This is a genomic window from Pseudomonas sp. CDFA 610 (assembly GCF_021147865.1).
Lineage (GTDB): Bacteria > Pseudomonadota > Gammaproteobacteria > Pseudomonadales > Pseudomonadaceae > Aquipseudomonas > Aquipseudomonas alliivorans.
The window spans coordinates 57672-115342 of record NZ_JAGTPM010000015.1; the positions used below are offsets into that span (position 1 = coordinate 57672).

Annotated in this window: 53 protein-coding genes (2 of these 53 cut by a window edge); 36 read left to right on the top strand and 17 right to left on the bottom strand. The window is 60.3% G+C overall.

What is annotated here, in order from left to right:
* The 4 genes from modC to KDX39_RS24795 form a co-directional block, all read right to left on the bottom strand.
* Positions 1-145, bottom strand: the 5' portion of a protein-coding gene (gene modC, locus KDX39_RS24780; RefSeq protein ID WP_231662179.1) for a molybdenum ABC transporter ATP-binding protein. Its footprint begins 944 nt before the window's first position; only the first 145 of its 1089 coding nucleotides appear in the window; it begins with the start codon at positions 143-145; its stop codon lies off the left edge, out of view.
* A gap of 3 nt (positions 146-148) precedes the next feature.
* Complete coding sequence (gene modB / locus KDX39_RS24785; RefSeq protein ID WP_231662180.1) at positions 149-829, bottom strand: molybdate ABC transporter permease subunit; 681 nt, start codon at positions 827-829, stop codon at positions 149-151.
* On the bottom strand, positions 830-1597 hold the full coding sequence (gene modA / locus KDX39_RS24790; protein WP_231662181.1) for a molybdate ABC transporter substrate-binding protein: 768 nt from the start codon (positions 1595-1597) through the stop codon (positions 830-832).
* 99 nt (positions 1598-1696) lie between these two features.
* On the bottom strand, positions 1697-2773 hold the full coding sequence (locus tag KDX39_RS24795) for an NAD(P)H-dependent flavin oxidoreductase (protein ID WP_231662182.1): 1077 nt from the start codon (positions 2771-2773) through the stop codon (positions 1697-1699).
* A 141-nt stretch (positions 2774-2914) separates the two neighbouring features.
* Here KDX39_RS24795 and acuR point away from each other — a divergent pair, with 141 nt between their 5' ends.
* From acuR to KDX39_RS24860, 13 genes are all read left to right on the top strand, one after another.
* A complete protein-coding gene (acuR, locus tag KDX39_RS24800) occupies positions 2915-3559 on the top strand; it encodes an acrylate utilization transcriptional regulator AcuR (RefSeq protein WP_231662183.1) in 645 nt (214 codons plus the stop codon).
* 46 nt (positions 3560-3605) lie between these two features.
* Positions 3606-4601 carry an acrylyl-CoA reductase (NADPH) gene (gene acuI / locus KDX39_RS24805; RefSeq protein WP_231662184.1) on the top strand — a complete coding sequence of 332 codons (996 nt, stop codon included), beginning with the start codon at positions 3606-3608 and terminating at the stop codon, positions 4599-4601.
* Positions 4602-4850: 249 nt separating this feature from the next.
* Positions 4851-5816 carry a site-specific integrase gene (locus tag KDX39_RS24810; RefSeq protein ID WP_231662185.1) on the top strand — a complete coding sequence of 322 codons (966 nt, stop codon included), beginning with the start codon at positions 4851-4853 and terminating at the stop codon, positions 5814-5816.
* A 521-nt stretch (positions 5817-6337) separates the two neighbouring features.
* Positions 6338-6730 carry a cupin domain-containing protein gene (locus tag KDX39_RS24815; protein WP_231662186.1) on the top strand — a complete coding sequence of 131 codons (393 nt, stop codon included), beginning with the start codon at positions 6338-6340 and terminating at the stop codon, positions 6728-6730.
* The gene (locus tag KDX39_RS24820; RefSeq protein WP_231662187.1) at positions 6723-8222 is read left to right on the top strand and encodes a methionine--tRNA ligase; all 1500 of its coding nucleotides are present in this window, start codon (positions 6723-6725) and stop codon (positions 8220-8222) included. Before KDX39_RS24815 ends, KDX39_RS24820 begins: the two co-directional genes overlap by 8 nt.
* A gap of 14 nt (positions 8223-8236) precedes the next feature.
* A complete protein-coding gene (locus tag KDX39_RS24825) occupies positions 8237-9379 on the top strand; it encodes an NAD(P)/FAD-dependent oxidoreductase (RefSeq protein WP_231662188.1) in 1143 nt (380 codons plus the stop codon).
* Positions 9376-10353, top strand: a complete 978-nt coding sequence (locus KDX39_RS24830) for an ABC transporter substrate-binding protein (protein WP_231662189.1) — start codon at positions 9376-9378, stop codon at positions 10351-10353. The genes KDX39_RS24825 and KDX39_RS24830 overlap by 4 nt, the downstream gene beginning before the upstream one ends.
* A gap of 52 nt (positions 10354-10405) precedes the next feature.
* Complete coding sequence (locus tag KDX39_RS24835; protein ID WP_231662190.1) at positions 10406-11728, top strand: lysine N(6)-hydroxylase/L-ornithine N(5)-oxygenase family protein; 1323 nt, start codon at positions 10406-10408, stop codon at positions 11726-11728.
* Between the two features lie 5 nt (positions 11729-11733).
* Complete coding sequence (gene sbnB / locus KDX39_RS24840) at positions 11734-13743, top strand: 2,3-diaminopropionate biosynthesis protein SbnB (protein ID WP_231662191.1); 2010 nt, start codon at positions 11734-11736, stop codon at positions 13741-13743.
* Positions 13744-13748: 5 nt separating this feature from the next.
* Positions 13749-15551, top strand: coding sequence for an FAD/NAD(P)-binding protein (locus KDX39_RS24845; RefSeq protein WP_442964581.1), 1803 nt, complete (start codon positions 13749-13751; stop codon positions 15549-15551).
* 14 nt (positions 15552-15565) lie between these two features.
* Positions 15566-16210, top strand: a complete 645-nt coding sequence (locus KDX39_RS24850) for a LysE family transporter (protein ID WP_231662192.1) — start codon at positions 15566-15568, stop codon at positions 16208-16210.
* 17 nt (positions 16211-16227) lie between these two features.
* Positions 16228-17382, top strand: coding sequence for an iron-containing alcohol dehydrogenase (locus KDX39_RS24855; protein ID WP_231662193.1), 1155 nt, complete (start codon positions 16228-16230; stop codon positions 17380-17382).
* A 3-nt stretch (positions 17383-17385) separates the two neighbouring features.
* Positions 17386-18525 (top strand): serine hydrolase domain-containing protein, encoded by a 1140-nt coding sequence (locus tag KDX39_RS24860; RefSeq protein WP_231662194.1) that lies wholly within the window; start codon positions 17386-17388, stop codon positions 18523-18525.
* A 48-nt stretch (positions 18526-18573) separates the two neighbouring features.
* Here KDX39_RS24860 and ftrA read toward each other — a convergent pair whose 3' ends face one another.
* Complete coding sequence (gene ftrA, locus KDX39_RS24865) at positions 18574-19527, bottom strand: transcriptional regulator FtrA (protein ID WP_231662195.1); 954 nt, start codon at positions 19525-19527, stop codon at positions 18574-18576.
* Between the two features lie 132 nt (positions 19528-19659).
* Here ftrA and KDX39_RS24870 point away from each other — a divergent pair, with 132 nt between their 5' ends.
* The 4 genes from KDX39_RS24870 (at position 19660) to treS (ending at position 23692) form a co-directional block, all read left to right on the top strand.
* Entirely contained in the window at positions 19660-20265 is a 606-nt protein-coding gene (locus KDX39_RS24870; RefSeq protein WP_099227602.1) for a DJ-1/PfpI family protein, read from the top strand.
* A 299-nt stretch (positions 20266-20564) separates the two neighbouring features.
* On the top strand, positions 20565-20813 hold the full coding sequence (locus KDX39_RS24875; protein ID WP_025993605.1) for a helix-turn-helix domain-containing protein: 249 nt from the start codon (positions 20565-20567) through the stop codon (positions 20811-20813).
* The gene (locus tag KDX39_RS24880; protein ID WP_231662196.1) at positions 20810-21430 is read left to right on the top strand and encodes a LysR family transcriptional regulator substrate-binding protein; all 621 of its coding nucleotides are present in this window, start codon (positions 20810-20812) and stop codon (positions 21428-21430) included. The genes KDX39_RS24875 and KDX39_RS24880 overlap by 4 nt, the downstream gene beginning before the upstream one ends.
* A gap of 195 nt (positions 21431-21625) precedes the next feature.
* Entirely contained in the window at positions 21626-23692 is a 2067-nt protein-coding gene (treS, locus tag KDX39_RS24885) for a maltose alpha-D-glucosyltransferase (RefSeq protein WP_231662197.1), read from the top strand.
* 86 nt (positions 23693-23778) lie between these two features.
* Here the strand turns inward: treS and KDX39_RS24890 are convergent, their stop codons facing one another.
* Positions 23779-25536 (bottom strand): sigma-54-dependent Fis family transcriptional regulator, encoded by a 1758-nt coding sequence (locus KDX39_RS24890; RefSeq protein WP_231662198.1) that lies wholly within the window; start codon positions 25534-25536, stop codon positions 23779-23781.
* A 277-nt stretch (positions 25537-25813) separates the two neighbouring features.
* On the opposite strand from KDX39_RS24890, the gene KDX39_RS24895 reads away from it, so the two are divergent.
* The 3 genes from KDX39_RS24895 (at position 25814) to KDX39_RS24905 (ending at position 29154) form a co-directional block, all read left to right on the top strand.
* A complete protein-coding gene (locus KDX39_RS24895) occupies positions 25814-27295 on the top strand; it encodes a benzaldehyde dehydrogenase (protein WP_231662199.1) in 1482 nt (493 codons plus the stop codon).
* Positions 27296-27353: 58 nt separating this feature from the next.
* Positions 27354-28121, top strand: a complete 768-nt coding sequence (locus tag KDX39_RS24900; RefSeq protein ID WP_231662236.1) for a coniferyl-alcohol dehydrogenase — start codon at positions 27354-27356, stop codon at positions 28119-28121.
* 85 nt (positions 28122-28206) lie between these two features.
* Complete coding sequence (locus KDX39_RS24905) at positions 28207-29154, top strand: SphA family protein (protein WP_231662200.1); 948 nt, start codon at positions 28207-28209, stop codon at positions 29152-29154.
* Between the two features lie 67 nt (positions 29155-29221).
* Here KDX39_RS24905 and KDX39_RS24910 read toward each other — a convergent pair whose 3' ends face one another.
* Positions 29222-29710: a MarR family winged helix-turn-helix transcriptional regulator gene (locus tag KDX39_RS24910; RefSeq protein ID WP_231662201.1), complete on the bottom strand. Its 489-nt coding sequence runs from the start codon at positions 29708-29710 to the stop codon at positions 29222-29224.
* 208 nt (positions 29711-29918) lie between these two features.
* Here KDX39_RS24910 and KDX39_RS24915 point away from each other — a divergent pair, with 208 nt between their 5' ends.
* From KDX39_RS24915 to KDX39_RS24935, 5 genes are all read left to right on the top strand, one after another.
* Entirely contained in the window at positions 29919-30749 is an 831-nt protein-coding gene (locus KDX39_RS24915) for a p-hydroxycinnamoyl CoA hydratase/lyase (RefSeq protein ID WP_004882372.1), read from the top strand.
* 100 nt (positions 30750-30849) lie between these two features.
* Positions 30850-32298, top strand: a complete 1449-nt coding sequence (locus KDX39_RS24920; RefSeq protein WP_231662202.1) for an aldehyde dehydrogenase — start codon at positions 30850-30852, stop codon at positions 32296-32298.
* Positions 32299-32473: 175 nt separating this feature from the next.
* Positions 32474-34336, top strand: a complete 1863-nt coding sequence (locus KDX39_RS24925) for a feruloyl-CoA synthase (protein ID WP_231662237.1) — start codon at positions 32474-32476, stop codon at positions 34334-34336.
* Positions 34333-35568, top strand: a complete 1236-nt coding sequence (locus tag KDX39_RS24930; protein WP_231662203.1) for a thiolase family protein — start codon at positions 34333-34335, stop codon at positions 35566-35568. Before KDX39_RS24925 ends, KDX39_RS24930 begins: the two co-directional genes overlap by 4 nt.
* 148 nt (positions 35569-35716) lie before the next feature.
* Positions 35717-36079: a hypothetical protein gene (locus tag KDX39_RS24935; protein WP_231662204.1), complete on the top strand. Its 363-nt coding sequence runs from the start codon at positions 35717-35719 to the stop codon at positions 36077-36079.
* Between the two features lie 16 nt (positions 36080-36095).
* Here KDX39_RS24935 and KDX39_RS24940 read toward each other — a convergent pair whose 3' ends face one another.
* On the bottom strand, positions 36096-36506 hold the full coding sequence (locus KDX39_RS24940; RefSeq protein ID WP_231662205.1) for a RidA family protein: 411 nt from the start codon (positions 36504-36506) through the stop codon (positions 36096-36098).
* Positions 36507-36648: 142 nt separating this feature from the next.
* Between KDX39_RS24940 and KDX39_RS24945 the strand changes: the two genes are divergently transcribed.
* On the top strand, positions 36649-37566 hold the full coding sequence (locus KDX39_RS24945) for a LysR family transcriptional regulator (RefSeq protein WP_231662206.1): 918 nt from the start codon (positions 36649-36651) through the stop codon (positions 37564-37566).
* Here the strand turns inward: KDX39_RS24945 and KDX39_RS24950 are convergent.
* On the bottom strand, positions 37563-38480 hold the full coding sequence (locus tag KDX39_RS24950; protein ID WP_231662207.1) for a LysR family transcriptional regulator: 918 nt from the start codon (positions 38478-38480) through the stop codon (positions 37563-37565). The two genes, KDX39_RS24945 and KDX39_RS24950, sit on opposite strands and share 4 nt — an antisense overlap.
* Before the next feature lie 129 nt (positions 38481-38609).
* Between KDX39_RS24950 and KDX39_RS24955 the strand changes: the two genes are divergently transcribed.
* The 3 genes from KDX39_RS24955 to KDX39_RS24965 all read left to right on the top strand — a co-directional run bounded on the left by KDX39_RS24955 (position 38610) and on the right by KDX39_RS24965 (position 41326).
* A complete protein-coding gene (locus KDX39_RS24955; RefSeq protein WP_231662208.1) occupies positions 38610-39368 on the top strand; it encodes a 5-oxoprolinase subunit PxpA in 759 nt (252 codons plus the stop codon).
* A 114-nt stretch (positions 39369-39482) separates the two neighbouring features.
* Entirely contained in the window at positions 39483-40355 is an 873-nt protein-coding gene (locus tag KDX39_RS24960) for a 5-oxoprolinase subunit B family protein (protein ID WP_231662209.1), read from the top strand.
* Entirely contained in the window at positions 40352-41326 is a 975-nt protein-coding gene (locus tag KDX39_RS24965; RefSeq protein ID WP_231662210.1) for a biotin-dependent carboxyltransferase family protein, read from the top strand. Before KDX39_RS24960 ends, KDX39_RS24965 begins: the two co-directional genes overlap by 4 nt.
* 4 nt (positions 41327-41330) lie before the next feature.
* Here the strand turns inward: KDX39_RS24965 and KDX39_RS24970 are convergent, their stop codons facing one another.
* On the bottom strand, positions 41331-41969 hold the full coding sequence (locus tag KDX39_RS24970) for a TetR/AcrR family transcriptional regulator (protein ID WP_231662211.1): 639 nt from the start codon (positions 41967-41969) through the stop codon (positions 41331-41333).
* A gap of 164 nt (positions 41970-42133) precedes the next feature.
* On the opposite strand from KDX39_RS24970, the gene KDX39_RS24975 reads away from it, so the two are divergent.
* From KDX39_RS24975 to KDX39_RS24985, 3 genes are all read left to right on the top strand, one after another.
* Positions 42134-42922 carry an SDR family NAD(P)-dependent oxidoreductase gene (locus KDX39_RS24975; RefSeq protein ID WP_231662212.1) on the top strand — a complete coding sequence of 263 codons (789 nt, stop codon included), beginning with the start codon at positions 42134-42136 and terminating at the stop codon, positions 42920-42922.
* Between the two features lie 63 nt (positions 42923-42985).
* Positions 42986-43369, top strand: coding sequence for a hypothetical protein (locus tag KDX39_RS24980; RefSeq protein WP_231662213.1), 384 nt, complete (start codon positions 42986-42988; stop codon positions 43367-43369).
* Between the two features lie 49 nt (positions 43370-43418).
* A complete protein-coding gene (locus tag KDX39_RS24985) occupies positions 43419-44420 on the top strand; it encodes an NADP-dependent oxidoreductase (RefSeq protein ID WP_231662214.1) in 1002 nt (333 codons plus the stop codon).
* 40 nt (positions 44421-44460) lie between these two features.
* Here the strand turns inward: KDX39_RS24985 and KDX39_RS24990 are convergent, their stop codons facing one another.
* Positions 44461-45735, bottom strand: a complete 1275-nt coding sequence (locus tag KDX39_RS24990) for a glucarate dehydratase family protein (protein ID WP_231662215.1) — start codon at positions 45733-45735, stop codon at positions 44461-44463.
* 19 nt (positions 45736-45754) lie between these two features.
* On the bottom strand, positions 45755-47098 hold the full coding sequence (locus KDX39_RS24995; protein ID WP_231662238.1) for an MFS transporter: 1344 nt from the start codon (positions 47096-47098) through the stop codon (positions 45755-45757).
* 139 nt (positions 47099-47237) lie between these two features.
* Between KDX39_RS24995 and KDX39_RS25000 the strand changes: the two genes are divergently transcribed.
* Together KDX39_RS25000 and KDX39_RS25005 are read left to right on the top strand one after the other, a co-directional pair.
* Positions 47238-48140: a LysR substrate-binding domain-containing protein gene (locus tag KDX39_RS25000; RefSeq protein WP_231662216.1), complete on the top strand. Its 903-nt coding sequence runs from the start codon at positions 47238-47240 to the stop codon at positions 48138-48140.
* Positions 48141-48291: 151 nt separating this feature from the next.
* Positions 48292-48975 (top strand): ATPase, encoded by a 684-nt coding sequence (locus KDX39_RS25005; RefSeq protein WP_231662217.1) that lies wholly within the window; start codon positions 48292-48294, stop codon positions 48973-48975.
* 15 nt (positions 48976-48990) lie between these two features.
* Here the strand turns inward: KDX39_RS25005 and KDX39_RS25010 are convergent, their stop codons facing one another.
* Positions 48991-50754 (bottom strand): S8/S53 family peptidase, encoded by a 1764-nt coding sequence (locus tag KDX39_RS25010; RefSeq protein ID WP_231662218.1) that lies wholly within the window; start codon positions 50752-50754, stop codon positions 48991-48993.
* A gap of 122 nt (positions 50755-50876) precedes the next feature.
* Positions 50877-51881 (bottom strand): nucleoside hydrolase, encoded by a 1005-nt coding sequence (locus KDX39_RS25015; protein WP_231662219.1) that lies wholly within the window; start codon positions 51879-51881, stop codon positions 50877-50879.
* Between the two features lie 348 nt (positions 51882-52229).
* Here KDX39_RS25015 and KDX39_RS25020 point away from each other — a divergent pair, with 348 nt between their 5' ends.
* On the top strand, positions 52230-54173 hold the full coding sequence (locus tag KDX39_RS25020; protein ID WP_231662220.1) for a putative bifunctional diguanylate cyclase/phosphodiesterase: 1944 nt from the start codon (positions 52230-52232) through the stop codon (positions 54171-54173).
* A 249-nt stretch (positions 54174-54422) separates the two neighbouring features.
* Positions 54423-55133 (top strand): GntR family transcriptional regulator, encoded by a 711-nt coding sequence (locus KDX39_RS25025; protein WP_231662221.1) that lies wholly within the window; start codon positions 54423-54425, stop codon positions 55131-55133.
* Here KDX39_RS25025 and KDX39_RS25030 read toward each other — a convergent pair whose 3' ends face one another.
* The 3 genes from KDX39_RS25030 to KDX39_RS25040 all read right to left on the bottom strand — a co-directional run.
* Positions 55134-56084, bottom strand: coding sequence for a PDR/VanB family oxidoreductase (locus tag KDX39_RS25030; protein WP_231662222.1), 951 nt, complete (start codon positions 56082-56084; stop codon positions 55134-55136).
* Between the two features lie 14 nt (positions 56085-56098).
* Positions 56099-57163, bottom strand: a complete 1065-nt coding sequence (locus tag KDX39_RS25035) for an aromatic ring-hydroxylating dioxygenase subunit alpha (RefSeq protein WP_231662223.1) — start codon at positions 57161-57163, stop codon at positions 56099-56101.
* 263 nt (positions 57164-57426) lie between these two features.
* Positions 57427-57671 carry the final stretch of a LysR family transcriptional regulator gene (locus tag KDX39_RS25040; RefSeq protein ID WP_231662224.1) on the bottom strand. 631 nt of this gene lie beyond the right edge of the window, so the window shows 245 of its 876 coding nt (coding positions 632-876); the start codon falls outside the window, past its right edge — the gene reads right to left on this strand; the stop codon is at positions 57427-57429.

The following is a 57671-nucleotide window of genomic DNA, read 5'->3' on the forward strand; positions in this document are numbered from 1 at the left end:
CTGCGATGCAGCGCAGGCAGGTGGTCTTGCCTGAGCCGGAAGGGCCGTAAAGCGCTGTTACGCCGGAGCCGGGCAATGTCAGGTCCAGATCCAGGTGGAAGTCGGAATAGTTCATCTGCAGGCGTACTTCGACACGCGATGCCATGGCTCAACTCCATCCTGTTCTGGATTTGCCACTGGAATAGAGCGCCAGCAGGACCAGAAATGAAAAGACCAGCATCGCTCCGGCCAGCCAGTGGGCCTGCAGGTATTCCATGGATTCGACGTGGTCGAAGATCTGCACTGACACCACGCGAGTCTTCTCGGGAATGTTGCCACCGATCATCAATACCACCCCGAATTCTCCGACCGTGTGCGCAAACCCTAAAATCGCGCCAGTAATAAAGCCGGGTTTTGCCAGCGGCACAATCACGTGGAAGAACGTGTCCCATGGGCCTGCCCGCAACGTTGCGGCCACTTCCAGCGGGCGTGTGCCGATGGCTGAAAAGGCGCTCTGCAGAGGTTGCACCACGAATGGCATCGAGTAGAGAACCGAGCCGATCACCAGCCCGGTAAAGCTGAACGTCAGCGTTCCCAGTCCCAGACTCTGAGTGAGTTGACCGATGGCACCGTTGGGCCCGAGCAGCAGCAACAGATAGAACCCGATGACGGTGGGCGGCAGAACGAGGGGCAGGGCGACGACGGCACCGACCGGACCCTTGAGCCATGAGTCAGTGCGCGACAGCCATAGCGCGATGGGCGTGCCGATCACCAGCAGGATCACGGTGGTCAACGAGGCGAGTTTCAGCGTCAGCCAGATCGCCGCGATGTCGGCGCTTCCCAGCGGCATTTACAACTGGTATCCGTACGACTTGATGATGGCGGCCGCTTGCGGGCCCTTCAGGTAGTCGACCAGCGCCCTGGCCGCCGCGCTGTCCTTGCCCTTGTTGAGAATCACCGCATCCTGTTTGATCGGGTCATGCAAGGCAGCCGGAACAATCCATGCTGAGCCGCTGGTCAGTTTGCCGTCCTTGTAAATCTGCGACAGGGCGACGAAACCCAGTTCCGCATTGCCGGTGGAGACGAACTGATAGGCCTGAGTGATGCTCTGGCCTTCGACGATTTTCGCTTTGGTGGTTTCGGTCAGGCCCAGCTTGCCCAGCACCTGAGTAGCCGCCAGCCCGTAAGGCGCGGTCTTGGGATTGGCAATGGACAAGTGCTCGTACTGGTGGGTCTTGAGCACGTTGCCTTGATCGTCGACGTACCCTGGCCTGGCAGACCACAGCGCGAGCGTGCCAATGGCATAGGTAAAGCGCGAGCCCTTGACGGTGTCGCCTTCCTGTTCGAGTTTTGCAGGCGTGGTGTCATCGGCCGACAGGAATACTTCGAATGGCGCGCCATTCTTGATCTGGGTGTAAATCTGGCCTGTCGCACCAAAGGCGGCGACCAGCTTGTGACCGGTATCACGCTCGAAATCCTTGGCGATGGCCTGGACAGGTGCCGTGAAGTTGGCGGCTACGGCGACCTGAACTTCCTCGGCGAGGACAGAAGAGGTGCTGGCGAGCGTGACAGCAAGCGCGGTGAATTTCAGAAGGGTTCGCAGCGGGGACGCGTGCATGCAGCAACTCCGGTAGATGAATGATGCGGCGCCATACAGGAGGCGTTTCGCTATATATTTAAATATATAGCGATCCTCCCTCTTTCTGGAAGCGATGTTTCAAGCACGGTTCAAAATGCGCAGTGCGTTGTCCGCCAGTTGCCGGGTCAGTTCAGCTGCCGTAAGCGAATGCTTGATACCGACCGCCTGGCCAGCCCAGAGGTTCATGAAGTCGCCGCTGCCTTGAGGTTCGGCCTTGGCCCGCAACGGCATCAGCGCACCGCCGGCCAGTGGGAAGGTCGGTGCCAGCGGGCTCATCGGGCCGACCTCACGCATGATCCGGTTCATGATGCCGCGCGCCGGGCGGCCGGTGAACAGATTGGTCACTGCCGTTTCGCTGTCCTTGGCCACACTGAGTGCCTGGCGATGTGGCTTGCTGACCCTGGCTTCCGGGCAGAACAGATAAGCCGTGCCGATTTGCACAGCACAGGCGCCCAATACGAACGCCGCCGCTACGCCACGCCCATCGGCAATACCGCCTGCTGCGATTACCGGAACGCCGACAGCGTCAGCGACCTGAGGCACCAGTGCAAACGTGCCCACTTGGGTGTGTAACTCATCGCTGAGAAACAGTCCGCGGTGCCCGCCTGCTTCATAGCCCATGGCGATGATTGCATCGCAGCCGCGCTGTTCCAGCCAGATGGCTTCTTCAACGGTGGTCGCTGAAGAAATGATCTTCGCGCCTGTGGCGCGCACGCGGTCCAGTAGCGCCTGCTCGGGAAGGCCGAAGTGAAAGCTCACGACTTCAGGTTTCAACTCCTCTACAAGCGCGCAACTTTCACTGTCGAATGGTGCGCGATTGGAAACCGGCGTCGGTGCATCAAAGTCTGCACCCAGTTCTTCGTAATAGGGTTTTAGCGCCATTTTCCAGCGATCGGCTTGTAGCGCATCGAAAGGCGGCGGCTGATGGCAGAAGAAATTCAGATTCAGCGGCGCGCTGCTGTCCTGTCTGAAGGCCGTCACTTCCTCACGGACTTGCTCAAGGGTGAGCAGGGCGCATGGCAACGACGCCAGACCGCCCGCATTGGCAACGGCAATTGCCATGGACGATCCGGTCGCGCCAGCCATCGGGGCATGGAGAATGGGCAATTCGATATTGAAGAGTTCCAGAATGCGGGTGTCTGGCCAAAGGCTCATGCGGGGCTCCTGATCCGTGGCAGTAAGTAAGCAGTCATTTGAGCGCGGCATGCAGGGTTTGGCAATCGACTCACTCGGCAGTTTGCAGCTGCTACTGGAAGTCCTGTTGACATAAAAGACGATCGGTCTAATATCGTCTGCATGACCACATTATCCAACCCGGCTGTCCAGCCCCGCCGTCCCGGCCGCCCACCCAAAGTGGACCGCGACAATCTCGAAACCCGTGAAACGCTGCTGCGTCGCGGCCTTGAAGTGCTGACGGAGCAGGGCTTTTCCGCGACCGGGATTGACTACATTCTCAAGGAGATTGGCGTCCCCAAAGGGTCGTTCTACCACTACTTTCCCAGTAAGGAGGCGTTCGGTCGCGCTGTTCTGGACGAATATTGCCGATATTTTGCGCAACGTCTGGACCAGTGGTTTCTGGACGAAAGCCTCTCGCCTCTGGAACGGCTGGTTGGTTTCGTGCAAAGCGCCAAGGCAGGCATGGCCCGTCACGATTACCGACGCGGTTGCATGGTCGGTAACCTGGGGCAGGAAATCTGCCTGCTGCCGGACGCTTTCCGCGAGGTTCTTGAGCAGACATTGCTCGATTGGCAATCCAGGCTCGCCGTTTGCCTGCGTGCAGCTCAAAAGCATGGCGAACTGGCCGGGGATGCGAACTGCAATGAGCTGGCTGCATTTTTCTGGATCGGTTGGGAGGGCGCGGTGCTGCGCGCCCGGTTGGTCAAGAGCGATACCCCGTTGAACACATTCATTGCCGGCTTCCTTCGCGGACTGCCTCAATGAGCTTTGTGGTCTATTTAAAGACGATCGGTCTAAATTGGAGGCGCCTATGCCTGTAAGCACATTCAACGCCATTGTGATTGATAAGGACGAGTCGGGTTATCACGTGAAACTGACTGCTGTGAACGCGGCGGACCTGCCGCAGGGCGACGTCACCGTGCTTGTTTCCCACAGTACTCTCAACTACAAGGACGCACTGGCGCTGACCGGTCAGAGCCCCATTGTCCGGAAGTTTCCCATGGTGCCGGGTATCGATCTGGCGGGTGTCGTCGAGCACAGCCAGGCCTCGGCCTTCAAACCCGGTGACAAAGTGCTGTTGAACGGCTGGGGTGTGGGCGAAGGGCACTGGGGCGGTCTCGCGCAAAAGGCCCGGCTGAAGAGTGAATGGCTGATTCCACTGCCGGATGCGTTCACGCCCAGTCAGGCAATGGCCATCGGCACGGCAGGTTACACGGCGATGCTCAGTGTCATTGCGCTGGAAAAGCATGGCGTGAAACCCTCACACGGTGAGGTACTGGTCACCGGCGCCAATGGCGGGGTGGGCAGCTTCGCCGTCGCCATTCTGGCGAAGCTCGGCTATCAGGTCGTAGCCTCCACAGGGCGTGTCGCGGAAAGTGACTATCTGAAGCAGTTGGGCGCTGCGCGGATTATCGACAGAACCACGCTGTCCGAGCCGGGTCGTCCATTGGCCAAGGAACAGTGGGCCGCTGCCGTGGACTCGGTGGGCAGCCACACGCTGGTCAACGTCTGCGCCGGGATCAAGTACCGCGGCATCGTTGCCGCCTGCGGCCTGGCGCAGGGTATGGATTTTCCGGGCTCGGTGGCACCGTTCATTCTGCGCGGGGTCACGCTGGCCGGGATCGACAGCGTCACCCGGCCTCACTCGGATCGTGTTGAAGCCTGGTCAAGACTGGCCGCCGATCTGGATGCTTCGTTGCTGCCACTGATCAGTCGGGAGATCGGCCTGAGTGAAGTGATCGACATCGCGCCGCAACTGATTGCCGGTCAGGTGCGCGGTCGCGTGGTGGTGGATACCGGTCGATAGGGTAAACAGGCTGGACGTGTTTGCCCGGAGCAAAGGCTTTGCTCACTTCGGCCCCCTCAAAGCAAATCGCCGAGGGGCAAAAGGTGGCCGAGCCTTGCGCTCGGCTAACTGATCGGGATAACCATTCGTTCAGGTATCAAGGTGTTACGCAGGTTTGATCAGGTGCAGCGTGCTAAAGTCAGTGCTCTGAATCGACTGAACGTGTCTGGCTGTTTCGCGGGCACTTGCACCACAAAGGCCTTGTCCGACATGTCGCACGATCCACCCTCCGACCAGGCTGCAAGCCCCCGGCAATCGCCTTCGTTGCCGGACGTCAGCAATCCGCTGCAGCTTTACCTGGCCCGTCTCGCTCCTTCCAGCCGTCTGACCATGAAATACGTCCTGCAGGACGCTGCCGACCGGCTGGGGATGGTCGATGTCGACATCTTCGACATACCTTGGCACACCCTGCAACCCGGTCATGTGACCGCTCTGGTTTCGGCGCTGCGCGAGGATGACTACGCGCCCAACACTACCTCGCTGTACGTCAACGCTATTCGCGGTGTGATGAACGAAGCGTGGCGCCATGACCTGATCAGCCACGATCAGTTGCTGAAAATCCGCTCCATCAAACCGGTTAACGGGACACGCCTGGCAAAGGGACGGAACATTCGGCGCACGCTGATTCGCGAATTGATGGAAGTCTGCGCCTCCGATCCCAGGCCGCAAGGTCGGCGGGACGCGGCGATCATCGCGATCCTGTATGGTTCGGGAATGCGCAAGTCGGAATCGGTGAATCTGGACCTGGCTCAGGTGGACTTTGCCGAGCGCAGTCTGCGGGTGACGGGCAAGGGCAACAAGCAGTTGATCAAATACGCGCCCGAGTGGGCATTCGGCGCGTTGAGTGACTGGCTGGAACTGCGTCGCTCCTGCCTGCCGCCGGGGCAGGACGATGATCCTTTCCTGTTCAACCGGATCCGCCGGGGCAGCAACATCACCCGTGAGCGCATCACCAAGCACGCGATCTATTTCATTGCCAAACAGCGTGGGCAGCAGGTGGGTGTCAACATCATGCCTCACGACTTCCGACGCTCGTTCATTACTCGGGTCATCGAAGAGTACGATTTGTCGATCGCTCAGAAGCTGGCCCATCACACGCACATCGCGACCACTGCCAGCTACGACATGCGCAGCGAGAACGAGCGACGGAACGTGGTGGACCGCTTCGATCTGTAGCGTCGATTCACAGGCAAAAAAAAGCCACCTCACTGGGGTGTGGGATGGCTTAAATATCTAACCAAAGGAGTGATGAAGAAGAGCAGGTATTCATCGGCATCACGATGCGGATTCGCGCCGCCGGGAAACATGTTCATTCATCGAAGGCAACAGTAACACCGGCGGCAAAAAACCGATTATCAGCATTGTCGATAGTGACTATCACCAAGCGTAACTTGCTGCAAACCCGGGCATTGCCCGGCATGTTCCGCGTCATAAAACGCTCTCACCTCATTGTTAACTTCAAGATGCACTAACGCTGCACAAAAGCCTCTGGATCAAACGTTCTCCAGAATTCAGAAGCCTGCAAAAGCGAATACGTTACGGTATATCCATACGGAGTTGCAGGTTTGTCTGTGACTGTTTGCGCGCCTGGCCATTCAGAAAATCGATTCGACCGCTCTGATCTATCAAGGGATCGGATAGCCAATTGTTGCAGCGAATTTCATGCTTTGCCCCACTCACAACACACGGGTCTGAGCATGGAAAAGTTCGATATACACCGTAAAACCGACTTCGATGCCCTGGTACATGAGTATGGGCTCGACGGCAGTCGTCTATTGCCCTGGGAAGGTTACCCGATGCCGTTTGCAGGCGGGTGGTGCGTGGTGCGTCCGGGTACCCGCAGCGAGGCGCATACCCAGATCGATCAGGAAATATTCATCGCCATCAAAGGCAGTGCCCGACTGGTGGTGGGCGACAAGATCATGCCGTTCAACGTGGGCGACATTGCGGCCATTCCGAAACATACCAACCATTACGTCATTAATGATTCCGATGAGGACTTTCATTTCTACGTGGTGTGGTGGGACATGAACTACGTCAACGCGTTCGTCGAGCAACACTGCGAAACCACGGGGTGCCTCGATGACTAAGTACATTGTCACCATCACGCCGCCCACGCCCAACGGCGATCTGCACATCGGTCATATTGCAGGTCCGTTTCTGGCTGCCGATGTCTTTACCCGCGTTCAACGTCAACGCGGCCATGAGTGTGTGCTGCTGTCCTACTCGGACGACTATCAGTCATACATGTTGCGCAAGGGCCTTGAAACCGGCATTGATTCGGTAGAACTTGCCAATCGCAACTCGGACCGGATCGAAGCCTCGCTGGCCGCAATCAACATCCAGCCGGACAACTGGATGCGGCCTTACGACAACCATTGGTTTGCCGAGGCGGTTGCCGACGTGTTCAACAAAGTCCGCGACGCAGGGCTGATCGAGTTTCGCGATTCGAGCGAACCTTATTGCCCTGACTGCGATGTCTGGGGTTACGAAGCGTTTGCGCGCGGCAACTGTAACTACTGCGGTGTCGAGTCCGACGCCAGCCAATGCGAAAACTGCGCTCAGGCACCTGACGCGCATTTGATGACGGGGCTGCACTGCAAGCTGTGCAAACAGCCTTCGCAATGGAAAACCGCACACCGAGCATTCCTGAAACTGGCAGCCTGCAAGCCTGCGCTGCGTGACCGGCTGCTGGACCGCCAGTGGCGCAGTCCGCTGAACGCCTGGCTGCGTGACACCCTGGAGCACATTCACGACTGGGGCGTCACACGTCCGCACGATGGCGGCCTCGATCTTCAGGCCGACGGCTCGTGCCGGGTGCACACCTGGTTCATGGGGCTGCCCGGCTATATGGCCGCGTTTCGCGAATACGCCGACCGTATAGGTCGTCCGGAGTTGTTCCGTCAGTACTGGCAGTCGGGACAGGGCACGCTGGTGCATTTTCTTGGCTTCGATTGCGTATTCAGCCACGCCGTCGTCTACCCGGCGCAGCTGTCGGTGATGGATGACATCCGGGTTCAACAGCGCTTTGTGCCCAACCAGTTTCTCAAGCTGGACGGACTCAATCTGTCGACCAGCCGCAATCACGCCATCTGGGTCGGGGATCTGGCCCGCGAAGCCTGTGCCGACAGCGCCCGTCTGTACCTGGCGAGCATTGCGCCGGAGGAGAGCGAGGGCGATTTTCGTCTGCAGCACTTTCTGAAATGGCGCGCGGACGTGTTCGAAGCGTTCTTCCCGGCCTTGCTCGCAACCGGCGAGCAGCGCGACAGCAGTTGGTGGAGCGGTGTGTGCGGTGCCGACGCAGGCCTGCTGGAAGCGCTGCGTCTGCAGTGGAGCAAGGCGTGCGAGCCGAATCAGTTTTCCATGAAAGGCATGGCGCAGGTGCTGCTGGATGTGATTGCCATCACCCGCACGCGCCTGGCGGAAGGTCGACCGGTCAGCCATCTCGCAGCCTTCATCGCGGTCATCGGCAAGGCGCTGATCCCCGAGATGTCGGCACGGATTGTCACCGCCTTCGATTTGCCCGAAGCCCGGGTCAACGCCACGGTCATGTCGGGATCGGCTGCCGAATACTCCATCTGAACGGACTCTCCACGATGTTCATCGAACATGAAATAGCGGTCATAGGCGCCGGGATCACCGGCGCCAGTATCGCGGCGAAGCTATGCAGCGCAGGGGTGTCGGTCGCGCTGATCGATAAGGGGGCAGCAGGCAGCCTCGGGGCCAGCGGCTACTCCGGCGGGCTGGTGCGCCTGTACGACAGCGATCCGCTGCTGATGGAGCTGGCGGCTTATTCCATCGGCCGGATGGAAGAGGGCGTGTTCGCCACGACTTACCGCCAGGCACTCAGGCGCACCGGTGTTATCTACCGCGCGGCCCCCGATCAACTGGACAACCTGTGCCGCGCCATCGAGCACTATGGCAGTGAGCGGTATCCCATGCGCCTTTTGAGCCGTCGCGAGCTGGACGGCAGCCGTTATCCAAGCTGTCCGGAGGAAGAGCGGGTCAATCTGTTCGAGTCGCACGCCTGTGTCGGCAATGTGCGCCAGGCGGTGGCCGCGTTGTGTGGCGTGGTGCGTCAGCACGGCTTGCTGCTGGAACATCGCGAGATCAAGGCCATCGATTGCCGGGCCCGCGACCTGGTACACATCGAACTGGGCGATGTGACCTTGCGGTGTCGCGCGGTGGTCGTGGCAGCCGGGGCCTGGAGTCGGTTACTGGTGCCGCACCTGGCGCTGGAAGCGCGTTCGATTCCGCTGGCACGGGTCATGACCGACAGCGATTGGTCCATGCCATTGATCGATGCTGTCACCCAGAGCTACGGCATCCCGCTGACCCGCAACATCGTGCAGACCGGTTGCGGCCTGCGCGACAGCAGTATGTGGCCGGAGCACCTTGCATTGCCGGACGCAGGCCATGCCGCGGACGCTCGCAAGCGCGTTGCGCAGTTGTCCGACAGCTGGGCGGCTCAGGTGCGTGTGCTGGACGTTCTGCCGGGCTTTGACAGCTACAGCGTGGATGGGCGGCCGTTGCTGGGCTTTTGTGATGAACAGAGCCCGATTTATATGGCGGCCGGTATGTCCGGGCTGGGCTTCAAGTTTGCGCCGGGCGTTGCGCATATCGCGTTTGATCACCTGCGCGATCGCCTGTCGGGGCAGCGTACGCCGTGTCCCGGCTGGTCGGCGCTAGCGCCGGATCCCTTGCGGTGCAGCCCGGATCAGCAGGGCGTGCGGCCATGAGCGTCGTCTTGCTGGAACCTGAAGCCTTGCGGGTCGGCGTCAGTGCATTGTTCGACCCGAATGACACGCCCCATGCCCGGACCTTTCTCAGGGCAATGGCCATGGCGCGCAACGTCATTCCGGGGCTGGGCCGCGTGCAGTGGCGCTTTCTCGATGACGGTGCCAGTGCCGGCCGAGGTGCCGAAGTGGCGCAGCAGATGATCGACTGGCAGGCAGATCTGGTCATCGGTCACTTTTCGTCCGATGCCGCCATCGGCGCGGCTGCGCTGTATCAGCAGGCAGGTATTGCGCTGCTGACGCCTGCGGCGACCATCGATCGACTCACGATCGAGCACTCGAACGTATTCAGGTTTTGCCCCTCGGACCGGCAACTGGCTGTGGACCTGACGCGATGGCTTTCAGCACGTCAGTGGCATGCCGTGCACCTTCAAGCGGATGGCAGCGCCCATGGCCAAGCGCTCATCGCGGCAATCGGCGATGCGCTTGAAATCGCCGGCCTGCGTGTAACGAGCGAACGGGAGCACGCCGATGTGGAAGTGTTCGCCGGGCGTCTGCACCCCAGTCGCGAGCATTGGCGGGCGCGACGTCAGGCAGGCAGTACCCGGCCGTTAGTTCTGACCGACGACGCCGCCTCGCCGCACCTGGGCTGTGCGTCTGCCCATGACAGCAACACTTGGGTCATCGGTTTCGGCGTGCCGCCCGGCGCGCAACAGAGCGACGCAGCACAGGCATTGCACCCGTCGCTGTTCGGCGTCATGCCACAGACCTATTACCGGGAAAGCCTGCTGATGCTCTACGTGCTGGCAATTCTGGCCAACAACGCGTGGCGCGGGGAGCAGCTGCTGGATGTGCTGAACCATAGCCTCTTCAGTACGCCGCTGGGCGAGGTCAGCTTCGATCAGGGCGAATACCGCGGCGCATTCAACAGTGTCTGGAACGTCGGTCCCAAGGGACTGATTCCGGAACCTCTCTGATGTTCACGAGCGCTTTTCAAGGCTTTACGCCAACTCTAAGGATGGGAATTCCATGGGTCATTCAACACCACACCTTTATCAATCGGATGCTGTGTGTATCGGTTTCGGCCCGGCGGGCATCGCTCTGGCCTGCGCGCTCGAGGATGCGCGGGAAGATAACGGTCCGCTGGCGAACCTTTCTGTGCGATTTCTTGAAGCCGCTGCGGACACCCAGTGGCACAGGGAACTGCTGCTCGCCGGAACGGACATCAATCACCACGTCTTTCGCGATCTGGTCACGCCGCGCAACCCGCGCAGCCGCTTCTCGTTCGCCATGTACCTCAAGAGCAAAGACCGACTGTTCGATTTCGGCCTGCTGGGTCGTCCTGCGAGCCGCCACGAATGGTCGGATTACGTGGCCTGGGTGTCGCAGCAGGTGGACAGCGACACGCGCTTCAATTCACAGGTGACCGACATCGCTCCAGTGATCCGTGCCGGGCGTCTTTGCGAGCTGAAAGTCGGCACGCCGGATGCCTGCTTCACCACCCGTAACATTGTGCTGTCGAGCGGCAGTGCGCCACGCATTCCCGTGATGTTCCAGTCGCTGCTGGGCCCTGCGCTGTTCCATACCTCGCAATTTCTGACCCGCCTGCAAGCCTTTGGCGAAAACCTGCCCAAGCGCTGGCTGGTGGTGGGTTCGGGGCAGAGCGCCAGTGAGTCGGTGCTGGAACTGGTGACGCGTGATGCGGGCATCGAAGTGCACTCCGTGCATCGTTCTGCCGGTTTCAAACTGACCCAACTGGGGCAGTTCCCCAACCGAGTGTTTGCGCCCGATCACGTCGATTACTTCCACAGTCTCAACCACGCAGCGCGGCATCGTTTTCTCGACTGGAGCCGCTCGACCAACTATGCGGGCATCGACCCGGACGAAAGTCAGAAGCTGTTTTCACTGATCTACGAGGACGCCATCGCCGGACGCAAACGCTTGCAGACCTACGGCTACAGCGTCGTTTCGTCCGTCGAACAGGTCGGAAACGGTTATCGCGTCGAGATCACCGACACCTTCAGTCAGCGCACCCAGGTGCTGGACGTAGACGCTGTGGTGCTGGGCACCGGCTACGAGCAATACCTGATTCCGCCATTGCTGAGCGGGCTGCAACCCTGGCTCAAGGCGGACCTGGACGGTGGGCTTCTGATCGACCGGGATTACCACGTCGCGATGGACGAAGACTGCGACGTGAATATCTGGGTCAACGGCCTTTCCGAGCGCAGTCACGGTATCAGCGACAGCCAGTCGTTTTCCCTCATGGCCCTGCGCGCCGGACGGATCGCCAATGCTCTAGAACAGACCGTCGATTGCACCGCCGATGCACCGTTACTGGCACAGTGGAAGTGACCCTCATGTACGACACTATCTGCGACATTATTCACGACCGGACCTTTCTCAAAGTCTCGGGTCTCGGGCATGACTTCTTCCTGAAAATGGAATCGCTCAACCCGGCAGGTTCGATCAAGCTCAAGACCGCCGTCGGTCTGGTGGATGACCTGCAATCACGGGGTCTGATAGGGCCGGAGACGATTCTGATCGAATCGTCGTCGGGCAATCTCGGTGTTGCGCTGGCCATGCTCTGCGCCGAACGCGGGATTCGCTTCACCTGCGTGGTCGATCCCAACAGTTCCAACCACAACATTCGCATGATGCGCACTTACGGCGCCGAGGTCATCCGGGTCGAGACGCCGGACGAAAACGGCGGTTTTCTCGGTACACGCATTGCGTTGATCCGCGAAAAAATCGGCAGCGACCCGCGCTATGTGTGGCTCAACCAGTACGAAAACGCGGCCAACCCGCGAGCCCATGCACGCACCACAGCGCGTTCGATAAGCCAGCATTTCGGGCATGTCGATTACCTGTTCGTTGGCGCAGGCACGACCGGCACCCTGATGGGCTGCCTCCAGCATTTTCAGCGCCATCACCCGACCACCAAAATCATTGCCGTGGACAGTGTCGGCTCGGTGACGTTCAACACCCCGGCCAGCCGTCGCTACATTCCGGGCCTTGGCACCAGCCAGCGTCCGCCGATTTTCAATGCCGACGGTGTCCACGCGCTGGAGATGGTGCCCGAGTCGCGCACCGTAGCCATGTGCCGCATTCTGGCGCGTACCAAAGGCTTGCTGGTCGGTGGCTCGACCGCCACCGTGGCAGCGGCGGTTCACGCATGGCGCGACCGCATCGAACCCGGTTCGGTGGTGGTGGCCTTGTCGCCGGACTGGGGTGAGCGCTATCTGGACACGCTGTATGACGACCTGTGGGTCGAGCGGCATTTCGGCAGCGATGTGCTGAACATGAACTTGGCAGACATGCCGGTCATGCCGCAATGGACCACCTATCTGGCAGCCGAACGCTCGCGCCAGGCTCCGTTCCATGTGATCGACGGTGAAGTGGTCGCGCGGCTGCTGGCGGCGGATCCTCTCGCGTGCATCGATGACGTCGAAGACGCTTATCTGGCCCATGAAGCGGGTCGGACGATCAACCCCGACAGTTACTTTCTGAGGTTTCCCGAAGCACCGGCCAACCGCATCATCGCGCTGCCCGCCAGTCTGTGCGGGGAACAGCCGGTCAGTGGGATCAAGTGGATTTCCAGCTTCCCCGGCAACACCGAGTCGGGTCTGCAACGCGCTTCGGCAGTGTTGATCCTCAACGATCCGCAGACCGGCTATGCCTTTGCCTGCCTGGAGGCGTCGCGGATCAGCGCCATGCGCACTGCCGCCTCGGCAGTGTTGGGTGCGCGCTGGATGAATCGTCATCACAAACATGCCCGGCGCATGGCGTTCATTGGCGCCGGCTTCATTGCGCGCAGCATTCTGGACATGTTCGTCAGCGACGGCTGGACGCTGGATACGGTGAGTGTGTTCGATCAGCACGCCGATTCGGCACGAGCGCTGGTCGATCACGCCACGACCCGGCACCGGTTGGTCGGTGAACTGGCCGATCTGGACGACAGCCTGCAGGCGGATGTGGTGGTGTTCGCTACCACTGCGCCGAGTCCTTATGTTCTGGAGCCGGCGTTTCGGCCGGGTCAACTGGTGTTGAACATCTCGTTGCGTGATCTGGGACCGGAGGTGATTGCCTGCGCCAACAACATTCTGGATGACGTCGAGCATTGCCTGAAAGCCCGGACCTCGCCTGACCTGGCGGTGCAGCAGTATCAGGACCGTTCGTTCATTACCGGCACGCTGGCGCAACTGATGACCGGGCAAGTGGAGCTGAGCCCGGATAGGGCATCAATCTTCTCGCCGTTCGGCCTGGGGGTGCTCGACCTGGCTGTGGGGCAGCGGATTTACGGGCAGGCCGTGGCCGAGGGCAGCGCCTTGCCGGTGCCGCAGTTCTTCTTCGAATCCAACCGCTGGTGACCGGCATGCAGACACGTTCTCTTGACCGGGCCAAACGGCGTGCCCGGCAGTTTGGACCTGAGCCGCGTTCGATCGCGATCATCGGCATGGGCTCGCGTGGCCTCGGCGTTCTGGAACAGTTGATCGGTTTAAGTCGCAAGGCGAGTGCGCAACGGCTGCACATCAAGGTGTTCGATCCTCAAGCACCGGGCGGCGGCCTGCACCTGGCCGAACAGCCCGATTACCTGATGCTCAATACCATGGCGGGCCAGTTGTCGGCGTTCTCATCGGCCTTTCCAGTCGGTGAACCTGCGGGCTGGAGCTTTTTGCAATGGTGCGAGGCCAAGGCTGTCAGGCTCGATGAGCGCGGCCATGTCAGTACGGACGGGCAGAGCAGGCCGGTGGCGTTCGGCGACTTTGTGCCGCGCAAACTACTGGGGCATTATTTGCAGGACAGCTACCGTTTTCTGCTGCAGCAGTGCCCTGCGCATGTCGAAGTGCGCCATCACGCCGAGGTGGTCACCGGTTGTCGTGAGCTGGGTGTGGGGGCAGGTTTTCGCCTGCAGACGCCGGTTCGCGAGCTGGAAGTAGATGCGGTGTTGCTGACCTGTGGGCATTCCTCAGCGGGAGATGCGCCACCGGCCGTCGGCGAGTCGGTGTTGATCGAAGGACTGGGCCTGACGGCGATGGACACCCTCGCGCATCTCACTCAGGGCCGCGGCGGGCGCTACGTTTCTGATCCGGGCCTAGCGGGCTGGCGCTACCTGCCGTCCGGGCTGGAGCCGAAGATAGGGCTGTATTCGCGCTCCGGGCTGCCATTTCACGCCCGGCCCCAGTGGCATCCTTCTGCCCATGCTGTGCTGCCGAGAACGTTTTTCACCGCTGAAGCCATTGCCGATCTTCGCCGGCAGCGTATGACCGGACAGCTTGATTTCGAGCGTGATGTGCTGCCGCTGATCAAGGACGAAATGCGCGCCGTATTCTGGCAGGCCAAAGTCCGGCTCGACGCGCCTCGTGAATTGCCGTCACTGCAGCTGACGCTTCGTCATGCGATTGGTCAGGCTTCGCATCACAGGTTGTTCAAGGCGCTGGCCGAGCAGTGGGGCGAGTTCGAACCCGAGCAGTGGCTGGTCACCGAGCGCTGGTCCGGTGCTGATGAATCCTATGCGCAGTGGTTCGAACGCTGGATCAAGCGTGAGCTGGCGCTGAGTCGTCTGGGCACCGTGAACAGTCCGATTCGTCAGGCGCTGGAAGTCTGGCGTGATTATCGCGACCTGCTGCGGCGTGTGGCGGATCGCGGCGGCCTCAGCGACGCGTCGACACTGACGTTTTATGGAAAGTGGGCCGGGCTGTCGAATCGACTGGTCGGCGGCCCGCAGAAAGAGCGTTACGAAGACCTGCTGGCGCTGATCCAGGCCGGTGTCGTAACCGTCCTGCCGCCCATGGAGGATGCCTCCGGCTCGTCGGTGCCGTTCGACACGCTGATCCGGGCCCGAGTGGCGCACCGCGGTCTTTGCGCCAGTCGTGATCCGCTGCTGAACGACTTGCTGCGTCAGGGCCTCGTCCGTCCGGCTCATGCGTACCCGGCCGACGGTGTGGAGACGGACCTTTCCGGGCGTGTCTTGCGTGCCGACGGCAGCGTTCATCCACGCCTCTGGGCGCTGGGGCCGATCGTCGAAGGCTGCACCTTCTACAACCATTACGTGCCCACGCCAGACCCGACCTGCCGTGCGCTGATCGAGGCGCGGCAGGCTGCCGAGACATGCCTTGATGCGCTCTCGGCCGGTCGCTGCGACTCCCATTCCACCACCTCTTTTTCAACCCTCTAAAAGGAAATGGCTACATGTACGAGATCACTCTGCTGACGGCGCTCGCCGGTGCTTTCATTGTTCTGATCATCAGCCCCGGCCCGAACTTTCTGGTCATCACCCAGTTATCGTTCAGCCAGTCCCGGCAACAAGGCATCTGCGCCGGGCTGGGCGTCGCCTCGGGCAGCATCCTTTGGGCGTTGCTGGCCGCTACTGGCCTGGGCCTGATATTTCAGCAACTGCCCTGGCTGCAACCGGCCTTGCAACTGCTGGGCGGGGCATACCTGACCTGGCTGGGCACCAAGAGCCTGCGCAGCGCAGGCAGCCAGCCCAAACCCCGGGACATCGGCGCGCTGGGCATTGGCAGCCTCAGCCGTGCCTACCGTTTCGGCCTGTTCACCAACCTGACCAACCCCAAGGCATTGGCGTTCTATACCAGCGTATTCACCACCGTGACCACGCCGGGGATGCCGATGTGGGTACGCACGGCCGGGGTGTCGATCATTGCCATTCTGGCCATCTCCTGGTTCGTGCTGCTGGCCACGCTGTTCTCGATCCCGGCGGTGCAGGCCCGTTATCAACGCATGAAAAAGGCCATCGACATCGTGACCGGGCTTTTCATGATCGCGTTCGGCATTCGCCTGCTGATCGGCCTGCTGCCGTCCGGTCTGATCAATTGATTCCAAGGAACGACACCATGTACAACAATGATTGGCATTACCCTACATCCATTCGCGCAGGCGCCGGGCGCGCCGCCGAGCTGGCCGATGCCTGCCGTGTGACAGGCATCAAACGTCCACTGCTGATCACTGATCAGTTTCTGGGCAGCACCGACATGATCCACAGCGCCGTCGAGGATTGCCGTCAGCGGTTGGGGCATTGCGGTCTGTTCGACCGGGTCAAGGGCAATCCCACCGGCACCAACGTTGCTGACGGGCTGCAAGCCTATAAATCGGGCGATCACGACGGTGTGATCGCTTTCGGCGGCGGCTCGGCACTGGACGCTGCCAAGGCGGTTGCACTGATGTCAGGGCAAGTCCGGCCGTTGTGGGACTTCGAAGACATCGATCAGAATCATCTGCGCGCCAACCCGTCCGGCATCGCTCCGGTCATTGCGCTGCCGACCACGGCGGGTACCGGCTCGGAAGTGGGCAGGGCATCGGTGATCACGGATGAACAGGCCAAGGTCAAACGCACCATCCTGCACATCCGCATGATGCCGCGCATCGCGATTCTGGACGCCAACCTGACGCTGGACTTGCCCAGACACCTGACCGCTGCGACCGGTGCCGACGCGTTGACCCACTGCATGGAGTCCTGGTGTTCGCCGGTCTGGCATCCGATGGCTGAAGCGGTGTCGGTGAAGGGCATGCAGATGATCAAGGCGTATCTGCCTCGCGTCGTCGCGGACGGGCGGGATCTGGAGGCGCGACAACAGATGCTGGTGGCCTCCAGCCTCGGCGCGGCGGCGTTTCAGCGGGGGTTGGGTGGTGTTCATGCCATCGCGCAGAGCCTGGGTGCGCTGTATGACCAGCATCATGGCTTGCTCAACGCCATTCTGCTGCCGTATGTGCTGGAGGCCAACAGGCCTGCGTTGTTGCAGCAAATGGACGATCTGGCGGTTTACCTGCGTTTGCCCAGACCCGGTTTCAGCGGCGTGATGGACTGGGTATTGAACCTGCGCGAGCAGATCGGCATTCCCCATACGCTGGCTGATATCGGCATTCATGATCAGGACGCCGAGTTGGTGGGGCGGATGGCGTTTGTGGACGGATGCTCGCACACCAACCCGATTCGCCATTCGGCCGAGGCCTACGCCGGGATATTCAGGCAAGCGGTCAGGGGGCAGTGATTCATGGTGCAGGTGGATGAACCGACGGTTCAGCGTCTTGGCCAGGTGTGGCGAGGCTGGGTGGATTCGGGGCGGATCGTTGGCGGTGTACTGCTGGTGGCGCAGAGTGGCGTGCTGCGTTACGTCAGCGCGCGTGGCTGGGCTGATCGGGAGCGGCGCGTGAGTGTCATTCGCGATACACGTTTTCGCCTGGCATCGCTGACAAAACTGCTGACATCGGTGACGGTGCTGCGGCTTTGCGAGCAAGGCATCGTGAGTCTGGATGCACCGGTAACGGACTGGCTGCCAGCGTTTCGACCCTGTCTGCGCGATGGCCGGGAACCGTTCATCACCCTCCGCCATCTGCTGTCGCACACTTCCGGGCTCGGTTATGGGTTCGAACAGCCGCGCGGCAACGCCTACGAGATGGCCGGCGTGTCAGACGGGCTGAACCGTGTGGCGTTTGATCTGCAGGAAAACCTGAGTCGTCTGGCGAAGCTGCCTTTGCTGTTCGAACCCGGCACCGCTTGGGGATATTCGCTGGCGAGCGACGTTTTGGGTGCGGTGATCGAGCAAAGCACTGGCCGTGCGTTGTCGCAGGTTATCGGCCAGCAGGTCACCCAGCCTCTGGGCATGGCGTCGACCTCGTTCAGGCAGGATCAGGGTCGGCTGGCGCCTGCTTATAAAGACGGTGCTGACGTTCCCGAGCGTATCGGTCATGACGATGTGCTGGTGCTTGAACGTGGACTGGCCAAAGTGTCCTCGGGCCGGGTCTACGACGCGCAGGCCTATGAATCGGGCGGCGCAGGCATGCTGGGTACGGCGGACGATTACCTGAAACTGCTGGAATGCCTGCGTCTGGGCGGGACGCCATTGTTGACTCCGGCCAGTACGGAGGCGTTGCTGGGCAACGCCATCGGAAAGCTGACCCTCAAGGGCAGGGGCGCTGGCTGGACGTTCGGGCTGGGGCCGGTGATCCTCGCTGATCCGGAAGCTGCCGGGCAGCGACAGGGTGCTGGCACCTGGTCATGGTGTGGTGTGTACGGCAGTCATTACTGGGTCGATCCGGTTTCTGACATCAGCCTGGTTGTACTGACCAATACTGCCGTGGCGGGTGCCTGGGGCGAGTTTGCGGATGCGTTGGTTGAAGCGGTGTATTCATGAAGGGATGCTGATCATACCGATGCCGGGCGTCGGTACGATCAGTGCCCGTCAAACCCGCGCAAACTGTTTGCGGTAGCTGCTCGGGCTGACGCCCACCAGATTACGGAAGTGCCTTCGGAACGATTCCTCGGAGCCGAAGCCGGTTCTGTCCACCACCTCGTTCAGCCGCAACTTCGAAGACTCCAGCAACTCTTTGGCATAAGCCACGCGCTCACCCAGCAACCAGTCGTAAGGCGTGAGCCCGGTGCTTTCCATGAAACTGCGGTGCAGGGTGCGGGTACTCACTGCAGCGCGGGAAGCCATTTCCTTGATGGTATGCGGCCGGTTCAGGTCACTGCGGATCCAGTCCATCAGGTTGGAAATCGGCCCGTCACTGGCCGACACCAGTTGCCGCGAAGCGTACTGGGACTGACCGCCTTCGCGGTGGGGCGGGATCACCATGCGCTGCGCCACCATATTGGCCACTCGCGAGCCGTGATCGTTGCGCACCAGATGCAGCATCATGTCCAGTCCTGCCGCAGATCCTGCGGCGGTAACGATGTTGCCCTGATCGACATACAACTCGTTGGGCTGAATGGTCAGTTCCGGATACATGGTGGCCAGCAAATCGGTGTAACGCCAGTGAGTCGTGACCTTGTGGCCGTCGAGTAATCCCGCAGCCGCCAGCACGAACGCGCCGGTACAGATCGAGCAGATGCGCGCGCCACGCGCGTGGGCAGCCTGAAGCTGCTCGATCAGGCGCTGCGGCACCTTTGATTCGACTCCGCGCCAGCCGGGCACGATGATGGTATCGGCGTTTTCCAGCAGCACGTCGCCAGGGGTCGGCACGATGGTAATGCCTCCGGCAGCCGTGATCGGCCCGTCATCTACCGGGAATGTCGCGAACTCATACCAGCTCACGCCCAGTTCGGGCCGTTTGAGGGCGAACACTTCGACAGTGCAGCCGAATTCGAAGGTACAGAGCTGGTTATAGATCAAGGCGACAACGAGATGATTTTTCATGGCGCGATGTTACCGGATATTGGCATTTCGGACAGTGGTTCGTGCTGATGCTACTGGGTAATCTGAAGCCTGTCACTCAGGTGAATCTTTAACCCTGCAAGTGGTCCGGCAACCGGGCCCAGGAGCCATTTCGTGTCCCTCAATATCGGTATCTACGTGTACGACGACGTCGAAGTTCTCGACTTCGCGGGCCCCTACGAAGTGTTCACCACCGCTACTCGAATGCATGCGCGCAACAGTCGTGATGACAAGCCGCTGTTCACTGTCTTCACCATCGGCCGCAGCACTGCCCCTGTGCGTGCCCGTGCTGGTCTGAAGGTCGACCCGGATTTCTCGATCAATGATCACCCGGCCATGGACTGCCTGATCGTGCCGGGTGGCGTGGTCAACGCCGAGCTGGAAAAGCCGGACGTCATTCGCTGGATCAGCGATCAGTCGGAACCGGGCCGTGTGGTCGCTGCCGTGTGCACCGGCGCATTCATGGTCGCCAAGACCGGCAAGCTGGCGGGCAAGCAAGTCACCACGCACTGGGAAGACATCGCAGATCTCAAGGAAATGTTCCCTTCGGTGGATGTCCTCAGCACCCTGCGCTGGGTCGATGAAGGTTCGTTCGTGACGTCGGCGGGCATTTCCGCCGGCATTGACATGAGTCTGCATCTGGTTGAACGTCTGCACAGCCGCGAACTGGCCGAGCGCACTGCGCTGCAACTGGACTTCGACTGGACCGAGAACGACTGAACCAGGTCCATCGCCCATCGCGATCTGTACCGCTTTCCGGATACATCGGACTCGATATAACGGGTGACTGACAGACTTTCTGCCTTGTCTGGGGTCCTGCTGTCTGGCCGCGCGCGCTGACGCGTCCGAGCAGGACCCTTTCCAGAAAATCCAGCGGTTGCATGCACCCCCGACTGACCGATCTCTTTGCGCTGCCGATAAGCGTGCACAGGGGCATGTCATCGGGGGTTGCTGTTTTTCCGACTTTTCCGTCAGCGCCAGGTCGCGTCTACCATCGCTTTATCCAGAGTGCAGGACAGATGAAAACCCATTTCTTCAAAATCGTTCAAACCGTTGCCCAGCACGGTTCGTTCTCGGAAGCTGCGGCCATTCTGGGGTGCAGCCAGTCGAACATCAGTTACGCCATCAAGGAAGTCGAAGATTTCTTCGAGAAACGCCTGTTCATCCGCAGTCGCTCGGGCTGCACACTGACGCCTGATGGAAGGGTGATTTCACAGACCCTGGGCAGCATCATGGCAACGCTTGAACAACTAAAAAAAATGGGGTGAGCGGCAGTGTAACGATCCACTATTACACGCACATTCAAGAGGCCAGCCTTGGCACTTCGCTGGATTTTCTCGCCCGGCATTACCCTGACATTCACCTCAATGTGCTGCACGGCAGCGAACAGAATCCGTCGCTGGAGCCGTTGATGAAGGAAGCAGCCGATATCCTGATTCTGCCCAGTACCGTTCTGAGCGAACACTACATCGAGCATCACCACTGGTCCGATCACTACGTTTTGGTGACCGCCAAGGGCAAGCTCTCGCAGACCCGCACGTTCACCGAACTGTCTCAGACCTCACGCTATGTCGCCTGGCGGCATCCCGGTGTGGACCGATTGCATCAGCAACTGGCATCCGCGCAGGTCCGGCTCAGTCATCGCGGTGAACTCAGTTGTCTGGAAACCCTGCTGGACCTTATCGCCCGTCAGCACTGCATCTCGATCCTGCCCAGCGCCCTGGTCAATGGGCATCCGCGAGAAGTGGAGCAGGTGCCGTTGCCCGGAGCGATCTTGCGTCACATCAGTGTCGTGGCTCGTCCGACTTCGCTGCTTTCCAATGCCGCCAATGCGGTTATCCAGGCGTTGAAGAAGCCGCGTGTGCTGGCGGTTCAGCGGTATTGAGCATGCACTGGGCTGTGGAAATTACAGCCCGTCGGCAAGTGACTCTGTGTTTCAAGCAGTGCAGCCCTTGTCTCGTGAAAGCTACAGCCTGATGCAACGAATTGTCCCTAAAGGGCTCATACCCATAGGTAATACATTCGGGACGCTTGTTCGCAAGCGTCCAACGCCGCCGATTCGAGAGGAAGACTGGACGCTATGACGATACCGGACAAGCAGTATGTGGACTGGCTGGTCGAGCAATCGATGCTGAACGCTGCCAGGCAGCGCGCCAAGACCTACTCGGGGCAGGGAAGACTCTGGCAGCGGCCTTTCGCACAGGCCCGTCCACGGGACGCATCCGCCATTTCTTCGGTCTGGTTCACCGCGTATCCCGCTTCGATCGTCACCCGCGAAGGCTGCTCGGTACTTGAGGCGCTGGGCGATGAGACGCTGTGGCACGCGTTGTCGGAAATCGGCATTCAGGGCATCCACAACGGCCCGCTCAAATTGTCAGGTGGTTTGCAGGGGCGTACCCGCACGCCCAGCATCGACGGCAATTTCGACCGCATCAGCTTCACCATCGATCCTGAACTGGGGACTGACGCCCAGCTGTTGAGCCTTACGCGCATCGCGGCCGCGCACAATGCGGTCATCATCGATGACGTGATTCCGTCGCACACAGGCAAGGGAGCCGACTTCAGGCTGGCCGAGCTGGCCTATGAGGACTATCCCGGTCTTTATCACATGGTCGAGATCCGCGAAGAGGACTGGCAGTTGTTGCCGGACGTCCCGGCAGGCCGCGATGCGGTCAACCTGACGCCTGACGTAGTCGACCAGTTGCGGGACAAGCATTACATCGTGGGTCAGCTGCAACGGGTGATTTTCTTCGAGCCGGGCGTCAAGGAAACCGACTGGAGTGCCACTGATGTGGTGCAAGGCGTCGATGGCAAGGCCCGGCGCTGGGTGTACCTGCATTACTTCAAGGAAGGCCAGCCTTCCCTGAACTGGCTGGACCCCAGTTTCGCCGCGCAGCAGATGATCATTGGCGATGCATTGCACGCCATCGACGTGTCTGGCGCACGCGTGCTGCGACTGGATGCCAACGGCTTCCTTGGCGTTGAGCGTCGAGCCGAAGGCGCAGCCTGGTCGGAAGGTCATCCCTTGTCGATCACCGGCAACCAGTTATTGGCGGGTGCGATCCGCAAGGCCGGTGGTTTCAGCTTCCAGGAACTCAACCTGACGCTGGACGACATTGCGTCCATGGGCAATGGCGGTGCAGACCTTTCCTACGACTTCATCACCCGTCCGGCCTATCAGCACGCGCTGTTGACCGGCACGACCGAGTTTCTGCGACTGATGCTGCGTCAGGTCCATGCGTTCGGCATCGATCCGGCGTCGTTGATCCACGCGCTGCAGAACCATGATGAACTGACACTGGAGCTGGTTCACTTCTGGACGTTGCACGCTCACGACACCTATCTCTATCAGGGCCAGACCTTTCCCGGCAACATTCTGCGCGAGCATATCCGCGAAGAGATGTACGAGCGGCTGACCGGCGAGCACGCGCCCTACAACCTGAAGTTCGTCACCAATGGCGTGTCATGCACCACAGCGAGCATTATCACCGCCGCACTGGGCATTCGCGACCTGAGCGCGATTACCGAGGCGGACATTCAGCAGATCCAGCACATTCACTTGCTGCTGGTCATGTACAACGCGATGCAGCCTGGCGTATTCGCGCTGTCTGGCTGGGATCTGGTCGGTGCTCTGACCTTGCCGGCCGAGCAGGTTCAACACCTGATGCAGGATGGCGACACCCGCTGGATCCACCGTGGCGCATACGACCTCGCCGATCTCGACCCGGAAGCGGAGTTGTCAGAAGGTGGCATGCCGCGCGCGCAGTCGTTGTACGGCAGCCTGGTCAGTCAGCTCAAGCGCCCTGACTCGTTCGCTTCGCAGCTCAAGAAGATTCTGGCGGTTCGTCGTGCCTACGACATCGCTGCCAGCCGCCAGATACTGATTCCTGATGTACAGCATCCGGGGTTGCTGGTGATGGTGCATGAGTTGCCAGCAGGCAAGGGTACGCAGATCACTGCACTCAACTTCAGCGCCGAGACCATCGTCGAAACGCTGCACCTGCCCGACATTGCACCCGGGCCTGTGGTGGATATCATCAATGAGCGCGTGGAAGGCGACCTGACCGAGCAGGGTGAATTCACCATCACGCTGGACGCCTATGAGGGGCTGGCACTGAGAGTGGTGAGTACCTTGCCGATGATCTGAGCACTGGGAGCGCAAGCGCTCCCGTCACTCTGATCGTGCCCATCGCTGCGCGTGGGCACGCATCCCGTGGCGCTTCGCGTCCTCCCTCAACCGTTCTGATGTTTTTTCATTCTGTAGGCAAACTGCGCACGGCTGAGGCCCAATAGCCGTGATGCTGCGGCCAGGTTGCCCTGACTCTTGGCCATCGCTTCGCTGATCAGGCGATGCTCGAGGTCGTCGATGGAGAAACCCTCAGGCTGGCCGAGTTTGTCGAGAAGTGTGGACGCAGGTTCTGCATCGGGCTTCGAGCCGAGCGACAATCCTCCCTCATGATTCAGCGAGTACGATTCGACCGGCATCGGCTCATTACGAAAGATGTGGATCAGGTCGATGGGCTGGCCCTCTTCGCTGGCGATCAGGCCGCGTTCGATCAGGTTCTGCAGTTCTCGCACGTTGCCGGGAAAGTCGTAGCGCAGCAGCGTTTTCAAGGCTCGCATGGTCAGCCCGGCCGGCGTGCGGCCGTATTCATGGCAGAAGCGCCCGAGAAACGCGTTGATCAGCAGCGGCACATCATCCCGGCGGTCACGTAGCGGGGGCAGGGCGATCGGGTAGACGTTCAGACGATAGAACAGGTCTTCGCGGAAGTCGCCATGCGCTACGGCCTGGCGCAAATCGATATTGGTCGCCGCGACCACCCGCACATTGACCTTGATGCCGTTCGCCCCGCCAACTCGTTCGATTTCCCGCTCCTGAAGGGCCCGTAACAGTTTGCTCTGTCCCGCAAGGCTGAGGCAGGTGATCTCATCGAGAAACAGGGTGCCGCCATTGGCGCGCTCGAAGCGACCGGGGCGCGAGTGAGTGGCTCCGGTGTAGGCACCGCGCTCGACACCGAACAGCTCGGATTCGATCAGGTTGTCCGGGATCGCCGCACAGTTGAGCGCCACGAAAGGCCCGTCGCGATGGCGACTGAGCTGATGCAACTGGCGAGCGAACATTTCCTTGCCCACCCCCGATTCCCCGCTGAACAACACGGTAGCGGGGGTCATGGCAACGCGTTGCAGTGCCTGGCTGGCCGCATTGAACGCAGCGCTCGCCCCAATCAGTGGATGGTCTGTGCCAGCGGAAGGTACCTCGTTCAACGTCGCCGCAGAGGGTGCGGGTGGATGATGTGGCACGGCAGAGGAAACCACGCTCAGGTAGCTGAGATCGCGTTCTACATCGCCCCATTGTTCGGCGGTCTTGCCGATCACTCGACAGCAGTTGTGGCCCATGCCGCGGCATTCCACTTCGCGAAAGATCACCATCTGCCCGAATAACCCGCTGACGAAACCGATGGCGTAACCTATTTCGGTCCAGCACACCGGATCCTGACCAATGCCGTGGGACGCAAGGTGCTCATCGGCTTCACAGGAGTGGTGCCAGAGGAATTCCCCTTCGTAAAACCCCGACTTCGCATCGAACTTGAAATGCAGCGTTTCTACCTTGGCCATGCCTTCAAGGGTATGCAGATGTGTGCCGGCGCGGAACACTGCAGTGGCATCGGCATGGGGCCAGCGCTCCCGGATCAGTCTGGCATCCCGTGCACCAGACAGATAACCGGCGCGGGTAAACATGCCGCGCGCCTGTTCCAGGCCCTGACGTTCGACGATTTCCCGGCGCAAGGCGCCGAATGACGAGCTGTGCAGCAGGAGCATGCGCTGGTCGTTAAGCCAGATGCGGCCGTCGTCAGGGGAAAAGAACAGGCACCCCGTCAGCTCCTCCGAGGTGGGAGACTGACCGGGGTTCGATCCGGCGCTGTCACCTTGAGGTGTAAAACGCTCGCTGGCGAAATCATGGTCGGAAAGATCGCGAAGTGGGTTGGTCATTGTTATGCCCCAGGCCGACAGTGATCGAAATGATGAAGTGCTTAAATAGTTATAAAACATAACTTAATCAAATGAACAAGCCCGATCACACGTGTATTCGTTCAGATGTGACGTTCGACATATCAAAGCAGGGCGCAAGCGTTGGATCCAGAGCGGTCGTGCAAAAATATGACCATTTGATGGCAAAACCGGCACAGCGCTTGCTGAGGACTGAGCACGGCGCAAGCGACCTTATCAGGGGCGCTGCGATTACAAACATAAAAGCCGGAGTTTCACCATGTCAGTGTCTGAGCCTGTGTCTCTGCTGCAACCCGCAATCGTAGCCAACTGTATTTTCAACGGTGACTGGGTACCGTCATCGGCGCCCTTGCGTCCGGTGATCGAGCCCGCCACCGGAGAGTTGCTGATGAACACCGCCATGGCGGATGCCGCCGATATCGCGGTCGCCTGTCGTGAAGCCGCACTGGCCCAGCCAGCCTGGGCCGCGATGGGGCCTCGCGAGAAAGCGGAAATATTTTTGCTGGCCGCCGACCAGGCTGTCCGCTCGTTCGATGAGTTGTCGTTGTATGTGGCACGCGAGACCGGGGGCAGCCTGCCCAAGGGAGAACACGAGGTACGTGAAGCCATCGTGTTGCTGCGCCAGGCGGCCGGGATGTTGTCTCAGGCTCATGGGCACGGCATTATCCTGCCCAGCGCGGCGGGGCGGTTGTCGTACGCGCGACGCGTACCGCATGGCGTGATCGGGATGATTTCACCGTTCAACTTTCCACTGGTCCTGTCGCTGCGCACGGTCGCGCCTGCATTGGCGGCAGGGAACGCGGTGGTGCTCAAACCGGACCCTCAGACACCGGTCAGCGGCGGTTTCCTCATTGCCCGTCTGTTCGAACAGGCCGGTCTGCCCAAAGGCCTGCTCCACGTTTTGCCCGGCGCTGCGGATGCAGGCGAGGCCCTGTGCCGCGACCCCAACGTGCAAATGATTACCTTCACCGGCTCCACTGCAGCAGGCCGCAAGGTGGGCGAGACGGCGGGGCGCAACCTCAAAAAGGTCTCGCTGGAGCTCGGCGGCAAGAACCCGCTGATCGTTCTGGAAGATGCCGACCTGGACCTGGCGGCCTCTAATGCGGCGTTCGGCGCCTGGCTGCATCAGGGCCAGATCTGCATGGCGACCGGGCTGATTCTGGTCCACGAATCCATCTCCGCTGCCTTCACCCGCAAGCTGGCCGACAAGGCGCGTGCCTTGACCGTCGGCAATGCCGCGCGCGGGGAGGCCGCACTGGGGCCGCTTATCAATGCGCGCCAATTACAGCGTGTACACGCGCTGGTCAGTGAGAGCATCGAGGCCGGCGCACAACTGGAAATCGGCGGCGAATACGATGGCCTGTTCTATCGTCCGACGGTGCTCAGTCACGTGAAACCGGGTATGCGGGTGTTTGAAGAAGAAGTGTTCGGGCCTGTGGCGGTTGTCGTGTCATTCTCCACGGATGAAGAGGCGATCGAGTTGGCCAATCGCAGCGAGTACGGGCTGGCGGCGGCGGTGATCTCGCCGTCGGTCGGCCGCGCGATGGCCATCGGTGACCGCCTCAAGTGCGGCTTGCTGCACATCAATGACCAGACAGTGGCGGACGAATGCATCAACTCTTTTGGCGGGCGCGGTTCATCAGGCAACGGCAGCAGCGTCGGCAGCCCATCCGACGGGGACGAGTACAGCCAATGGCAATGGGTCACGGTGAAGAATCAGGCTCCGGTCTACCCATTCTGAGTGCTGTTCACAGGCTGGGATACATAGGCTCAACCCACAACAACAAGAGTGCACGATGATGAACCTGAACAACAAAACCCTGATCGTGACTGGCGTGTCTTCCGGTATCGGTGCCGAAGTGGCGAGGCTGGCCCGCTTTCAGGGTGCCAAAGTAATCGGTGTTGACCGCCACGAACCGCAATTGACTCTGGATAGTTTTTTTCAGGCGGATCTTGGCGATCCCGCCAGTATCGATGCGCTGATCGAAAAACTGCCCGTGCAGGTCGACGCGTTGTGCAATATCGCAGGCGTGCCGGGCACCGCCCCGTCCGGGATCGTGGCGAAGGTCAATTACTTGGGGCTGCGTCATCTGACTCAGAGCTTGGTGCCGCGCATTGCACCGGGCGGCAGCATCGTGAATGTAGCCTCGGTTCTCGGCGCGCAATGGCCGGAACGCCTGGAACTGCACAAGGCGCTGGCGGCGACCGAAAGCTATGCCGAGGGCCAGGCGTGGCTGGCGGCCAACCCGGTGGCGCAGGAGACGTGCTATCAGTACTTCAAGGAAGCACTGATCGTCTGGACGTTCCAGCAGTCGCAGGCCTGGTTTCGCGATCAGTCGATACGCATCAACTGCGTGGCTCCGGGGCCTGTGTTCACACCGATTCTGGGAGATTTCGTCACCATGCTGGGTGAAGCGCGCATTGCCAGGGACGGTGCACGCATGAAACGTCCGGCCCAGGCCGATGAGGTCGCCGAGGTGATCGCATTTCTGTGTTCCGACGCGTCGCGCTGGATCAACGGCGTTAACCTGCCGGTGGATGGAGGATTGGCCGCCACTTACGTGTAGCACGAGTGGTTGATGCGACTCCGACGGCATGTCCGTGCTGTCGGGGGCTTTGAAAACAACAATAAAAAACCGAAGGAATTCCAGGATGCAGAAGTCTATCTTGCGTACCGTCGTGGCCGCAGCATTTGTCACCCTGTCATCAACCGCTCACGCGTATGACTTGCCTGGCCTCAATCTGGGCAATACCAGTTTCTACGATGGTTCTCCCGCCCCGGCCGGGCCGGGCTGGTACCTTGAGGAGTACGCCAACTTCGCCAAGGCCGACCGTTTCAATGACGTCAATGGCGATAAGTTGCAACTGCCCAGACAGGACGTGGAAGTGCTGGCGCTGACCACCCAGCTCATTTACCTCGCACCTCCTCTGGCCAATGGCTCGATGCCCGGTATCACGGCGATCAACACGTCGTTGGCGCATGTCGATGTCGATGACGGTCTGGGCAACTCGGCCCTCAGTTCCAGGGCCGGTTTTGGTGATTTGATCATCGGCCCGTTTCTGCAACTGCCGACGATTTCAAATGCCGATGGCAGCCCGCTGCTGACTCAACGGGTCGAGGCCGACATTGCGATTCCGGTTGGCTCTTACGACCGAAATCGCTCGATCAATCCCGGCAGCAATTTCTGGTCGTTCAACCCTTACTACGCCGCGACCTACTGGTTCTCACCGAAATGGTCGGCCAGCGGCCGTTTCATGTACCTGTGGAACGGCAAGAACGACGACCCGCAGGCAGGCTTCGGCAACGCCTCCGACACTCAGGCCGGACAGGCATTGCACGCAAACCTGACCTTGCAGTACGCCGTCAGCGAGCAATTTTCCGTTGGACTCAATGGCTACTGGCTCAAGCAGTTCACCGATACCCAGGTGGATGGGCATGACGTGAGTGGGCGCAAGGAGAAGGTCTGGGCCATCGGGCCGGGGTTTCTCTACGCGTTCAGCAAGGAAAACGTGCTGACGGTGAACAGTTACTTCGAGCAAGGCGCCGAGAACCGTACGGAAGGGAACAAGGTGGTGCTCAACTTCCTGCACAAGTTGTAAGCGCCGTTGTGAGCAGGGGCGCTCCAGTCAGACGTGCCGCCAGCGACAGTCGCTGGCGTGCCTGGCCTCAGGCCTGATAGACCTTTTTCAGCAGGCGCAGCAATTCCTCGCGCTCATGACTGTTCAAGGCCGACGTGGAATCCAGGTCGCTTTCCGCGGCGATCTGTTTCAGTTCCTTGAGCAGGGTTTCGCCTGTCTTGCTGAGAAAGATCCCGTAGGACCGCTTGTCCGGCTTACAGCGCAGGCGGACTGCCAGCGCACGGCTTTCCAGCTTGTTCAGAAGCGGTACGACCTGCGGCGGCTCGATGGCCAGCGCCCTGGCGAGATCTGCCTGCATCAGGCCAGGGTTCTTGTCGATGATCGCCAGCGCGGAGAACTGCGCGGGTCGCAGATCGTGACTGGACAAACGTGCGATGAGGTTCTGGAAAAGTTTGAGCTGTGCCCGGCGCATGGCGTAACCGATCAGGTCATCCAGTGCGGAGTCCATGGGCAACGACGCCTCGGTAACCTGTGCCGTGGTGGGGCAGAGGGTGGCGATGTCGGATGGCTTGGCCATTGAAAATCCAGTCCTTTTGGGTGATGAGCAATGTTTCCGGCAGTGTGCCGGTGTTAGCGAGCGAAGGCCATGGGCATTCACAGGTGTGACCAGCATATCTGAACGGAGTGCGGTAAATGTTAATTAACGTTAATAACAGTTAATTGACATAACTAATTTTCCGGTTTAGGTTTGATTCATCTTCCAATCAAAACAAGAGAGCACCACGATGAGCACGTACGAAGGCCGCTGGACCACCGTCAAGGTCGAAATCGAGCAGGGCATTGCCTGGGTCATCCTCAACCGCCCGGAAAAACGCAACGCCATGAGCCCGACCCTGAACAGGGAGATGATCGATGTGCTGGAGACGCTGGAGCAGGATCCTGAAGCCGGCGTGCTGGTTCTGACCGGTGCCGGTGATGCCTGGACGGCCGGTATGGACCTCAAGGAGTACTTCCGTGAAGTGGACGCCGGTCCGGAGATTCTTCAGGAAAAGATCCGTCGTGAAGCATCCCAGTGGCAGTGGAAACTGCTGCGCATGTACGCCAAGCCGACCATCGCCATGGTCAACGGCTGGTGCTTCGGGGGTGGTTTCAGTCCGCTGGTGGCGTGTGACCTGGCTATCTGCGCCGACGAAGCCACGTTCGGTCTCTCGGAGATCAACTGGGGCATCCCGCCGGGCAATCTGGTCAGCAAAGCCATGGCCGATACCGTGGGCCATCGTCAGTCGCTGTATTACATCATGACCGGCAAGACCTTCGATGGCCGCAAGGCTGCTGAAATGGGCCTGGTCAACGAAAGCGTGCCGTTGGCGCAACTGCGTCAGGTGACCATCGATCTGGCGCTCAATCTGCTTGAAAAAAACCCGGTTGTGCTGCGCGCTGCCAAGCATGGCTTCAAGCGCTGCCGCGAACTCACCTGGGAGCAGAACGAAGACTACCTGTACGCCAAACTCGATCAGTCGCGTCTGCTGGACAAGGAAGGCGGTCGCGAGCAGGGCATGAAACAGTTCCTCGACGACAAAAGCATCAAGCCAGGTCTACAGGCCTACAAGCGTTGACTCGCATCCTGCATGGCTCGCTATGCCGGATGACCTGTCGAGGCTAATGTGAACAAACGCTGCACTGCATTCCCGACAAATACAATAAAGAGGAATCATCATGCTGGACGTGCCCCTGCTGATTGGCGGCCAGTCGTGCCCCGCCCGCGACGGACGAACGTTTGAACGTTGCAATCCTGTGACCGGTGAAGTCGTTTCGCGCGTCGCTGCCGCCACCCTTGAAGACGCCGATGCTGCGGTCGCCGCTGCTCAGGCCGCGTTTCCCGCCTGGTCAGCGATGGCTCCGGGTGAGCGCCGTGCCCGTCTGATGCGTGCGGCGGAGCAATTGCAGGCGCGCAACGCCGAATTCATCGCTGCTGCTGCCGAGACCGGTGCGATGGCTGACTGGTACGGCTTTAACGTGAATCTGGCGGCCAGCATGCTGCGTGAAGCAGCGGCCATGACGACCCAGATCAATGGCGAGATCATTCCTTCCGATGTGCCCGGCAGTTTTGCCATGGCCCTGCGTCAACCCTGCGGTGTGGTGCTGGGTATTGCACCGTGGAATGCGCCGGTGATTCTGGCCACACGCGCCATCGCCATGCCGCTCGCCTGCGGCAATACCGTGGTGCTCAAGGCTTCCGAACTGAGCCCGGCCGTGCATCGCCTGATTGGTCAGGTGTTGCAGGAAGCGGGACTGGGCGACGGCGTGATCAATGTGATCAGTAATGCACCTGCCGATGCGCCGGCCATCGTTGAGCGGCTGATCGCCAACCCGGCGGTGCGCCGGGTCAATTTCACCGGTTCTACGCACGTGGGACGCATCGTTGGCGAACTCTCGGCCCGTCATCTGAAACCGGCCTTGCTGGAGTTGGGTGGCAAGGCTCCGTTTCTGGTGCTGGACGATGCCGATCTGGACGCTGCTGTAGAGGCCGCTGCATTCGGTGCCTACTTCAATCAGGGCCAGATCTGCATGTCTACCGAGCGCCTGATCGTAGATAGGAAAGTGGCCGATGCGTTTGTCTCGAAACTGGTGGCCAAGATCGGAACGCTGCGTGCCGGCTCTCCTGACGACAGTACGTCGGTGCTGGGCTCGCTGGTCGCTGTCGATGCTGGAACGCGCATCAAGGCGTTGATCGACGATGCTGTCAGCAAGGGCGCGAAGCTGATTGCGGGCGGACAGCTCCAGGGCAGCATCCTGCAGCCCACCTTGCTGGACGATGTCAACGGCAGTATGCGTCTGTACCGCGAAGAATCCTTCGGGCCTGTTGCGGTGATGATTCGTGGGGACGGCGATGAGGAGCTGCTGCGCCTGGCCAACGACTCGGAGTTCGGCCTGTCGGCAGCGATTTTCAGTCGCAACACTGCCCGCGCTCTGGCGCTGGCGCAACGGGTCGAATCGGGCATTTGCCACATCAACGGGCCTACCGTCCATGACGAAGCGCAAATGCCGTTTGGTGGGGTCAAGTCCAGTGGTTATGGCAGTTTTGGCGGCAAAGCGTCGATCGAGCACTTCACTCAGTTGCGTTGGGTGACATTGCAGAACGGGCTGCGGCACTACCCGATCTGAAGCTGTTCACGTCCACCCGGCTGTCCCGGAACGGGGCGCTGCGGTGACCAGTCAGGCATACCAACAACAAGGCCGCAGCCAGCCGCTGCAACGCCTGCCACGAACCGCCGTGTGCCGTTCGGTGCACGCGTGCCTTGACGGAGAGACGCTCGTGAGTTCCAAACCCAGACCCTCAATGTCGCACATCGAAATCAATCCGCCACGCTACCGTCAGGTGAGCATTGGCCATCCTGCCGTTGAAGTACGCGAGGAGCAGGGCATTCTGCACATGCGGTCGCTCCAACCTCTGGCCGAGTTGCCCAAGCGTTTGCTTGACCGGCTGGTGCACTGGGCCAACGTTCGTCCGCAACAGACCTTCCTCGCCGCCCGCGACAGCCTGGGTGGCTGGCGCACGGTCAGCTACGCCGAGATGCTGGACAGCGTGCGCGCCATTGCGCAAAGTCTGCTCAAGTACGGGTTATCGGCCGAAAAGCCGCTGGCGCTGCTCTCGGGAAACGACATCGAACACCTGCAGATTGCCTTGGGAGCGATGTACGCCGGCATTCCCTATTGTCCGGTATCGCCTGCCTATTCCGTGCTGTCCCAAGATCATGCCAAATTGCGCCACGTTTGCGAGGTATTGCAGCCGGGGCTGGTGTTCGTCAGCGATGCCGAGCCATTTCAACGCGCCATCGACGCGGTGATTCCCGCCGACACGCCAGTCATTACGGTGCGCGGCCAGCTTGAGGGACGATCCCGGATCCGGTTCGACAGCCTGCTGGCACGCCCCGGCGGCGCGGAAGCCGAGGCAGCATTCGACACTACCGGGCCGGACAGCATCGCCAAGTTCCTATTTACTTCCGGCTCGACCAAGTTGCCCAAGGCCGTGGTCACGACGCAACGCATGCTCTGCGCCAACCAGCAAATGCTGCTCCAGACCTTTCCGGTGTTCGGTGAAGAGCCTCCGGTGCTGGTGGACTGGCTGCCGTGGAATCATACATTTGGTGGCAGCCATAACGTCGGCATCGTGTTGTACAACGGCGGTACGTTCTATCTGGACAACGGCAAACCCACGGTTCAAGGCTTCGCCGAAACCCTGCGCAATCTCAAGGAAATCTCGCCGACTGCTTATCTGACCGTGCCCAAGGGCTGGGAGGAACTGGTCCATGCGCTGGAGCAGGACGCCGAACTTCGCGACCGCTTCTTTTCGCGCATGAAACTGTTCTTCTTCGCCGCCGCCGGGCTGTCGCAAAGCATCTGGGACCGCCTGGATCGTGTCGCCGAGCAGCATTGCGGCGAGCGGATCCGAATGATGGCCGGGCTGGGTATGACCGAAGCTGCGCCGTCCTGCACCTTTACCACAGGACCGCTGTCCATGGCCGGTTACATCGGCCTGCCAGCACCGGGCTGTGAAGTTCGGCTGGTGCCGGTGGATGGCAAGCTGGAAGGCCGCTTTCGTGGACCGCACATCATGCCGGGCTACTGGCGCTCGCCGCAGCAGACCGCCGAGGTGTTCGACGAAGACGGGTTTTACTGCTCCGGTGACGCGATCAAGCTCGCCGACCCCGAAGCGCCCGAGCTGGGATTGATGTTCGACGGACGGCTGGCGGAGGATTTCAAACTGTCTTCCGGGGTTTTCGTCAGCGTCGGCCCGATGCGCAACCGCGCGGTACTCGATGGTTCGCCCTATGTGCAGGATGTGGTCATCGCCGCACCGGACCGCGAATGCCTTGGTGCTCTGGTTTTCCCGAGGCTTTACGACTGTCGCCAGCTTTCGGGACTGAGTGCCGATGCCAGTGACCGCGAGGTCCTCGCCAGCGCACCGGTTCGCCAGTGGTTCTCAGACTGGCTGGCCCGCTTGAACCGCGATGCCACCGGTAACGCCAGTCGTCTTGAGTGGATCAGCCTGCTGGTCGAGCCTGCGTCGATTGACCGTGGAGAAATCACCGACAAGGGCTCGATCAATCAGCGCGCAGTGTTGCAGTGGCGTGCGTCAATAGTCGACGCGCTGTATCGCGGCGAGGAACCTGACGTGTTGCGTGCCGGCCCCTTGAAATGAGCGGGCAGTATTCGGTCTTCAGCGACGTGGCGATCATCGGGGCGGTGCGCACGCCCTGGGTCGATCTGAGCGGTGCGCTGGCGCAGGTTTCGCCGATCGATCTGGGAATCAAGGTCGGCCGCGAAGTCCTGGCTCGGGCCGGTATCCAGGCGGGGCGGGTCGATACCGTGCTGGCCGGATCAATGGCACAGGCCAGTTTTGACGCCTACCTGCTGCCCAGGCATATCGGCTTGTACAGTGGCGTGGCGCAGAGCGTTCCTGCACTGGGCGTGCAGCGCATCTGTGCGACCGGTTTCGAACTGTTGCGCCAGGCGGCGCTGCATCTGGGCTCGGGTGGACAACTGGCGCTGTGTGTTGCGGCCGAATCGATGTCGCGCAACCCGATTGCCGCCTATACCCATCGCGGCGGTTTTCGCCTGGGAGCAGGTGTGCAGTTCAAGGATTTTCTCTGGGAAGCGCTATACGACCCGGCACCCGACATGAACATGATCGCCACCGCCGACAACCTCGCACGGCGCCACGGCATTACGCGTGAGCAAGTGGATGGCTACGCGCATTTGAGCCATGAGCGAGCGCTTCAGGCTCAGGTCAGCGGCAGGTCGAGCGCAGAAATCGTGGCCGTCACGCCTGAGCCGTTCGCGCTGGACGGTTATCAGTCCAGAGCCATCGCCTTGCCTCGCGGCGTGGACAGTGTGTCGCAAGACAGCCATCCCCGCGCTACCCACTTGGCGGCTTTGTCGCGGCTGCGCTCCATCCATGTCGGCGGTGTGCAGACCGCAGGCAACAGTTGCGCGGTGGTAGACGGGGCGGCAGCGGCACTGGTTGGCAAGATCTCGCAAGCGGATGGCCCGGTGCTCGCGCATCTGCTGGCCAGCGCCGTGGTGGGTGTGCCTCCCGAATTCATGGGCATCGGCCCGGCACCGGCCATTCGGTTGCTGCTGCAGCGCAGCGGCTTGAAGCTCAGCGACATCGGGCGTCTGGAAATCAACGAAGCGCAGGCCGCTCAGGTGCTCGCCGTTGTCCAGACGCTGGAACTCGATACGGACCGTTTGAATGTCCACGGCGGGTCGCTTGGCCTCGGGCATCCCCTGTCCGCAACCGGCTTACGTCTGGTCATGACCCTGGCTCGCCAGTTGCGCGAAGAAAACCTGCGCTACGGCATCGCTGCCGCCTGTGTCGGTGGTGGGCAGGGCATGGCGTTGCTGATCGAGAATCCCGACTTTGAAGGTTAGCGTTTCCGTGACCCGCAGAGCCCCTCAAAAAAACCGCTCCGGGGCCCGCAGGCCACGGTTTTCATGGCGCTTATCATACCTTTATATAGCTTGACCAAACGCTGGCGAAGCGCGAATCTCGCAGGCTCAGACAACACGGATTGCATCCATGCGTACCCTTGCCGAACTTTCTTTCGATTTTATCTGGCATTTGATGTTCACGGATGAGGGTCAACTCGAGCAGGATCTGGCGGTCCGGATGCTTGAAAATACGTGTGATCACCTGATGAAAATGTCGGATGAAGAGAGAAGGGCGTTCATTACCGTAGCGATTCGGCGTCGAGCCCTATGGCTGGCTGACTGTGAAGCCAGCTCTCATTCGGTCAGGCAACGTGTTGCTGACGAACAGAAGCAGTTTCTCGATGATGTGATATCCGGTCAGTTCTTCAGCCAGTTCGAAGAGCCGACGATCCCCGACGACCATGACCGTGTCGTGCCTATGCGCAGTTATCGAAAAGGCGGCCAGCGCTAGTCTGGCCGCTGCTTGCTCAATCAGTTCCCCCGCCTTCAGGCAGTTTTGCAACCACCTTGATTTCGAACTCGAAGCCATAAAGCCAGGTGACGCCGACGGCAGTGACCGTCGGGTAGGGCGCCTGCCCCCAGTACTGCGGCACGACGGTGTTCCAGATGTGCTCGAACTTATGGGCTGGGTCGACGATGAACAAGGTGACGTCCTGGACATCAGCGAACGTGCAGCCAGCCGCCTCCAGTACGGCGTTCAGGTTACGAAAAGCGAGTTGCACCTGCTTGTCCGGATCGGGTTCCGGCGACCCGTCCTCGCGGCTGCCGACCTGACCTGAAACAAACAGAAGGCCGTTGGCGCGCACCGCTGGCGAATAGCGATTGCGTTCATAAAGGGCCTGACGGCCTGCCGGGAATACCACGTCGCGTTGTGTCATGAGCTTTCTCCATTCACAAGCCGAGATGACCTGCTGTTCAAGATGGATCGACTTTAGGTGCTTGCAACGGCCGGATAAACGCGCAACTGTAGTCATCACTGTTTGGGAATCCCAAACAATAAGACACCAACACGGGGCGATAATGGATCGGTTCGATGCGATGCAGGCGTTTGCGCGAGTGGTGGAGACCGGCAGCTTCACCAAGGCTGCAGGTACGTTGCACATGAGCAGGACCAGCGTGACGCAACTGGTGCAGCAGCTTGAGGCACGTCTGCGCGTCAAGCTGCTCAACCGCACCACGCGCAAGGTCAACGTCACGGCCGATGGTGCTGCGTATTACGAGCGCGTAATCCAGTTGCTGGCGGACATGGATGATGCAGAGACCAGTCTGTCCAGCGCCGCCGCATTGCCGCGGGGCCGATTACGGGTCGATGTGCCCAGCCCTTTTGCCAGCCTTCTACTGATGCCTGCCTTGCCTGCCTTTCACGCACGTTATCCCGACATCCAGATCGACCTGGGCGCCAGTGACCGCGTCGTCGATCTGGTTCGAGAGAACGTGGACTGCGTGCTGCGCGGCGGTGAGATCACCGATCAATCGCTGATCGCGCGACGCGTCGGCGATCTGCGGTTGGGTGTCTACGCAACGCCAGGTTATCTGGAGCGTAAGGGGCTGCCGACCCATCCAAAGGACCTCGAGAACTCGCATCACCGTATTGTCGGCTATCTGTGGGCGCGTACCGGCAAGGCACTGCCTTATGCCATGCACCGTGGCGAGGAAAGTGTTCATGTCCACGGTCGTTACGTGTTGGCAGTGGACGACGGCAACGCCTATCTGGCTGCCGGGCTGGCAGGAATGGGCATCATCTGGCTTCCCGACTACATGGCACTTCCTCACCTGGCCAGGGGGGATCTGGTGCCGTTGTTCGAAGACTGGCGTCTGGATTCGATGCCGATGTACGTGGCGTTTCCGCCAAACCGGCATGTGAGCGCCAAGGTCCGGGCCTTTATCGATTGGATCGCCGAGCTGATGGCCGAGCATGCGCCGGTCAATGCGCGTTAACGGCGTGCCGACAGTTGTTGCGGGGCCAGAAAGGCGTCATGAAAGTACTGACGAAATGCCTGCATCGCCGGACTGAACGCCCGCTCGCGGTGCCAGGCGAGCCCCACGCTCATGGGGGTGACCTTGTCGGTCACCGTCATGGTTTCGATGCGCTTGCCTTCGAGCGACCAGGGCCTGTGCACCAGATCCGACAGGATTGCCACGCCGCTCCCGTTGGCGACCATGCTGCGCACCGCCTCGACCGAACTGGTGCGCACCCGTACATTGGGTTTCTGACGGGCCATTTCCCAATAACGCATCGCACTCTGCTCGGCTTCATCGACGGTCAGCAGGATGTACGGTTCTCTGGCAACGTCGGCAAGGCTCACCACATCACGCTGGCACAGCGGATGATGGCTGGGCAGCCACAGACGACGCTCCGAATTGAACAGCGTTTCGGAAACGATATCCGGATGGGTGATGTTTTCGGTGAGCACCACTGCCATGTCGAAACAGCCTTCCAGCAAACCTTGTTCGATGGCCTGGCGTTCTTGCTCATGGACCTGAATCGAAACGTCCGGGTGCCAGTGTTCCAGCCGTTGCAGGTGATGGGGCAGGAAGTAGCCGATCACGGTGTAACTCGCGGCCAGACGCAGCAGTCCGCTGGCACGCACGTCAGGCAACGGGCTGTTCAAGGCATCGTCGACGCTGCGAAGGATCACATAGGCGCGGTTGAGAAAATGCCGCCCGGCGTCGGTCAGCGTCATGCCCTGTGCCGAGCGCTGGAACAGCAGGCTGCCCAGGATGTGCTCCAGTTCCTTGATCGCTGTCGTCACGGCTGACTGGGAAATATTCAGGTGAATGGCCGCCTGGGAGATCTGGCCGATCTCTGCGGTGGCGACAAAATAGCGAATCTGGCGAAGGGTGAGAGACATCGACTTTCCTTCAGGCAGTCCATCTGATTTATAGATAAAGGGGTATCTGTTAATAGATCTACCCAAGGGGTCATGAGGAATCTAACGTTGTCCGAGTCAGATCGCAATTTCATGTCAGGAGGGTGCGACATGCGGACAGTCGATTTCAATTCGGACATGGGTGAGAGCTTCGGCTCCTGGACCATTGGTGATGGTGTTGACACCGAACTCATGAAATTCATCAGTTCTGCCAACGTGGCCACCGGCTTTCATGCGGGCGACCCCGGCACCATGCGTCGCACGGTCGAGCAGGCCAAACGCCTCGGGGTGGCCGTCGGGGCGCATCCGGGGTTTCACGACCTGGTCGGGTTCGGCCGTCGCCATATTCAGGCTCCTGCGCAGGAACTGGTGGACGACATGCTTTACCAACTGGGCGCCTTGAGAGAGATCGCTCGTGCCCAGGGTGTAACGTTGCAACATTTTAAACCCCACGGTGCGCTTTACATGCACCTGGCCCGCGACGAGGAAGCGGCCCGTCTGCTGGTCGAAAATCTGCAGCGTGTTGAGCCGGCGCTGTTGCTGTACTGCATGCCGGGCTCGGTCATCTGCAGGATCGCTCAAGAGCTGGGGCAGCCGGTCATTCGTGAATTTTACGCCGACCGGGCTTACGATCTCAGCGGTTCGATCGTGTTTACCCGCAACGTACAGGCTTACGATCCGGCGAAGGTCGCCGCACGCGTGCTACGTGCCTGCCAGCAGGGCGTGGTGCGTACGGTCGAGGAAGAAGACCTGCCCATCGAGTTCGATTCCATCTGCCTGCACAGCGATACGCCAGGCGCGCTGGATCTGGCCGAAGCCACACGCAGGGCGCTGGACAACGCCGGTATCCTGGTGAAAGCGCCCCGTTGACCATGCAAGGACACCGGCACACAGATGCCGGGTCCCGTTACCGTTCGCCTGCCGTTCTCCAACCCATCCAAGAGGAACAGACATGGCCGACTATCAACTCAGCGGAGGCCGGGCATGAACGATCCGATTCGCTACAGTTTCGGTGCCGACGAACACCTGTTTGCCGAAGTCAGCGAAAGCATGTCACTGGAAGCCTTTTTCAAGGGCATGGCGGTGACCCGCGCCGTGGAACGTCTGCAACTGGACGGTGTGCTGGACGTGTGTCTGGCCAATGCGTCGTTTCAGATCCGTTTCGACCCGGACCGGATCGAGCCCCATGCCTTACTTGATGCCGTCAGAACCGCCGAAGCCGGCGCGGTCGCAGAGCGCACCCTGAAGACCCGAATCATCGAAATTCCGGTGCTTTACAACGATCCCTGGACCCATGAAACCCTGATGCGATTTCGCGACCGTCATCAGGACCCGAGCGCGACAGATCTGGAGTACGCGGCGCGAATCAATAACCTGGCCGATGTCGATGCGTTCATCGCCGCTCACAGTGGCGCACCCTGGTTCGTGTCGATGGTGGGTTTCGTGGCCGGGCTGCCGTTCATGTTCCAGATGGTCGAGCGCAAGCGCCAGTTACAGGTTCCCAAATACCTGCGTCCGCGTACCGACACGCCCAAACTGACCCTCGGGCACGGCGGCTGCTTTGGGTGTATCTATTCGGTGCGCGGCGCCGGTGGTTATCAGATGTTCGGTGTCACGCCAGCCCCGATCTACGATCCGCAGCAGCAACTGGCTTACCTGAAAGAGCACATGGTGTTTTTCAGGCCCGGCGATATCGTTCAATTCAAGCCCATTGACCGTGAGGCTTACGACCTCGCAGTCGCCGAAGTGGACGCGGGTCGTTTCGACCTGCGGATCCGTCCGGTCGAGTTCTCTCTCGACAGCTTTCTCGCCGATCCGGCCGGTTATCCGGCTTCGCTGCAGGAGGTGCTTGCATGATCAAGGTACTTAAACCGGGACTGGCCACATCGGTCCAGGACCTGGGCCGCGAAGGGTATTACCATTTGGGTATTCCGCCCTCCGGCGCACTTGACCAGTACGCGCTCAGTGCTGCCAACCAACTGGTCGGCAACCCGCCAGGCGCTGCAGGGCTGGAATGCACTCTCGTCGGGCCCGAGCTTGAATTTCAAGAGGATGCATTGGTGGCAGTATGTGGCGCGCACATGACGCCTCGGCTGGATGGCGTTGACATGCATCACGACACCGCCTTCGCGGTGAGAGCGGGGCAGGTGCTGCGTTTCGACTTTCCCAAGGACGGCGCTCGTGCTTATGTGGCCGTGGCAGGCGGTATTGATGTGCCATTGGTGCTGGGCAGTCGCTCAACCTATACGCTGGGCGCGCTGGGCGGTTTTGAAGGGCGACGCCTGGCTGCGGACGATCAGTTGGCCATCGGCGTGCCCAGTGGCAAAGGCCGGGCGGGAGCGAGTCTGCCGATGGCCTTGCGTCAGTCTCTGGGCGGTGAGGTGTATCTGCGCGTGGTGCCGGGGCTGTATTACGAGCGCCTGACGGAGTACGCGGCGACCAGCTTTTTTTCCGAATCCTGGACGGTCGGTTCCGAGGCGGACCGTATCGGCTATCGCTTCAAAGGCGGCAAGGCACTGACGTTCCAGCCACGCGAGCAACCGTTCGGTGCTGGCTCCGACCCCTCCAACATTGTCGACAGTTGCTATCCGATCGGCTCGATTCAGGTGCCAGCCGGGCTTGAACCCATTGTGCTGCACCGCGACGCGGTGTCCGGCGGCGGTTACGCCATGATCGGTACGGTAATCAGCGCCGACCTCGACCTGATCGGGCAGATGCAACCCAATCAGAAGGCGCGTTTTGTTGCCGTTACCCTTGAAGACGCCTTGCAGGCTCGCAAGTCGTACAAAAAGAAACTGGCGTGCCTGAGCAGGCTATTCGCATCCTGATGCATCAGGCGTTACGGGCAGCCGGCTTAAAATCGCCGGCCTCTTCCTGGCTGACGGAAGACGTGTCTTCAGACAAGTTTTCAGCCTGGACGAGCATCGTTGCCCGGCAGGCTTCAAGGATGTCGTCTGCCAGTGTCGAGTCGTTCGGCACGGCGCGGGACAACATGACTGCGCCGACCGCATGGGCCAGCATGTCCAGCAGCGCCAAGCGTGAAGCCTTGGGGTCAGCGTCCTGCTGTGCCGCCGCGTCAGGCATCAGGTTGTTCAGCAGCTGTTCAATGCCATTGGCGAAGGTGTTTTTAACGTCGTCGGACTGGCGCGATGCATCGCCGCCAAGGGCGGCCATCGTGCAGCCGGTTGCAATGTCGTCGCGGTGTTCCCGACTCAGGTAGTACTCAAGGAAGCGCGCAGGGCTGACGCCCGCTGACTGCTCCACGATTTTCGACATGCTGCAGGCAGCCGCTTCAGCCATCAGGTCGGACTTGGACCCGAAGTGCTTGTAAAACCCGCCATGGGTGAAGCCTGCAGCGGCCATCAGATCCGCCACTCCAATCCCGTCATACCCATGCTTGCGAAACTGCACCGATGCCGTTTCGACAATGTGGGCGCGGTTCGCTTGTGCCTGCGCTTTGGTGACCCTCATGAGATGCCTCTATATCTGTGCGATCCAATATGCCTGCACTATAGCATTGATGTTAACCATCATTAAAGTTGTTGACGAATAAGATGCTGATCATCATCATTGTGGCAGGCCCAGGCAATTACCTTCTGGGCACCTCAATGATTCTTCTGCAAGAGAGCACTCACATGACCGCACTTCCTTCTGTTCTCATCACCGGCGCATCCACTGGCATTGGCGCTGTCTACGCCGACCGTTTCGCAAGTCGCGGTCATGATCTGGTTCTGGTCGCCCGCGACAAGGCGCGTATGGAAACGCTCGCAGTACGCCTGCGTGAAGAGCACGGGGTTGCCGTCGACGTGCTGCAGGCTGATTTGACCCGCAATGAAGACCTGACCGCTGTCGAAACACGTCTGCGCGATGACGCCAGCATCGGTGTCCTCATCAATAATGCCGGTGTTGCGCAGAGCGGTGGTTTTCTGGACCAGACGCCTGCCAGCATCGATCAACTGGTTACCCTCAACACCACCGCGCTGACGCGGCTGGCCAGCGCCATTGCGCCACGGCTGGTGCAGGCGGGCGAGGGCGCCATTGTCAACATCGCTTCCGTTGTGGGCCTTGCACCTGAGTTCGGCATGTCGATTTATGGCGCCACCAAAGCCTTCGTCGTGTTCCTGTCCCAAGGCATGAGTCTGGAACTGGCGGAAAAGGGCGTTTATGTACAGGCCGTGCTGCCGGCCGCAACCCGTACCGAGATCTGGGGACGTGCCGGCATCGACATCAACACCCTGCCGGACATCATGGAAGTGCACGACCTGGTGGATGCAGCACTGGTCGGCTTTGACCGTCGCGAACCGATCACCATCCCTCCGCTGCGTGACGATGCGCGCTGGGATGCCCTGCAGGCGGCGCGTCAGGGACTGCTGGGCGACATCCGTCAGGCCGAGGTTGCGCAACGGTATCAGACCGCCCCCTGATGCCGTCGTACTGGATAGACCGCACGTTCCATTTGCCAGCCATCAACATGTGAGTAAACAGCCATGAAGTTTCGTCATCTCGTGGTGACCAGCGCCATTGTGTTCTGGGCGCTTGCCGTTGCCTGGATGTTGATGCCTGCGCAGATGCTGGCGAATTGGGGTGTGGGTTTTTCCAGTGAGGCCGGGCTGGTCAGTCGTCGCGCAGCCGCTTTGTATCTGGGCGTTGGCGTGATGCTTTTTCTGGCCAGAGACGCCGGGCCTTCGGTTGCACGTTCGGCGTTGGTCGCAGGCTTTGTCACAGCCTGCCTGACTCTCGCCGCACTTGGCGTCTTCGAACTGCTTTCAGGGCATGCCAATCCGGGGATTCTGGCGGCGGTGGCGATCGAAATACTGTTTTCACTGGCCTTCCTGTTTGTTCAGCACCGTGAAAGACACCACGTGCAATGACACTACGTATGCAGCCAAGCCATTTGCATTTAAAGAGAATTGAACACCCATGAAAGCATTCATCATCGACCGTTATGGAAAAAAGGAAATCGGTCGGATTGGCGATCGGCCCGATCCTGGCATCGGACAAACCGACGTGTTGATCCAGATTCATGCGGCAAGCGTGAACATGCTGGACGTCAAAATCCGCAATGGCGAATTCAAACCGATTCTGCCTTACAAGCTGCCACTGGTGCTGGGTAACGATGTGGCGGGCGTCGTGGTGGCGGTCGGGCCAGACGTCAAAGGCTTCAAGCCCGGTGATGAAGTGTATGCGCGTCCCGAGCAGGAACGCATGGGCAGCTTCGCCGAGCTGATATGCCTGGACGAGGAGTCTGTCGCGCTCAAACCGGCACACCTCACCATGGTGCAGGCGGCATCCATTCCGTTGGTGGCGCTGACCGCCTGGCAAGTGCTGGTGGAAACCGCGAAGGTGAAGAAAGGCCAGCGCGTGTTGATCCACGCAGGTTCAGGCGGCGTCGGCACCATTGCCATCCAGCTCGCCAAGCACCTCGGTGCCTTCGTCGCAACCACCACCAGCACTCATAATGTCGAGTGGGTCAAGGCGCTGGGTGCCGATGTAGTGATCGACTACAAGACCCAGCAGTTCGAAAGTCTGCTGCAGGGCTATGACGTGGTGCTGAACAGCCTGGGCAGTGACGAACTGGAGAAGTCGCTCAACGTGCTGAAACCGGGCGGGCATCTGATTTCCATCTCCGGCCCGCCCACCCCGGCATTTGCTGAACAGCAGAAACTCAACGGGGTGCTGAAGCAGGTCATGCGCCTGTTGAGTTACGGCATCCGCAAAAAGGCCCGCAAACAGGGCGTTGCCTACAGCTTCGTGTTCATGCGGGCCAGCGGCGCTCAGCTCAAGGAAGTCACCAGATTGATCGAGGCAGGGATCATCAAGCCGATTCTGGACCGTACTTTTGCGTTCCATCAGACCGCCGATGCACTGGCGTATGTGGAGCAGGGAAGGGCCAAGGGCAAGGTCGTGGTGCAGCTGAGGTGATCAGGCCCCGGAGGACGGGGCCGTCCGACTTGACTGCCGCTCAATAACGAGGCTTTAGCGCCTTCCAGTCAGGCTTGTACTTCTGCATCTGCTTCACGTCATTGCGCTGGCGGATACCGCAACTCAGGTATTGGTCGTTCAGCTTGCCGAGCTGGTCGTAGTCCAGTTCAAGCCCCAGGCCCGGTTCGCGGGTCAGCTTCACGCAGCCGTCGACGATAGGCAACTTGCCGCCTTTGATGACTTCCTCGTCCGGCTCCTGCCACGGGTAGTGCGTGTCGCAGGCGTAGTCGAGGTTGGGCACAGAGGCGGCGACGTGGGTCATGGCCATAAGGCTGATGCCCAGGTGCGAGTTGGAGTGCATCGACACGCCCAGCCCGAACGTGGCGCACATTTTCGCCAACGCCTGGGTGTCGCGCAGGCCGCCCCAGTAATGATGGTCGGCGAGTACGATCTGCACGCTGTTCAACGCAACGCTGCGACGGAATTCGTCGAAGTCGGTGACCACCATGTTGGTCGCCAGCGGCAGGCCGGTCCGTTTGTGCAGTTCGGACATGCCATCCAGGCCGGGCGTGGGGTCTTCGTAGTACTGCAGATCATCGCCCAGCAATTCGGCCATGCGGATCGAGGTCTCCAGTGACCAGTTGCCGTTGGGGTCGATACGCAGCGGGCAGCCGGGGAAGGCTTTCTTCAGCGCCTTGATACAGGACACTTCATGCTCCGGTTCCAGCGCGCCCGCCTTGAGCTTGATGCTCTTGAAACCGTAAGCCTCGATCATGCGCCGGGCCTGAGCCACGATCTGCTCTTCGTTCAACGCTTCGCCCCAGCTGTCCGGTGCGTAAGGTGAGTCGGCGTGCTGTGCGTACTTGAAGAACAGGTAAGCGCTGAACGGCACCTGATCGCGAACTGCGCCACCGAGCAGGTCCACCAGCGGCACGTTGATCGAGCGTGCCTGCAGATCAAGAAACGCCACTTCGAAAGCCGAATAAGCGTTGCTGACGGCTTTGCTGGCGTGAGAGCCGGGGGCCAGTTCCGCACCGGCCAGGCTCGCCGGCTTGTGGGCAGCCACAGTGGCCTGAACGATGCTGCGTAACTGGCTCAGGTTGAACGGGTCGAGGCCGATCAACTGGTTCTGTACCTGTTGCTGAATCGCCAGTGCCGGAGCATCGCCATAACTTTCGCCCAGGCCGATGTAACCGTTGTCGCTCTCGATTTCGATAATCGAGCGCAGCGCGAAGGGTTCGTGTATGCCACTGGCGTTGAGCAGAGGCGGATCGCGAAAGGCGATGGGGGTGACGGTGACACGGATGATTTTCAAAGGGCTGTCTCCCGGTTGATCAGGGTTTGAGGCTTGAGCGGGGGCCGAGCGGGGCGTTCGAGTGCAATATCGCCGGCTCAGCCCTGGATGGGCGGCTCGCATCACCTTTCGGCGTGGTGCGGGCAAAGAAGATCACGATGGCCGCCAGCAGCGAGGTGGCCGCCAGCCCATAAAGACCCCCTTGAATGGAGCCGGTGGTCTGCTCCAGAAAGCCAAACGCGGTGGGCGCAACGAAACCGCCCAGGTTGCCGATGGAGTTGATCAGCGCAATCACTGCGGCGGCGATGCGCGCGTCCAGATACCCCTGTGGAATGGGCCAGAACAGCGCCGACGCTGCCTTGAAGCCGATCGCAGCAAAGCAGATGGCGACGAAGGCGAAGACCGGCCCGCCGGTGGTCGACATGAACATGCCGAACGCGGCGATCACCAGTGTTACAGCGACCCACGCCTGCTGATGCTTGAAGCGCGCCGCCAGGGCTGCAAAGCCGTACATGGCGACAATCGAGATCAGCCAGGGCACCGAGTTGAATAGCCCGACCTCGAAGTCGCTCAGGCTGCCCATCTTGCGAATCATGCTCGGCAGCCAGAACGTGGCGCCATAGATCGTCAGGGCCACCGAGAAGTAGATGAAACAGAACAGCACGATCTGCCGATCCGCCAGCAATTTGAACACCGAAGGCCGTATGGTTTGGGTGGCTTCGCGAGCGCGTTGCTCCTCGGCTATGGCGTTGACCAGCGTGGTCTTTTCTTCATCGGTCAGCCATTTGGCTTCGTGAGGGTGCGACTGCAGCCAGAACCAGACGAAACCGCACAGCACAATCGAGGCAAAACCTTCGATCAGAAACATCCACTGCCAGCCATGCAGGCTCAGGCCGCTGATGCCCAGTAACGCGCCGGACAGCGGGCCGGAAATCACCGAGGCGATGGCCGAACCGCTCAGAAACAGCGCCATGGCCTTGCCGCGGTCACTGGCGGGCAGCCACTGGGTGAAGTAATAGATGATCCCCGGAAAGAAACCCGCCTCGGCAGCCCCCAGCACAAAACGCAGCACGTAGAAGCTGGTTTCACCCTGTACGAAGGCCATGGCCATGGCGGCCGCGCCCCAGGTAAACATGATGCGGGTCAGCCAGGCACGTGCGCCGTAGCGTTGCAGCAGCATATTGGAGGGCACTTCAAACAACGCATAGCCGACAAAAAACAGACCCGCGCCCAGCCCATAGGCGGCTGCGCCGATGCCCAGATCGGTTTCCAGATGGCTGCGCACAAAGCCGATGTTGACCCGGTCGATGTAATTTACGATGAACATCACCACGAACAGCGGAAGCACGTGGCGCTTCACCTTGCTGGCCGCACGGGCAAGCACCGTGGGATCCGAAGCGTGAGGGACGGTATTCAAGAGGCAACTCCCGTTCATTGTTTTTTTGGGGATGAGCCGATCATGGACGCTGGGATTATTCCCGTCTAATCTAGATATTGATTTGATTGATACCTGGAATGAATCAATGTTCGAGCTGGCCCAACTGCGCTGTTTCACCACGGTCGCCACGGAATTGAATTTCCGAAGAGCAGCCGAACGTCTGAACATGACCCAGCCGCCGCTGAGCCGGCAGATCCAGTTGCTCGAGCACAACCTGGGGGTCGAACTGTTCACGCGCAGCACTCGCAGCGTGGCGCTGACGGCCGCAGGGCGGGCATTTTTCCTCGAGGCGCAGACACTGCTGGAGCGCGCCCAGCAGGCAGCCATTTCGGCCCGGCGCTTCGCTGAAGGCGATATCGGCTCGGTGACCATCAGCTTCGTCGGCAGCGCGGTTTACGAATTTCTGCCCAGGGTAATCGCCGAGGCGCGGCTCAATCAGCCTCAGGTCAAGATATCCCTCACCGAAATGAATACCTATCAGCAGCACGAAGCGCTCAGGGCGCGGCGCATCGATCTTGGCATCGTGCGTGCGCCTTTGTTTCAACCGGGCTACGAGACCGAGTGTCTGGTGCGCGAGCCGTTCGTGCTCGCGGTACCGGGCAACCATCCGCTTGCCGGGGCTTCGTCGGTCGCGGTTGAAGATCTGGATGGCGCACCTTTCCTGATGTACTCGCACTCGGCCTATCCGCCGTTCAACGAGCTGCTGACCGGGATGTTTCGTTCGGCCCGCGTTGCCCCGGACTATGTGCAGTGGCTCGGCTCGTCGCTGACCATTCTGGCGCTGGTCAACGCTGGAATGGGCCTGGCGCTGGTGCCGCGCTGCGCGACCAATGTGGTATTCAAGGATGTGGTGTTTCGCGACATCGACCTGGGCGAGGGTGTGCAGAGTGAGCTGCATCTGGTCTGGCGGACCGACAATGACAATCCGGCCTGCATGATGTTGCTCGAAGCCATTCGGGCTGCGGTGAAGGTTGATATGAATATTTGAAGTTATTTGTGCCGAAGACGCGTGTAGTTCATGGCCGTCTACTATCATTCGTTCAATCGATAGTCACCATCAAGAAAGGCAAGTTCTGTTTTTTCGGCAAAGGAGGAGGATGGCGTCATAGCCACTTGCTCCATACAGAAGGAAACGAACGATGAACATTTTCAACCTGCTGACGTTTGTCGCTGTCTTGATCAGTGCGCCCCTGGCCACGTCGTCCGTTTCCGCTGCCACCCACCTCGATGACGCTCAGGCCTGCCATTTCCAGCCGGTAGCGGACAGCCCTGCCAGCCTTCAGCATTCGCAGTCGGTCGGTGTGCTGTACAGCGAAAACACGGTCAGTAACCTGGAGTATCTGACCAACTATCATGCCGTTGCCCAGCGCTCTGCCCGAAACCCTGCACTGGATTCCCGTATTCGTGACGCCTTCATCAACAGCTCCGACCCGAAGCTGGCCATCGACTGGCTCACCGGCTCTCTGAAGAAAGAGTTCGCCTCGGTGACCGTCTATGACAACCTCGACGCGGTGATGCAGGCGCGGCCTGACGTGGTGGTGATGCTCGACACTTACAATCAACTGGTGAGCAAGCGCAACAATCAGGTGCAAGCGCGTTATCTGGCCCGGTTCTACGATGCCAATCTGCAGTACATCGGCAAGGCAGAGGGCGCAACCGGTCAGGCAATGCCTTCGGTCTGGGTGAAGGGCAAGGCCGCCCCTGAAATCGCCGCGCAGATCGACCAGCAGCGCGAATTGCAGGTCACCGCCCTGAAGCAGTTCGATGCCTCGCTCAAGGCGCTGGTCATGCAGGCTGAGCGGGATCAGGTGGCTGCAAACTGATCCCCGCCGGATAATTCATCTCACGCGATCAAGGCTCTGTACCGTAAGGTCCAGAGCCTTTTGCATGTCCAGGCGCGCCGAGCGACCCACGTCCTTGTCATGCAGCTTGAATTCCCGCTCGGACGGCAAAATTGGCGCAGTCAGGTCGTCGGCGCCCACCGGTTCGAAGTCATAGTTGCTGCCGATGGTCATGGCGCTACGGCGCAACAGCATGCGGATCTGCTCGGGGGTGAGCCTGGGGTTGATCGACAGCATGGCAGCCACCATGCCCGTGACCATGGGCGTAGCGTAGGAAGTGCCGCAATGCACCGCGCCCTGTTCGCCAGCCTTGGCCGTTGACGCCCGTGTACAGGCGGATGCCATGATGTCGACGCGCATATCCACGTTTGAAGACGCGCGCTTCTCGACGTAGGCCGGGTCATCGACGGCGACGTTATCGCGCTCGGTCCGCTGATGGCCGCCCACGACCAGCAGTTGATCCGTGATGAAGGAGGAGGGCAGTCGGTATTCGTCAGTGCTCGAGAAGGACGACCCGTTACCTGCCGAGTTCACCACCAGCACATCGGGGTGCTTTTCGCGCAGCCAGAGAAAGAACTCCTCCAACAGCTCTTCATAGCCGGACATCGCCAGCCCCGAGCGGATCAGCGAGTCAACGTCATCCCCTTGAATATTCTTCGCTCCGATCCGGTGAATGCCCCAGCTCCAGTTCAACACCCTGACGCCGTCTTCGACCAGGTTGACCGAGGCTGCCACGTTGGCAGCGATGCCTGCGTCGGAGTTGCGATCCACGATCACATCGAAGCCCTGGCTCGCGCCGTCCAGCGATCTGAGAAAACCCGTGTTGCCGCCTTCTGCGGTATCGGCCGCCAGAATGCCGGTCACGGTGGTGCCATGACCGTCAGGCCTGCGAGCGTCCCGGGCAAACACACAGGTGCGGGGTGCGCCGCTGTGACAGTCGCCTCGATAATCGGCAAAGTCCGGGGTATCGAAGTCGACGTTGCGTTCGATGATACCGATGCGAATCGGCACCGGCTTGATGGGAGACACCTTGCCGGGAATCCGGCGCTGGTAGTAATTGACGGCATCCATGAAACGGTTGGCGGTCCATTGCTCGCGCGTCGGCTTTTCCTGTTTGCCGTCCGAAGGCGGCGCCTCGCTTTCAGCGGCTTCGGCCTGGGATTCTTCGATGACGACGGCGTCGACACTGACCTCGCTGCCCATGCGCAGCACCATGGCATCGCGCTCCACCAGATTCTTTACCGGCAAGCGCAACTGCCAGGTATTGAGCGGTGCAATCGAGCCGACGACGGTAGCGCCGAATTTCCGGGCAATCCTCTGTGCTTCTTCGCGGCCGTCGAAACGCTCCTCGATGATCAGGCTGATCAGGTTCACATAGGTGGTCAGCCCGTCCATGTTTTTCGCGACTTCATCCGGTGTGGCGGCCAGCACATGACTGCCTGCCATGCTCAGCCAGACCGCGTTGCTGCCAGTACCGCCCTGTTGCAGCCAGAGCGGGCCGCTCTGCCAGTCGGCAGAGTTCAACTGCACCCGCAGACGGTCGCCGTCGCGCTGGATGGCGCTGTCGGGCAGGGTCTTGCCGCCCAGTCTGATTTCAACCGGGCCCTTGCCCATGCCTTTTGCGTTGAGACAGAACGTCTGCTGTTGGCGGTCGAGCAGGTCGCCACAACGTTGCAGGCGCTCGATGCGCAGCGTGTCGTCGGCGAAAGCGAGCGATGAGCAAGTCAGGGTGGCAGCGACAAGTAGAGTACGGCTGAACATGCGGAAATCCTGAGCAGGGCGTGAAGTAGCCTTCTGACTGCCGGGCGTCGTACATGGTTCAGGGCTGCCAGGGCCAGCCTGTTGCCGTGCCCGTGCAGTGCGATCGGGCACGGCGCTTGCCGTCAGCCCAGAGGAAGGTTGATCACTTGCGCAAAGTTGTTGGCGAAAGCGGTTTGCGATACGCCGGTCACGAACGAGACAGGCCTTGAGCCGCCGTCATTGACGATAATCTGACCACAGTGGTTGTCTTGATCGGAACGGGTAGTGTCGACCGACAGATACTCGGCATTGGTTTTGGTTGCGCTAATACCACCTGCCATCAGCAAGGTCGCCAGTGGGTCGAAGATAGGCACCGGCAGATTACCTTCGGCGTGCGTGCCGGACTTGGCCTCAAGCACTTTACGCACCAGTGTCGCTACCGGATCGGTCGCGGTGATTCGTTTCGAGTAGCCAGGGTCGAGGATCACCTGATTGCATGCGTCCAGCGGCACCAGCGTGAGGGGCAGCGTCGAGCCGAATACCGTGTCGGCCGCCACGGCGTCCACAAATACATTCCACTCTGCATAATAATTGCTGGAATAAGCCGGACCCTGATCCCATTCAGGTTTCGCATTGTTCAAACCTGCTACGTTGCCGTCAACATAAACGGCACCCGCCATTGCATAAATACTGTCGATGTTGGCGAAGTCGTTCGGATTTGTGCTCAGCGACAACATCTTTGCAATGTTGGTAAAGCCACCCAGCGAAAGAATCGTGACCGGCACCGGGCTGTGCGTGATTGTTTCAAACAGAAATGTCCAGGCGGGCGTTTCGCAAAGCACTGGAAGTTGTACAGGGTTCAACGTTCCCAGCAGACCCATGACGTCGTTCATGTCGTTCTTGAAGTCCTGTGGAAAACGGTAGTCATACGCCGTCGGTATATCCGTGCCGCAGGCAACGACAGCATCAAGCCGGTTGCCGATGCCCAGCAGATGCCGGGCGATGATCACGCCCCAGTTCAGATCGGTTTCGCCACAGCCGGTGACCGTGATGCCGACGATGTCGATATCCGGACGTTTCATCAGGTAGGCAATGGACAGGACATCGTCCCAGCCCATATCGGTGTCGATAATAACTTTCCTGTTCATGTTACTTCTCCATGTACTTCGTAAAAGAGCCAGGAATGGCACTCAGGGACTGAAAACAGACGGGCGCTGTAAAAACCTGTGTCATGAGTTCATTTTGGCGGTTTGGTTCAAATCATGCGGCACTTCAAGTCGGCCTGATATATACAACAGCTTCCGGTCTGCGTCGAGTGAGCGTGGCGCGGTAAAGTTGAAACCCCTTTAATTGAAAAGCCGCTTGAAAGTCGTGTTTTGTGTTAAAGAAAGAGTCGCCCTGGCCGAGAGCATGACAAGCGAGCCGCACGTTGCCCGGCCCGCATGAAATACAGCAAGCCACGTGCGCTTTGACTGTGGTAACAGAGAAGCCTTGCGATGCTGAAAAACCTGTTGGGTACTCTGCGTACCCTGATGTCAGTGCCCACTGATCACCCCCGGCTGCTCCAGGCCCAATACATCGCGTTGTCCCGTCAACTGCCGTTGATGTACTTCGTGCTGCTGGTCAACACCTGGGCGCTGGCGTTCACTCACCGTTCTGCGCCGTTGTGGCTGACCCTGCTGGTACCGGGATTGCTGACGCTGGTGTGCGGGATTCGCGCCCGCATGTGGCTGCGTACAGTCAACAGGCTGCCGTCCGAAGCGATGATCGTGGCCACCTTGCGTAGCACCAATGGCCTGGCCGGGATTATTGCCGCTGCGTTCGCAGGCTGGTCGCTGGCGCTGTACCCCTATGGCGACGCCTACGCACAGGCCCACGTCGCCTTTTTCATGGGCATCACGGTGATTGTGTGCATTTTCTGCATGATGCACCTGCAGCCTGCCGCGCTCACGACGGCGGTGGTGGTGAACGCGGCCTTCGTGGTGTTCTTCGCCTCGACCCACAACACGATCTTCATCGCCACGGCGGCGAACATCGTATTGGTGTCGATCGGCATGCTGATCATTCTTCGTTATCAATACCGTGACTTCACCAGCCTGGTAAATGTGCAGGTGCAGACCGAGCGACTGAGCAACGAAAACCTGCTGCTGGCCAATCAGGACAGCCTGACCGGATTGCCCAACCGGCGTCAATTCTTCCAGACCCTGGACCTGGCCATGACCGATGCGCTGGCGCGTGGCACCGGGCTTGCGGTCGGCATACTGGACCTGGATGGTTTCAAACCGGTGAATGATCTGTACGGTCATCGCACCGGCGACCAGTTGCTGGTCATGGTCGCCGATCGCCTGAAGCAGGCGGCAAGCGACATGGTTCATGTGTCGCGACTGGGTGGCGACGAGTTTGCGCTGGTCATCAAAGGTGACATCAGCAGAGAAGCTTTGCTGGCCTTGGGCAAACGCCTGTGCGATCAGATGCATGAGCATTTCGAACTGTTGGAAATGCCGATCCAGATCGGCGCTACCTTCGGTATTGCGACCTACCCGGCAACGGCCGACAACGCCACGCAATTGTTCGAGTACGCGGACTACGCGCTCTATCAGGGAAAGAATCACAACCCCGGTTCGACCTGCCTGTTTTCTGCCAGTCATCGTCAACAGCTGCACGCTGATGGTGTGACTGAGCAGGCACTGCGGCGAGCCAGTCTGGAGACCGAGTTCTACGTGCTGTTCCAGCCCATCATGAACAGCCGGAGCAGGGAAACCGTCGCATTCGAAGCGCTTGCCCGCTGGAACAGCCCGGAACTGGGTGCGGTGTCGCCTGCGCGCTTCATCCCGATTGCCGAGCGCATCGGCATGATCAACAAACTGACTGCGCCGTTGCTGACTCATGCCTTGCAGAAGGCGCTGTCCTGGCCTGCACCCATCAGGTTGTCGTTCAACCTCTCGGCCCATGATTTTGCCACCTGCGAGAGCGTCAACCAGATCGTGGAGATCATCGAGAACAGTGGTTTCGACGCGTCGCGGCTGGATCTTGAAATCACCGAGACGGCCGTCATGAAGGACATCGCTCAGGTGCAGCAGGCGGTCAACCAGTTCCGGCAGTTGGGATGCGGGATATCGCTGGATGACTTCGGCACCGGTTATTCGAGCCTCAGCCAGTTGCACGCGCTGGCCCTGACCAAGCTCAAGATCGATCGAAGCTTCGTGACCGGCGTTCACGACAACCCGGCCAGCTACAAGATCGTCAAATCCCTGGTGGCCTTGAGTATGGATATGTCGCTCGGTTGCGTCATCGAGGGCGTGGAGACACAGGAAGAACTCAGCGCTCTGGAAACCCTTGGCTGCACGTTGGTTCAAGGTTATTTCTACAGTCCGCCGATCAGCTTTGAAGACACATTGAAGTGGATCGACACGCCGGATGGCGAACGCAGCTTCGGATGAGTGTGCGAGACGTCACTCCGTCCGTGAGCAAACAGCGGATCGTTTGAGGCGGTTTGCCTGGTGTGTCAGATGAAACCAGGCTGCTTCGTAGCCTGTCGCTGCCGTCGTAACCTCCTGGCGCTCCCATGCCCTTCGGGCTGAAGCACGTGGCGCCGCTTCTTCCGGAAGACTCAGGTATTACTCAGCCTGGTGAGCGGTCAGTGTGCGGCCTGTTATGATGCACGCCTTCATTTCCCGGAACACCCGTTCATGAGCAGACCCGGCCAGACCGTTCTTGTATCGCTGCGCAAGATGATCGCATCAGGCGAACTGGCGGCTGGAGAGCGTTTGATGGAAGTGCCCACTGCCGAACGATTCGGCGTATCGCGCATGCCGGTGCGCATGGCATTTCGAACACTCGAGCAGGAAGGGCTGCTGGTGCCTTTCGGTGGTCGCGGGTTTCAGGTGCGCTCCATCAGTGCGCACGAAATCGCCGGAGCGGTTGAAGTTCGCGGGGTGCTCGAGGGGTTGGCGGCGCGGCAGATGGCTGAGATCGGTGTCAGTCAGCAAGCCCGGGACGAGCTGGAAATCTGTCTGGTCCAAGGGGATGCGCTGTTTGCCAAAGGCTTCGTGACCGAGGATGACCTTGAGGTTTATCACGACCTTAACATGCGTCTGCACCGAGTCATCGTCGAAGGCAGTGGCAATCCGGCGATTGCCGATGCGCTGGCACGCAATGATCACTTGCCGTTCGCCTCGGTCACCGCACTCGCGGTGGATCGCAATGATCTGGTGCGCGAGTTCAGGCGTTTCAACTTTGCGCACATGCAGCATCACGCGGTGGTGGATGCACTGATCAATGGCCAGAGCGCACGGGCCGAAGCGATCATGCGCGAGCACGCCAACGCCACGCTGCGTTATGCCGAGATATTCGGCGCTGGCGTTCATGAGCGCATGAAAGTGATCCAGCGCTCCGAATAGTCAGAGGTCGATGACCAGCAATGGTGTTTTCGAGCGAGAGCAGCACGGGGTGAACTGATCATTGAGCGCCTGTTCGGCCTCGGTCAGAAACAGGTCGCGGTGATCGGGAACACCCTTCAGTACTCGGGTCAGGCAGGTGCCGCAGACACCCTGTTCGCAGGAAAGTGGAATATCGATGCCATGGCTTTCCAGCACCTGAGCGACGGTCTTGTCGGCCGGCACGCTGAACACCTGGCCGGTGCTGCCGATTTCCACCGAAAAGCTGCCGTCGTTGCTGGTATCCACCGGCGCTGCGCTGAAGTATTCGCGATGCAACTGGTGTTCCGGCCAGCCTTGGGCATGAGCCGTGTCGAGAATATGCTGCATGAATCCGGTGGGTCCGCAGACATACACCTGAGCGTCGGCATCCGGATCGGCCAGCACTGCCAGCGCATCCAGTCGGGTTTGCGGGCGATCGTCGAAATGCAGGTTGACCTGATCGGCAAATGCCGACTGCGTCAGGCGTTCCACAAACGCTGCACGGTCGGCGGAGCGGGCACAGTAATGCAATTCAAACGGCGCTTCGTGTTGCGCGAGATGCTCGGCCATGCACAGGATTGGCGTGATTCCAATACCACCCCCAAACAGCAGGGTACGGCTGGCGCGCTCTGCAAGCGGAAACAGGTTTCGCGGTTCACTGATGCGCAGGTGAGTGCCTGGATGACACTGTTGATGCAGAATGCGCGAGCCGCCTCGTGAGGCGGGATCGTTCAGCACGCCTATCAGGTAGCGATGGCGTTCTGTGGGCGGGTTGCATAACGAGTACTGGCGAATCAGGCCGTCCGGCAGGTGCACGTCGATGTGCGAACCTGCGGTGAAGGGCGGTAACAGGCCGCCGTCGGTTCGCACCAGTTCATAGCTGCAGATGTCCAGCGCTTCGTCCGTGCGCGATAACACAGTCACGTCGATCATGTCGCACCTCGGGTTCACTTCAGGTTGGCCACAGGGACCTGGTCGCCGCCGGCGGCCTGTTCGCTGGCGATCAGTCGCTCGATAATCTTGCGAGACTGCACGCCGCCTGCATCGATGTTTAGCTTGAGCAGCTTGCGATCCGGATGCTGGAGCAGGTTCTGCTGCTGGCGTTCGAGCATTTCCAGATCCTCGGTGAAGATTTTGCCCTGACCCTCGCGGATGCTCGCTGTCAGCGCCTCGTCCTGCGGGTTGAAGTTGCGCGCCATGCCCCAGAAGTACCAGATTGACGTGTCGGTTTCGGGGGTAATGAAGTCGACGACGATGCTTGACGCCTTGAATTCGTGAGGGGCGTTGTAGCCGCCTTTTCCGGCGTGGGCGACACCCACTTCGATGTGCACATGGCTGGGCGGTGTGAAACGGCAGATCTGCCAGCGGTCCACTGGCACGTCATCTGCCAGGTTGTTGCCGCGCAACGCCATTTTCCAGAACGGCGGCGGCATGATGTTTTCCATGTGCCGGGCAGTGACGACTTCTTCGCCTTCGACAGTGGTCACCGGCGGTGCCTCGTCGATTTCCTTTTGGCCGATGCTGGAGGCATGGACGTAGGTTTCGTGGGTCAGGTCCATCAGGTTGTCGATCATCAGGCGGTAATCGCACTGAATGTGAAACAGCCCTCCGCCGTACGCCCACTGATCACTGACTGCCCACTCCAGATGAGGAATCAGTGCAGCGTCGGCCTTTTCCCGATCACCCGGCCACACCCAGATGAATCCGTAACGCTCGACGGCGGCAAAGGTCTTGTTGCAGGGGAAGCCACGGACGCGCTGACCGGGCATGGCGACAGTCTGGCCGTCGCCGCCCATCACCAGCCCGTGGTAACCGCAGACCAGTTGCCCGTTCTGGACAAATCCCAGGGAAAGCGGGGCGCCGCGATGCGGACAGAAGTCATCGAGAGCCACGATCTGTTGATTTTGATCGCGGTAGAACACCATCTTTTCGTTGCAGATCTGCCTGCCGAGCGGCTTGTCAGTCACTTCATCCGCTGCACAGGCGACGTACCACGTATTTTTCGGATGCATGAGGATTCTCCACGGTTCGATTTTGTTTTTATGGATCCATCAGTTTCAGGTGGACGTGTGGCCTGGGCTATTAATGCCACATAGCAAGGGAAAATAAAATGATTAAATGAATTAACTATTATTTAGTGGATCCATTGTGGCTGCGCGCTGCGTAAAGGGCTTCTTTCAAAGCACTGCATGATCTGACGCATGAACAAAATTCGTGTGATCAGACCCCGCGGGACGTGGAGCTTCCCGGATCGTATGTCCAATGTGGGCAGAAGTCAGGGCTGTAAGGCATCGCGCAGCAGTGGCGCGAGTTCATCCAGCAGGGTCTGGACGGAACGCAAGGCGCGGCAGTCGGGGCGGGTCAGGAGCCAGAGGTCGGTGCAGCAGCCCTCCAGCGGCGCGCTCAATTTCTCGACGCCTGACAGCCCGCGAGCGGTGAAGTCAGTCAGCGCCGCGACACCGAGCCCTGCGGCGACCAATTGTGAAACGGCGGACATGCTGCTGCAGCGATACCGCGGTA

Coding starts and splice junctions, on each gene's coding strand:
- KDX39_RS24935 (WP_231662204.1), top strand. CDS start 35,717: ATGCGTACCCTTGCCGAACTTTCTTTCGATTTTATCTGGCATTTGATG.
- KDX39_RS24940 (WP_231662205.1), bottom strand. CDS start 36,506: ATGACACAACGCGACGTGGTATTCCCGGCAGGCCGTCAGGCCCTTTAT.
- KDX39_RS25025 (WP_231662221.1), top strand. CDS start 54,423: ATGAGCAGACCCGGCCAGACCGTTCTTGTATCGCTGCGCAAGATGATC.
- KDX39_RS24860 (WP_231662194.1), top strand. CDS start 17,386: ATGGTGCAGGTGGATGAACCGACGGTTCAGCGTCTTGGCCAGGTGTGG.
- KDX39_RS24945 (WP_231662206.1), top strand. CDS start 36,649: ATGGATCGGTTCGATGCGATGCAGGCGTTTGCGCGAGTGGTGGAGACC.
- ftrA (WP_231662195.1), bottom strand. CDS start 19,527: ATGAAAAATCATCTCGTTGTCGCCTTGATCTATAACCAGCTCTGTACC.
- KDX39_RS24855 (WP_231662193.1), top strand. CDS start 16,228: ATGTACAACAATGATTGGCATTACCCTACATCCATTCGCGCAGGCGCC.
- KDX39_RS24890 (WP_231662198.1), bottom strand. CDS start 25,536: ATGACCAACCCACTTCGCGATCTTTCCGACCATGATTTCGCCAGCGAG.
- KDX39_RS24925 (WP_231662237.1), top strand. CDS start 32,474: ATGTCGCACATCGAAATCAATCCGCCACGCTACCGTCAGGTGAGCATT.
- acuR (WP_231662183.1), top strand. CDS start 2,915: ATGACCACATTATCCAACCCGGCTGTCCAGCCCCGCCGTCCCGGCCGC.
- KDX39_RS25020 (WP_231662220.1), top strand. CDS start 52,230: ATGCTGAAAAACCTGTTGGGTACTCTGCGTACCCTGATGTCAGTGCCC.
- KDX39_RS24850 (WP_231662192.1), top strand. CDS start 15,566: ATGTACGAGATCACTCTGCTGACGGCGCTCGCCGGTGCTTTCATTGTT.
- treS (WP_231662197.1), top strand. CDS start 21,626: ATGACGATACCGGACAAGCAGTATGTGGACTGGCTGGTCGAGCAATCG.
- sbnB (WP_231662191.1), top strand. CDS start 11,734: ATGTACGACACTATCTGCGACATTATTCACGACCGGACCTTTCTCAAA.
- KDX39_RS24795 (WP_231662182.1), bottom strand. CDS start 2,773: ATGAGCCTTTGGCCAGACACCCGCATTCTGGAACTCTTCAATATCGAA.
- KDX39_RS24975 (WP_231662212.1), top strand. CDS start 42,134: ATGACCGCACTTCCTTCTGTTCTCATCACCGGCGCATCCACTGGCATT.
- KDX39_RS25035 (WP_231662223.1), bottom strand. CDS start 57,163: ATGCATCCGAAAAATACGTGGTACGTCGCCTGTGCAGCGGATGAAGTG.
- KDX39_RS24900 (WP_231662236.1), top strand. CDS start 27,354: ATGAACCTGAACAACAAAACCCTGATCGTGACTGGCGTGTCTTCCGGT.
- KDX39_RS25005 (WP_231662217.1), top strand. CDS start 48,292: ATGAACATTTTCAACCTGCTGACGTTTGTCGCTGTCTTGATCAGTGCG.
- KDX39_RS24845 (WP_442964581.1), top strand. CDS start 13,749: ATGCAGACACGTTCTCTTGACCGGGCCAAACGGCGTGCCCGGCAGTTT.
- KDX39_RS24985 (WP_231662214.1), top strand. CDS start 43,419: ATGAAAGCATTCATCATCGACCGTTATGGAAAAAAGGAAATCGGTCGG.
- KDX39_RS24920 (WP_231662202.1), top strand. CDS start 30,850: ATGCTGGACGTGCCCCTGCTGATTGGCGGCCAGTCGTGCCCCGCCCGC.
- KDX39_RS24930 (WP_231662203.1), top strand. CDS start 34,333: ATGAGCGGGCAGTATTCGGTCTTCAGCGACGTGGCGATCATCGGGGCG.
- KDX39_RS24905 (WP_231662200.1), top strand. CDS start 28,207: ATGCAGAAGTCTATCTTGCGTACCGTCGTGGCCGCAGCATTTGTCACC.
- KDX39_RS24810 (WP_231662185.1), top strand. CDS start 4,851: ATGTCGCACGATCCACCCTCCGACCAGGCTGCAAGCCCCCGGCAATCG.
- KDX39_RS24835 (WP_231662190.1), top strand. CDS start 10,406: ATGGGTCATTCAACACCACACCTTTATCAATCGGATGCTGTGTGTATC.
- KDX39_RS24965 (WP_231662210.1), top strand. CDS start 40,352: ATGATCAAGGTACTTAAACCGGGACTGGCCACATCGGTCCAGGACCTG.
- KDX39_RS24980 (WP_231662213.1), top strand. CDS start 42,986: ATGAAGTTTCGTCATCTCGTGGTGACCAGCGCCATTGTGTTCTGGGCG.
- KDX39_RS25000 (WP_231662216.1), top strand. CDS start 47,238: ATGTTCGAGCTGGCCCAACTGCGCTGTTTCACCACGGTCGCCACGGAA.
- KDX39_RS25030 (WP_231662222.1), bottom strand. CDS start 56,084: ATGATCGACGTGACTGTGTTATCGCGCACGGACGAAGCGCTGGACATC.
- KDX39_RS24825 (WP_231662188.1), top strand. CDS start 8,237: ATGTTCATCGAACATGAAATAGCGGTCATAGGCGCCGGGATCACCGGC.
- acuI (WP_231662184.1), top strand. CDS start 3,606: ATGCCTGTAAGCACATTCAACGCCATTGTGATTGATAAGGACGAGTCG.
- KDX39_RS24895 (WP_231662199.1), top strand. CDS start 25,814: ATGTCAGTGTCTGAGCCTGTGTCTCTGCTGCAACCCGCAATCGTAGCC.
- KDX39_RS25010 (WP_231662218.1), bottom strand. CDS start 50,754: ATGTTCAGCCGTACTCTACTTGTCGCTGCCACCCTGACTTGCTCATCG.
- KDX39_RS24830 (WP_231662189.1), top strand. CDS start 9,376: ATGAGCGTCGTCTTGCTGGAACCTGAAGCCTTGCGGGTCGGCGTCAGT.
- KDX39_RS24955 (WP_231662208.1), top strand. CDS start 38,610: ATGCGGACAGTCGATTTCAATTCGGACATGGGTGAGAGCTTCGGCTCC.
- KDX39_RS24910 (WP_231662201.1), bottom strand. CDS start 29,710: ATGGCCAAGCCATCCGACATCGCCACCCTCTGCCCCACCACGGCACAG.
- KDX39_RS25015 (WP_231662219.1), bottom strand. CDS start 51,881: ATGAACAGGAAAGTTATTATCGACACCGATATGGGCTGGGACGATGTC.
- KDX39_RS24915 (WP_004882372.1), top strand. CDS start 29,919: ATGAGCACGTACGAAGGCCGCTGGACCACCGTCAAGGTCGAAATCGAG.
- KDX39_RS24950 (WP_231662207.1), bottom strand. CDS start 38,480: ATGTCTCTCACCCTTCGCCAGATTCGCTATTTTGTCGCCACCGCAGAG.
- modB (WP_231662180.1), bottom strand. CDS start 829: ATGCCGCTGGGAAGCGCCGACATCGCGGCGATCTGGCTGACGCTGAAA.
- KDX39_RS24820 (WP_231662187.1), top strand. CDS start 6,723: ATGACTAAGTACATTGTCACCATCACGCCGCCCACGCCCAACGGCGAT.
- KDX39_RS24970 (WP_231662211.1), bottom strand. CDS start 41,969: ATGAGGGTCACCAAAGCGCAGGCACAAGCGAACCGCGCCCACATTGTC.
- KDX39_RS24875 (WP_025993605.1), top strand. CDS start 20,565: ATGAAAACCCATTTCTTCAAAATCGTTCAAACCGTTGCCCAGCACGGT.
- KDX39_RS24960 (WP_231662209.1), top strand. CDS start 39,483: ATGAACGATCCGATTCGCTACAGTTTCGGTGCCGACGAACACCTGTTT.
- modA (WP_231662181.1), bottom strand. CDS start 1,597: ATGCACGCGTCCCCGCTGCGAACCCTTCTGAAATTCACCGCGCTTGCT.
- KDX39_RS24815 (WP_231662186.1), top strand. CDS start 6,338: ATGGAAAAGTTCGATATACACCGTAAAACCGACTTCGATGCCCTGGTA.